The sequence below is a fragment of the Stenotrophomonas veracruzanensis genome, from assembly GCF_032911525.1.
In the GTDB taxonomy this organism is placed as follows: Bacteria; Pseudomonadota; Gammaproteobacteria; order Xanthomonadales; family Xanthomonadaceae; genus Stenotrophomonas; species Stenotrophomonas africana.
On the sequence record NZ_JAWJTI010000027.1, the window covers coordinates 1 to 53,508 of the forward strand.

Annotated in this window: 46 protein-coding genes and 1 riboswitch; of the genes, 27 read left to right on the forward strand and 19 right to left on the reverse strand. The window is 66.8% G+C overall.

Annotation, left to right across the window (positions count from 1 at the left end):
• Positions 1–158: 158 nt before the first annotated feature.
• The 5 genes from mdtD to R1H25_RS15025 all read right to left on the reverse strand — a co-directional run bounded on the left by mdtD (position 159) and on the right by R1H25_RS15025 (position 4,763).
• On the reverse strand, positions 159–1,568 hold the full coding sequence (mdtD, locus tag R1H25_RS15005; RefSeq protein ID WP_049444752.1) for a multidrug transporter subunit MdtD: 1,410 nt from the start codon (positions 1,566–1,568) through the stop codon (positions 159–161).
• A gap of 92 nt (positions 1,569–1,660) precedes the next feature.
• Positions 1,661–2,743 (reverse strand): uroporphyrinogen decarboxylase, encoded by a 1,083-nt coding sequence (gene hemE, locus R1H25_RS15010; protein ID WP_317223985.1) that lies wholly within the window; start codon positions 2,741–2,743, stop codon positions 1,661–1,663.
• Between the two features lie 26 nt (positions 2,744–2,769).
• Positions 2,770–3,009: a WGR domain-containing protein gene (locus R1H25_RS15015; protein WP_088479631.1), complete on the reverse strand. Its 240-nt coding sequence runs from the start codon at positions 3,007–3,009 to the stop codon at positions 2,770–2,772.
• 102 nt (positions 3,010–3,111) lie between these two features.
• Positions 3,112–4,224: a 3-dehydroquinate synthase gene (gene aroB / locus R1H25_RS15020; protein ID WP_099589610.1), complete on the reverse strand. Its 1,113-nt coding sequence runs from the start codon at positions 4,222–4,224 to the stop codon at positions 3,112–3,114.
• Positions 4,221–4,763: a shikimate kinase gene (locus R1H25_RS15025; RefSeq protein WP_057499885.1), complete on the reverse strand. Its 543-nt coding sequence runs from the start codon at positions 4,761–4,763 to the stop codon at positions 4,221–4,223. Before R1H25_RS15025 ends, aroB begins: the two co-directional genes overlap by 4 nt.
• A gap of 98 nt (positions 4,764–4,861) precedes the next feature.
• On the opposite strand from R1H25_RS15025, the gene R1H25_RS15030 reads away from it, so the two are divergent.
• Complete coding sequence (locus R1H25_RS15030) at positions 4,862–5,065, forward strand: dodecin family protein (RefSeq protein ID WP_005410663.1); 204 nt, start codon at positions 4,862–4,864, stop codon at positions 5,063–5,065.
• 6 nt (positions 5,066–5,071) lie between these two features.
• On the opposite strand, the gene R1H25_RS15035 is transcribed toward R1H25_RS15030, so the two are convergent.
• Complete coding sequence (locus R1H25_RS15035) at positions 5,072–5,899, reverse strand: kinase (RefSeq protein ID WP_317223986.1); 828 nt, start codon at positions 5,897–5,899, stop codon at positions 5,072–5,074.
• 40 nt (positions 5,900–5,939) lie between these two features.
• Here R1H25_RS15035 and pdxH point away from each other — a divergent pair, with 40 nt between their 5' ends.
• The 3 genes from pdxH to R1H25_RS15050 all read left to right on the forward strand — a co-directional run bounded on the left by pdxH (position 5,940) and on the right by R1H25_RS15050 (position 7,531).
• Complete coding sequence (gene pdxH, locus R1H25_RS15040) at positions 5,940–6,539, forward strand: pyridoxamine 5'-phosphate oxidase (RefSeq protein ID WP_049444740.1); 600 nt, start codon at positions 5,940–5,942, stop codon at positions 6,537–6,539.
• A gap of 9 nt (positions 6,540–6,548) precedes the next feature.
• A complete protein-coding gene (locus R1H25_RS15045) occupies positions 6,549–6,908 on the forward strand; it encodes a hypothetical protein (RefSeq protein WP_317223987.1) in 360 nt (119 codons plus the stop codon).
• Positions 6,909–7,069: 161 nt separating this feature from the next.
• Entirely contained in the window at positions 7,070–7,531 is a 462-nt protein-coding gene (locus R1H25_RS15050) for a DoxX family protein (protein WP_317223988.1), read from the forward strand.
• A gap of 90 nt (positions 7,532–7,621) precedes the next feature.
• Here the strand turns inward: R1H25_RS15050 and prpR are convergent, their stop codons facing one another.
• Positions 7,622–9,205, reverse strand: a complete 1,584-nt coding sequence (prpR, locus tag R1H25_RS15055) for a propionate catabolism operon regulatory protein PrpR (RefSeq protein WP_317223989.1) — start codon at positions 9,203–9,205, stop codon at positions 7,622–7,624.
• A 154-nt stretch (positions 9,206–9,359) separates the two neighbouring features.
• Here prpR and prpB point away from each other — a divergent pair, with 154 nt between their 5' ends.
• The 9 genes from prpB (at position 9,360) to pbpC (ending at position 25,134) form a co-directional block, all read left to right on the forward strand.
• Positions 9,360–10,253, forward strand: coding sequence for a methylisocitrate lyase (prpB, locus tag R1H25_RS15060; RefSeq protein ID WP_049444756.1), 894 nt, complete (start codon positions 9,360–9,362; stop codon positions 10,251–10,253).
• Positions 10,254–10,289: 36 nt separating this feature from the next.
• Positions 10,290–11,447: a 2-methylcitrate synthase gene (gene prpC, locus R1H25_RS15065; protein ID WP_010482770.1), complete on the forward strand. Its 1,158-nt coding sequence runs from the start codon at positions 10,290–10,292 to the stop codon at positions 11,445–11,447.
• A gap of 97 nt (positions 11,448–11,544) precedes the next feature.
• Positions 11,545–14,163 carry a Fe/S-dependent 2-methylisocitrate dehydratase AcnD gene (gene acnD / locus R1H25_RS15070; RefSeq protein ID WP_317223990.1) on the forward strand — a complete coding sequence of 873 codons (2,619 nt, stop codon included), beginning with the start codon at positions 11,545–11,547 and terminating at the stop codon, positions 14,161–14,163.
• Positions 14,164–14,263: 100 nt separating this feature from the next.
• Positions 14,264–14,506 carry a type II toxin-antitoxin system ParD family antitoxin gene (locus R1H25_RS15075; protein WP_005410653.1) on the forward strand — a complete coding sequence of 81 codons (243 nt, stop codon included), beginning with the start codon at positions 14,264–14,266 and terminating at the stop codon, positions 14,504–14,506.
• Entirely contained in the window at positions 14,503–14,865 is a 363-nt protein-coding gene (locus tag R1H25_RS15080; RefSeq protein WP_317223991.1) for a type II toxin-antitoxin system RelE/ParE family toxin, read from the forward strand. Before R1H25_RS15075 ends, R1H25_RS15080 begins: the two co-directional genes overlap by 4 nt.
• Before the next feature lie 3 nt (positions 14,866–14,868).
• Entirely contained in the window at positions 14,869–16,047 is a 1,179-nt protein-coding gene (gene prpF / locus R1H25_RS15085) for a 2-methylaconitate cis-trans isomerase PrpF (RefSeq protein WP_317223992.1), read from the forward strand.
• A gap of 124 nt (positions 16,048–16,171) precedes the next feature.
• Entirely contained in the window at positions 16,172–17,632 is a 1,461-nt protein-coding gene (locus tag R1H25_RS15090) for a bifunctional 2-methylcitrate dehydratase/aconitate hydratase (RefSeq protein WP_049444724.1), read from the forward strand.
• Positions 17,633–17,795: 163 nt separating this feature from the next.
• On the forward strand, positions 17,796–22,703 hold the full coding sequence (locus R1H25_RS15095) for an alpha-2-macroglobulin (protein WP_317223993.1): 4,908 nt from the start codon (positions 17,796–17,798) through the stop codon (positions 22,701–22,703).
• Between the two features lie 49 nt (positions 22,704–22,752).
• Positions 22,753–25,134: a penicillin-binding protein 1C gene (gene pbpC, locus R1H25_RS15100; protein WP_317223994.1), complete on the forward strand. Its 2,382-nt coding sequence runs from the start codon at positions 22,753–22,755 to the stop codon at positions 25,132–25,134.
• A 57-nt stretch (positions 25,135–25,191) separates the two neighbouring features.
• Here pbpC and R1H25_RS15105 read toward each other — a convergent pair whose 3' ends face one another.
• Complete coding sequence (locus R1H25_RS15105) at positions 25,192–25,767, reverse strand: bacterioferritin (RefSeq protein WP_057499874.1); 576 nt, start codon at positions 25,765–25,767, stop codon at positions 25,192–25,194.
• A gap of 29 nt (positions 25,768–25,796) precedes the next feature.
• Complete coding sequence (locus R1H25_RS15110; protein WP_317223995.1) at positions 25,797–26,279, reverse strand: peroxiredoxin; 483 nt, start codon at positions 26,277–26,279, stop codon at positions 25,797–25,799.
• A 261-nt stretch (positions 26,280–26,540) separates the two neighbouring features.
• Here R1H25_RS15110 and R1H25_RS15115 point away from each other — a divergent pair, with 261 nt between their 5' ends.
• Positions 26,541–27,434 carry a DnaJ C-terminal domain-containing protein gene (locus R1H25_RS15115; protein WP_049444715.1) on the forward strand — a complete coding sequence of 298 codons (894 nt, stop codon included), beginning with the start codon at positions 26,541–26,543 and terminating at the stop codon, positions 27,432–27,434.
• 115 nt (positions 27,435–27,549) lie between these two features.
• Here the strand turns inward: R1H25_RS15115 and pilH are convergent, their stop codons facing one another.
• Together pilH and R1H25_RS15125 are read right to left on the reverse strand one after the other, a co-directional pair.
• Complete coding sequence (gene pilH / locus R1H25_RS15120) at positions 27,550–27,921, reverse strand: twitching motility response regulator PilH (protein ID WP_005410644.1); 372 nt, start codon at positions 27,919–27,921, stop codon at positions 27,550–27,552.
• Between the two features lie 88 nt (positions 27,922–28,009).
• The gene (locus tag R1H25_RS15125) at positions 28,010–29,005 is read right to left on the reverse strand and encodes a YhdH/YhfP family quinone oxidoreductase (protein ID WP_317223996.1); all 996 of its coding nucleotides are present in this window, start codon (positions 29,003–29,005) and stop codon (positions 28,010–28,012) included.
• Positions 29,006–29,158: 153 nt separating this feature from the next.
• Between R1H25_RS15125 and hflK the strand changes: the two genes are divergently transcribed.
• The 5 genes from hflK to R1H25_RS15150 all read left to right on the forward strand — a co-directional run bounded on the left by hflK (position 29,159) and on the right by R1H25_RS15150 (position 33,814).
• Positions 29,159–30,292, forward strand: a complete 1,134-nt coding sequence (gene hflK / locus R1H25_RS15130; RefSeq protein ID WP_317223997.1) for an FtsH protease activity modulator HflK — start codon at positions 29,159–29,161, stop codon at positions 30,290–30,292.
• Positions 30,289–31,152: a protease modulator HflC gene (locus R1H25_RS15135; RefSeq protein WP_317223998.1), complete on the forward strand. Its 864-nt coding sequence runs from the start codon at positions 30,289–30,291 to the stop codon at positions 31,150–31,152. The genes hflK and R1H25_RS15135 overlap by 4 nt, the downstream gene beginning before the upstream one ends.
• 66 nt (positions 31,153–31,218) lie before the next feature.
• Positions 31,219–31,404 carry a DUF2065 family protein gene (locus tag R1H25_RS15140; RefSeq protein ID WP_005414170.1) on the forward strand — a complete coding sequence of 62 codons (186 nt, stop codon included), beginning with the start codon at positions 31,219–31,221 and terminating at the stop codon, positions 31,402–31,404.
• A gap of 325 nt (positions 31,405–31,729) precedes the next feature.
• Positions 31,730–33,022, forward strand: coding sequence for an adenylosuccinate synthase (locus tag R1H25_RS15145; RefSeq protein WP_049444708.1), 1,293 nt, complete (start codon positions 31,730–31,732; stop codon positions 33,020–33,022).
• A gap of 123 nt (positions 33,023–33,145) precedes the next feature.
• On the forward strand, positions 33,146–33,814 hold the full coding sequence (locus tag R1H25_RS15150) for a hypothetical protein (protein WP_262238597.1): 669 nt from the start codon (positions 33,146–33,148) through the stop codon (positions 33,812–33,814).
• Here the strand turns inward: R1H25_RS15150 and R1H25_RS15155 are convergent.
• Positions 33,750–34,406: a M23 family metallopeptidase gene (locus R1H25_RS15155; protein WP_317223999.1), complete on the reverse strand. Its 657-nt coding sequence runs from the start codon at positions 34,404–34,406 to the stop codon at positions 33,750–33,752. The genes R1H25_RS15150 and R1H25_RS15155 overlap by 65 nt on opposite strands.
• Positions 34,407–34,410: 4 nt before the next feature.
• The gene (locus tag R1H25_RS15160) at positions 34,411–35,373 is read right to left on the reverse strand and encodes a L,D-transpeptidase family protein (protein WP_317224000.1); all 963 of its coding nucleotides are present in this window, start codon (positions 35,371–35,373) and stop codon (positions 34,411–34,413) included.
• 235 nt (positions 35,374–35,608) lie between these two features.
• Here R1H25_RS15160 and R1H25_RS15165 point away from each other — a divergent pair, with 235 nt between their 5' ends.
• Complete coding sequence (locus R1H25_RS15165) at positions 35,609–37,735, forward strand: methyl-accepting chemotaxis protein (RefSeq protein ID WP_317224001.1); 2,127 nt, start codon at positions 35,609–35,611, stop codon at positions 37,733–37,735.
• Between the two features lie 84 nt (positions 37,736–37,819).
• On the opposite strand, the gene R1H25_RS15170 is transcribed toward R1H25_RS15165, so the two are convergent.
• Positions 37,820–38,065: a hypothetical protein gene (locus tag R1H25_RS15170; protein WP_373695568.1), complete on the reverse strand. Its 246-nt coding sequence runs from the start codon at positions 38,063–38,065 to the stop codon at positions 37,820–37,822.
• 59 nt (positions 38,066–38,124) lie between these two features.
• Positions 38,125–38,628 (reverse strand): hypothetical protein, encoded by a 504-nt coding sequence (locus R1H25_RS15175; RefSeq protein ID WP_317224003.1) that lies wholly within the window; start codon positions 38,626–38,628, stop codon positions 38,125–38,127.
• Positions 38,629–38,813: 185 nt separating this feature from the next.
• On the opposite strand from R1H25_RS15175, the gene R1H25_RS15180 reads away from it, so the two are divergent.
• Positions 38,814–39,554 (forward strand): serine aminopeptidase domain-containing protein, encoded by a 741-nt coding sequence (locus R1H25_RS15180; protein ID WP_317224004.1) that lies wholly within the window; start codon positions 38,814–38,816, stop codon positions 39,552–39,554.
• A gap of 9 nt (positions 39,555–39,563) precedes the next feature.
• Here R1H25_RS15180 and R1H25_RS15185 read toward each other — a convergent pair whose 3' ends face one another.
• On the reverse strand, positions 39,564–40,070 hold the full coding sequence (locus R1H25_RS15185; protein ID WP_317224009.1) for a hypothetical protein: 507 nt from the start codon (positions 40,068–40,070) through the stop codon (positions 39,564–39,566).
• A 22-nt stretch (positions 40,071–40,092) separates the two neighbouring features.
• On the reverse strand, positions 40,093–42,183 hold the full coding sequence (locus R1H25_RS15190) for a catalase (RefSeq protein ID WP_317224005.1): 2,091 nt from the start codon (positions 42,181–42,183) through the stop codon (positions 40,093–40,095).
• Between the two features lie 115 nt (positions 42,184–42,298).
• Here R1H25_RS15190 and R1H25_RS15195 point away from each other — a divergent pair, with 115 nt between their 5' ends.
• The 3 genes from R1H25_RS15195 to R1H25_RS15205 all read left to right on the forward strand — a co-directional run bounded on the left by R1H25_RS15195 (position 42,299) and on the right by R1H25_RS15205 (position 45,020).
• Positions 42,299–43,021 (forward strand): AraC family transcriptional regulator, encoded by a 723-nt coding sequence (locus R1H25_RS15195; RefSeq protein WP_032127825.1) that lies wholly within the window; start codon positions 42,299–42,301, stop codon positions 43,019–43,021.
• Positions 43,022–43,103: 82 nt separating this feature from the next.
• Positions 43,104–44,471, forward strand: a complete 1,368-nt coding sequence (locus tag R1H25_RS15200; protein ID WP_154349481.1) for an amino acid permease — start codon at positions 43,104–43,106, stop codon at positions 44,469–44,471.
• A gap of 138 nt (positions 44,472–44,609) precedes the next feature.
• On the forward strand, positions 44,610–45,020 hold the full coding sequence (locus tag R1H25_RS15205; protein WP_005410627.1) for a VOC family protein: 411 nt from the start codon (positions 44,610–44,612) through the stop codon (positions 45,018–45,020).
• 91 nt (positions 45,021–45,111) lie between these two features.
• Here R1H25_RS15205 and gcvP read toward each other — a convergent pair whose 3' ends face one another.
• A complete protein-coding gene (gene gcvP, locus R1H25_RS15210; RefSeq protein ID WP_317224006.1) occupies positions 45,112–47,979 on the reverse strand; it encodes an aminomethyl-transferring glycine dehydrogenase in 2,868 nt (955 codons plus the stop codon).
• A gap of 62 nt (positions 47,980–48,041) precedes the next feature.
• Positions 48,042–48,144: riboswitch (glycine riboswitch) on the reverse strand.
• A 299-nt stretch (positions 48,145–48,443) separates the two neighbouring features.
• Here gcvP and R1H25_RS15215 point away from each other — a divergent pair.
• The 3 genes from R1H25_RS15215 (at position 48,444) to R1H25_RS15225 (ending at position 51,184) form a co-directional block, all read left to right on the forward strand.
• Positions 48,444–49,670: a multidrug effflux MFS transporter gene (locus R1H25_RS15215; RefSeq protein WP_057499887.1), complete on the forward strand. Its 1,227-nt coding sequence runs from the start codon at positions 48,444–48,446 to the stop codon at positions 49,668–49,670.
• Positions 49,671–49,811: 141 nt separating this feature from the next.
• Positions 49,812–50,708, forward strand: a complete 897-nt coding sequence (locus tag R1H25_RS15220) for a siderophore-interacting protein (RefSeq protein WP_317224007.1) — start codon at positions 49,812–49,814, stop codon at positions 50,706–50,708.
• A gap of 83 nt (positions 50,709–50,791) precedes the next feature.
• Positions 50,792–51,184, forward strand: a complete 393-nt coding sequence (locus R1H25_RS15225; RefSeq protein ID WP_014038106.1) for a hypothetical protein — start codon at positions 50,792–50,794, stop codon at positions 51,182–51,184.
• A 127-nt stretch (positions 51,185–51,311) separates the two neighbouring features.
• On the opposite strand, the gene R1H25_RS15230 is transcribed toward R1H25_RS15225, so the two are convergent.
• On the reverse strand, positions 51,312–53,276 hold the full coding sequence (locus tag R1H25_RS15230) for a M2 family metallopeptidase (protein WP_317224008.1): 1,965 nt from the start codon (positions 53,274–53,276) through the stop codon (positions 51,312–51,314).
• Positions 53,277–53,508 lie beyond the last annotated feature (232 nt).

Genomic DNA, 53,508 nt, shown 5'->3' on the forward strand with positions numbered 1-53,508 from the left:
GCGCCATGGATGGCGCCATCGAGCCCCCAGGGATGGGTTTACGGCGTGTCCTGCAAGCCCACACCGCCCCGCCAACCCACGGAATGCTCGCTGTTGCTGTTGCTGTTGCTGTTGCTTCGGCTTCTGCAGGTGCAGGGCGCAGCCCTGCCGAACCACCCTCACTCCGCGACGTGCTCGACCTGCCGTGGTTCGGGCTTTGTATCAGGCAGCTGCCAGAAGATCATCGTCGAGGTCAGGGTGATCGCGCCTACGCACAGGAACGTGGCATGCAGCGCCGCGGTCGCGCTGTTGCTGTCCAGGTGATTGCCGAACGCGGCCAGCAGGCTGCCGGCTGCAGCGGCACCGAAACCGGCGGCGAGCATCATCACCATCGACAGCAGGCTGTTGCCGGAACTGGCGAACTCTCGGTCCAGGTCACGCAGGGTCACCGTGTTCATCACAGTGAACTGCAGCGAATTGACCGCACCGAAGAAGGCCAGCTGCAGCAGGCGCCAGGCCAGGTGCTGGCCGGGTGTCATCAGGATGAAGCTGGCCATCGCCAGGCCCACCAGCACGGTGTTGACCATCAGCACGCGGCGGTAGCCGTAGTGCTCCACCAGCTTCACTGCCAGCTTCTTCGATACCATGCCGGCGGCTGCCACCGGCACCATCATCAGGCCGGCGTTCATCGGGCCCAGGCCCAGGCCGACCTGCAGCAGCAACGGGATCAGCATTGGCATGGCGCTGCTGCCGATGCGCGAGAACAGGTTGCCGAGGATGCCGATGCGGTAGCTGGGTACGCGGAACAGTGCCAGCGAGAATAACGGCGCCGTCGAATTGGCCGCGTGCAGCCAGTAACCCACCAGCGCCGCCAGGCCGGCCACGGTCATCAGCATCACCAGCGCATGTGGCGTACCGAGCCCGGAGATGCCGTCCAGTGCCAGCGACAGCACCACCATCGCGAAGGCCAGCATGATGTAGCCACGCAGGTCGAAACGGGTGCGATGGCTGGCGTAGTGGTCGGGCATGATCTTCATCGCGGCGATGAAACCGATCACGCCGATCGGCAGGTTGATCAGGAACACCCAGTGCCATGAGGCGATCTCCACCAGCCAGCCGCCCAGCGTCGGGCCGATCAGCGGGCCGACCAGGGCCGGGATGGCGATGAAGCTCATCGCGCGCAGGAAATCTTCGCGCGGTACCGAGCGCATCACCGCCAGCCGACCGACCGGCAGCAGCATGGCACCGCCGATGCCCTGTAGCACGCGTGCACCAACCAGCTGGTGCAGGTGCTGGGCCAGTGCGCAGGCCAGCGAGCCAAGCGTGAACAGGATGATCGCCACCAGGAAGGTGCGACGGGTGCCGTAGCGGTCTGCGATCCAGCCGGAGGCGGGAATGAAGGTGGCCACCGCCAGCGCGTAGCTGAACACCACCGACTGCATCTGCAGCGGGCTTTCGCCCAGGCTGGCGGCCATCGCCGGCAAGGCCGTGTTGACGATGGTCGAGTCCAGCATCTGCATGAAGATCGCCAACGAAACCAGCCACAGCAGAGGGCGCTGGCGGTTGTAGGTCGATGGCGATGTGGACATGGGGTGCGGCCGGTGCAGCGTGGGGGCCACCATGATCGCGCACTGCGGGTCACGGCGCGATCAACATCGCGCCGCAACCGCGTGCGCAGTGTTCAGCGCTGGCTGTGCGCGTGCACCGCGTCGACCAGCACCTGCACATGTGCCGGGTCCATGTCCGGCGACATGCCGTGGCCCAGATTGAACACATGGCCCTCGCGCGAGCCGCCGTTGCCGGCAGCATAGGTGTCGAGCACGCGCGCGGCGGCTGCGGCGATTGCATCCGGCGAGGCGTACAGCGTGGTCGGGTCAAGGTTGCCCTGCAGGGCGACGCGGCCACCGGTACGGCGCATCGCCTCGTCCAGGTCCAGCGTCCAGTCCAGGCCGAGCGCATCGGCGCCGGTCTGCGACAGCGCTTCCAGGTGCAGGCCGGTGCCCTTGCCGAACAGGATCAGCGGCGTGCGCTCGCTGCCTTCGCCGCGCTCCAGGCCTTCGGCGATGCGCTGCAGGTAGCGCAGCGAGAACTCGCGGTACATCGACGGCGACAGCACGCCACCCCAGGTGTCGAACACCTGCAGCGCCTGCGCACCGGCCGCGCGCTGCGCGCCCAGGTACGCAATCACCGCGTCGGTGGTGACCTCCAGCAGGCGGTGCAGGGCCTGCGGGTGGTTCAGTGCCATCGCCTTGATGCGCGCGAAGTCCTTGCTGCCGCCGCCTTCCACCATGTAGCAGGCCAGTGTCCACGGGCTGCCGGAGAAGCCGATCAGCGGCACCTGGCCGTCCAGCTCGCGGCGGATCAGGCGCACCGCGTCCATCACATAGCGCAGGTCCTGTTCCATGTCCGGCACCGCCAGCTTGGCGATGGCCGCTTCATCACGTACCGGGTGACGGAACTTCGGGCCTTCGCCTTCGACGAAGTACAGCTCCAGGCCCATCGCATCGGGAATGGTGAGGATGTCCGAGAACAGAATGGCCGCGTCCAAGGGGAACCGGCGCAGCGGCTGCAGGGTGACCTCGCAGGCAATCTCCGGATTCTTGGCCATGGCCAGGAAGCTGCCGGCCTTGGCCCGGGTCGCGCGGTACTCCGGCAGGTAGCGTCCGGCCTGGCGCATCAGCCAGACGGGGGTGCAGTCCACCGGTTCGCGGCGCAGGGCGCGCAGCAGGCGATCATTGCGGAGAGGGCTGGTCACGATGGGCATTCCTTGGACGAAAGTTGGCAGCGGCGTCAGTCGCCGTGCGAAAGGATCTGGAAGCCGCGATGCAGTTCGGCATCGCGGGCTTTCTCGAAAGCATGGTGGGCTTCGTCGGCCTGCAGGAACAGCTCGCGCCGCAGCTGCGAGCGGGCACCGACGCGGCCGCTCTCGCGCAGCAGCTCCCAGCCGCCGAACAGGTCCGGCTGCAGGCTCAGGCGCAGGAAGCGCGGTGCCTGCGCACCGGCGTCGGGATGTTGCAGGTAGACGTGCATGGCGCCGATTGTAGCGGGGCCAGGGTGACCCCGGCCGCAACGCGGTCGTGCCGGCGGCTGGCCGGCTTCCTCGTCGCTGACGTTGCCGGCCAGCGGCCGCCACTACCGGGACGACAGCACCTTCAGCACCACCGCCTCATCCACATCCGGCACCACTTCGGCACGGCCCATGCCGCGCCACAGCACCAGGCGCAGGCGGCCGGCCACGTTCTTCTTGTCCAGCCGCATGCGGCCGAGCAAGGCCTGCGGGTCCAGCCCGGCCGGGATCGCCACCGGCAGGCCGAGGTGTTCCAGCAGCGCCTGCAGGCGGGCGCGGTCGGCATCCTCGGCCAGGCCGAGCTCGGTGGACAGCGTTGCGGCCAGCACCATGCCGACCGCTACGGCTTCGCCATGGTTCAGCGCGTCGCGGCCCGGGGCCGCGTAGCCCTGCTCGGTCTCGATGGCATGGCCGAAGGTATGGCCGAGGTTGAGCAGGGCGCGCTCGCCCTTCTCGAACGGATCGCGCTCGACGATGGCGGCCTTGTGCCGGCAGCTGCGCGCGATGGCTTCGGAAAGCACGTTGTCTTCGCCGGCCAGCAGCGCATCGGCATGCTGCTGCAGCCATTCGAAGAACACGGCATCACCCAGCGCGCCGTACTTGACCACTTCGGCCAGGCCAGCACGCAGCTCGCGCGGCGGCAGGGTGGCCAGCACGCGGGTGTCGGCAATGACCGCACGCGGTGGATGGAACGCGCCAACCAGGTTCTTGCCGGCCGGAATGTCGACCGCGGTCTTGCCGCCTACCGACGAATCGACCATCGCCAACAAGGTGGTCGGCAGTTGCACGCAATCCACGCCGCGCATCCAGCAGGCGGCGGCAAAACCGGCGAGGTCACCGACCACGCCGCCACCGAGGGCGAACACGCAGGCGTCGCGGGTGGCGCCGAGTGCGGCCAGCGCTTCGATCGCGCGGCCGAATTCAGCCAGGGTCTTGGAGGCTTCGCCGGCGGCCAGCACGTGCTCGCCGACGATCAGGTCGGGGCGGGCAGCCAACAGCGTCTGCTTGACCGACGCCAGATAGCGCGGGGCCACTTCGCTGTCGCTGAGCAGCAGCACGTGGCGGCCGCGAACATGCGAGGCCAGTGCAGCACCATCGGCCTGGGCTCCGGCGCCGATGGTGATGGAGTAGGGGCGGTCGCCGCCAACGGCGACCTGCAGCAGGGCGGGGGAAGTCATGCGGTCAGGTCCTGGCGCTGCCATTGCGTGGCCAGCTTGACCACCAGGTGGGCGGTCGCGTCGGCAGCGGTATACGGGTCGGTATCAAGGGTGAGGTCGGCCAGTTCGCGGTACAGCGGGTCGCGGTGTGCGGCCAGATCGTGCAGCACCTGCTCGCGGTCCGGGCGCTGCAGCAGCGGCCGGCCCTTGTCGCGGGCCAGGCGTTCCAGCTGCGCGGCCACGCTGACCCGCAGGTAGACCACGAAGCCGCGTTGGGCGATCAGTGCACGGTTGTCCGGATCCAGCACCGCGCCGCCACCGGTGGAGACCAGCTGGCCGCGACCTTCCAGCACGCGGGCAAGCGCCTCGCGTTCATGGCTGCGGAAGCCGGCTTCGCCGGAATGCTCGAAGATGGTCGGAATGCTGGCGCCGGCGGCATCGACGATGGCCTGGTCGACATCGACGAAGTCCAGCGTGAAGCGCTCGGCCAGGCGGCGGCCGATGCAGGTTTTGCCGGCGCCCATCGGGCCGATCAGGATCAGGTTCGGAGCAGGATTCATGCCCTGTGATGCTAACACCTCCGTGCCCTGGCCTTTACGTCCTTCACGTCAGGGTAGGCGTTCCTGCGGGGTTTCCCGCGCCAACCGGAGTACAGGCCATGACGGTCGCCAAGGTTATCGAAATCACCGCCTCCTCGCCGAAGAGCGTGGAGGACGCCGTGCGCAGCGGTCTGAAGAAGGTCTCCGAGACGGTAAAGGGCATCCAGGGCGCCTGGGTGAACGAGACCAAGGTGGTCACCAATGGCAGCGGCGAAATCACCGAATGGCGGGTCAACCTGCGGGTAACCTTCCTGGTGGAATAGGCGCGCTCAGCGCACGTCCTGCACCTGTCGCTGGCCGTCCAGCATTACTAGGTGGTCGGCCAGGGCGGGCAGGGTAGCCAGCGCCTGCCGGCTGACCCGTTCGTAGTACTGCACGAAGCGCTCCAGCTGCGGCCGGCTCATGCCGTGCCGGCCCGGCTGCGCGGCCTGCAGGTTCTGCTCCTGCTGCCACCGCCAGCGCGGTACCACCGAGAAATCCGGTGGCTGCAGGAACCACAGGCGGTCGCAGCGCTGCCACAGCGCCGGGTAGTCGCGGGCCAGCGCCTGGTTGCACCAGCGCCGCCAGCGACCATCGGCGTCGGCTTCGCGCTCCAGTGCGTTCAACGGGCTGTCCAGCGCGTCGTCATCCTGCGCAGGCGTGCCCAGGAACCAGCCTTCGAAGACCAGCAGGTCCAGCGGTTGCTGCAGCTGCGGCCAGTGGGCTTGCGGCAGGCGTTCATCGGCCAGCTTGTCGAAGCGCGGCATCGCGAACGGCTGGCGTGCGGCCACCGCGTCCAGCACTGCGTGGGCCAGCGGCAGGTCATGGGTGCCCGGCGGGCCGCGGGTGATCAGCAGCGGGTGCACCTGGCGGGCCAGTCGTTGGCGCTGTGCGCGGGTCAGGTAGACATCATCGATGGACAGCGTGGCGGCGTTCAGGCCGCGCGACTGGGCGCGCGCCACCACCTGTGCGGCCAGCGTCGATTTGCCGCTCCCCTGCAGGCCGCTGATCGCCAATACTGGAACCGCTGCACCGCTGCCCAGTGCATCGTCCAGCACCTGTTCGGCCAATGTTTCGGGGAATCCTTTCACCTGGGGCATATACGCAGCAGCGGCCATGCAGCCACAATAGCCCAATCCGTGTGAGAAGAACGCAATCATGAGCGACCTGTACGCCGAAGCCCTGTCCACGTTTGCCGACCTGTTCGAAGAAGCCAAACAGAGCCGCGAGGTCGAGCCGAACGCGATGACCGTGGCCACTGCCGATACGCACGGCCGTCCCTCGGCACGTACCGTGCTGCTGAAGGCGTTCGACGAGCGTGGTTTCGTGTTCTACACCCACTTGGACAGCCATAAGGGCCAGGAGCTGCAGGCCAATCCGCAGGCCGCGCTGTTGTTCCTGTGGCGCAGCCTGCGCGAGGCCGGTATCCAGGTGCGCATTGAAGGCCGTGTCGAGCAGGTCGCCGATGCCGAAGCCGATGCCTATTTCGCCAGCCGCCCGCGCATGAGCCAGATCGGCGCGTGGGCCTCGCAGCAGTCGAAGACGCTGGCAACGCGCGAGGAATTCGATGCGCGCGTGGCCGAGGTCGAAGCCCGCTTTGAGGGCAAGGACGTGCCGCGCCCGGAGGGCTGGAGCGGCCTGCGCGTGGTGCCCGACCGCATCGAGTTCTGGTACGGCGCGCAGTTCCGCCTGCACGAACGCTGGTGCTATGAAGCCGGCGCCGAAGGGCGCTGGAGCAAGCGCCTGCTGTACCCGTAAGGCTGCCCGATGCAACGCCTGCCGCTGTACCGCGTGGTGGTGTTCGTGCCGTCGGCAGCACTGGATGCGGTGAAGCAGGGCATCCTGGCGGTGGACGCGCTGGCGGCCGGCGACTACGAACACGGTATGTGGTGGTCGGCGCCGGGGTTCGAGCAGTTCCGCCCGCGCGTGGGTGCGTCGCCCGCACAGGGTGAGGCGGGTCGCACCGAAGTGGTCGCCAGCGTGCGCCTGGAGTTCTGCCTGCCGCGTGATCCGCAGCGGCTGCAGCGCATCTTCGAACAGGGCATCGTGCCGCATCATCCGTGGCAGGTGCCTGTCGTGCAGGTGGAGGAGATCGAGCTTCTGCTTGCCGACGCACGCTTTTTGTAGAGTCGAGCCATGCTCGACTGCTGTTGCTCTGGCGCGTAAAGCAGTCGAGCATGGCTCGACTCTACAAGAGTGGATTGTCGCATTCGGACCCATGCGCTTCATCTGCGGGCAATCAACCAACCGGCACACTCCAACGAATGTCCTCGACTTCCGGAGTTGCCATGCCCTCCTGGCGTTGCCTGTTTGCGGTGCCGCCGCCGCGTCACGGCGTGGAAGCGTTCCTGCTGTTGATCGCCCGCATCGTGGCCGGGGTGATGTTCTGCGTGTCCGGCTGGAACAAGGTGTTCACCGATGCGGGCCGCGAACGTATGGTGCATACGCTGGTCGATGCGGGGATCCCGTTCCCGGTGTTCAGTGCGCCGGTGCTCGGTGTGATCGAATGGATCGCCGGCGGCCTGCTGGTGCTGGGTCTGCTGAGTCGCCCCTCGGCCCTGCTGCTGGCGGGCATCTGTGCGGTGGCCGCAATGACTGATGGCATCGCGCGCATTCCTGCGGGACTGAGCGTGCCCGATTGGCTGAGCTGGTTCTTCTACCTCAGCGAAGTGCCGCTTGGGGTGCTGCTGCTATGGGTTGCGGCGATAGGGAGCGGTCGGTTCGCCATCGAGGCGCGTTGGGCGCGCTGACGGCACGCACCCTGTAGAGCCGAGCCCATGCTCGGCTGCTTTTTGTAGTCGAGCATGGCTCGACTCTACAGAAGGCATGCAAGCTCGATGCTACAAATTCTCCGCGCGCAGCCAGCGCCACAGCGTGGTGCGTGATACGCCCAGCGCCTGTGCCATCCCCTCGCGGTCATTGCGGTGTTCCTGCAACAGCGTTTCCAACTGCGCACGCGGCGGGCGCTTGCCGTTGCTTTCCACTGGTAGCGCAGCGGCGCCCTCATTCACCAGCTCGGGTGCCAGCTGCAGCAGTCGCGCGGCATCAATCAGCCCTTCACCGGGTTGCCAATGGATGCGCAGCCGATCCACCAGATTACGCAATTCGCGCACATTTCCGGGCCACTCGGCGGTGGTCAGCACCGCCAGTGCCTCCGCATCCAGTGGCGCATCGATACCACGCAGCTGGCGGAAGAAATGCTGCGTCAACAGCGGGATGTCACCGCGCCGGGCACGCAGCGCGGGCAGGGCAATACGCAGCGCGGCCAGGCGGTAGTACAGGTCGCGGCGGAAGCTGCCGGCTGCCGCGCGCTGTTCCAGCGACTGCAGGGTCGCGGCCACCACGCGCAGGTCGACCGGGGTCGGTTCGGTGGCGCCGACACGCAGCACTTCGCGCTCTTCCAATACGCGCAGCAAGCGGGTCTGCAGCGGCAGCGGCAGTTCGCCGATCTCATCCAGGAACAGGGTGCCGCCATCGGCGGCCTCGACCAGGCCGACACGGCCGCCACGACGTGCGCCGGTGAAGGCGCCATCGCTGTAGCCGAACAGCTCCGCTTCCAGCAGCGATTCGCTGATCGCGCCACAGTTCAGTGCCACGAAGCGGCCACGGCGGCCGCTGGCGGCGTGCAGCTGGCGCGCCACCAGTTCCTTGCCGGTGCCGGTTTCGCCCGTGATCAGTACGGTGCTGTCATGCGGGGCGTACAGCGCGATCTGTGCGCGCACCTGTGCCATGGCCTCGCTGTCGCCGAGCAGGTCGTGGGCATCGCTGCGCGGTGCGGCGCGGCGGCGCGGCGCGGGCCGGCTGCCGCCGGAGCGGGCAAGGGTCTGGGTCAGTTCCAACGCATGCTCGAACGCTTGCCGTACCGAATCTGCCGAGTACAGCAGCACACCGGGCAGGCCGGCCTGTTCGGCATGATCGATGGCCATGCCGGTGCCGACGATCACCTCGATGCCGTTGGCGCGCAGGTCGGCGATGCAGTCGCGGGCGTCCTCGCGGGTGACGAAGCGGCGATGCTCGATATCCAGGCCGAAACTCTGCTGGAAGTTGCTGAACACCGGCACGTCGCTGGCGTGGGTGACCAGGCCGATGCGGCTGGCGATTCGACGCGCCCGCGCCAGCGCTTCCATCAGGTCGAAGCCGTTGGCCTGGATCGGCACCAGCGGCAGCTCCAGCCGGCCGCGCAGCCAGGCCGCGTTGGAGCCGCCGGCGATGACCACGTCACAGTGCTCGCGGCGCAGACGCTGGCCGATCACGTCCACCGCTTCCTCGAAGCCGAGGTTGATCTGCTCGATGCGCGCGCGGCGGTCGAACTCGGGAATGACGTCGCCGAGCAGGCCGGTCAGCCGCGAGACGCTGACGGTCCAGATCACCGGGCGGCCGGGGTCGGCATCGGCGTGGCGCAGAGGCGAGCGGGGCAGGTACATGGCGGCGCGCGTTGGACGGGATGTTTCATGATACATCCGTTTCAATGTTTCATATGTTTCACTGTTGAGCGAGCGTCATTCCCGTGAAATCAACGGCTTGCAGCTTGGCATGGTGCTTGCGCTCTCTATCCCGTACTTCAACCTGGATTGCCGCATGACCGCTTCCGCCCCTTTCTCCGCCGGTGCCCGCTTCCGTGAGGCGCTGGCTGCCGAATCGCCGCTGCAGGTGATCGGCGCGATCAACGCCAACCATGCACTGCTGGCCAAGCGCGCCGGCTTCCGCGCCATCTACCTGTCCGGCGGCGGTGTTGCTGCCGGCTCGCTGGGCCTGCCGGACCTGGGCATCAACACCTTGGAAGACGTGCTGGTGGACGTGCGCCGCATCACCGATGTCTGCGACCTGCCGTTGATGGTGGACATCGACACCGGCTTCGGCCCGAGTGCGTTCAACATCGCGCGCACCGTGAAGTCGCTGATCAAGGCCGGTGCGGCCGCCTGCCATATCGAAGACCAGGTCGGCGCCAAGCGTTGCGGTCACCGCCCCGGCAAGGAGATCGTCTCGCAGGGCGAAATGGTGGACCGCGTGAAGGCAGCCGCCGATGCCAAGACCGATCCGGACTTCTTCCTGATCGCGCGTACCGACGCCATCCAGGTGGACGGCGTGGACAAGGCCATCGAGCGCGCCATTGCCTGTGTCGAGGCCGGTGCCGACGGCATCTTCGCCGAGGCCGCCTACGATCTGGATACCTACCGCCGCTTCGTCGACGCGGTGAAGGTGCCGGTGCTGGCCAACATCACCGAGTTCGGTGCCACTCCGCTGTTCAGCCGCGATGAACTGGCTTCGGCCGGCGTCGCCATCCAACTGTTCCCGCTGTCGGCCTTCCGTGCGGCCAACAAGGCCGCCGAGAACGTCTACCAGGCGGTGCGCCGCGATGGTCATCAGCGCAACGTGGTGGAAGTCATGCAGACCCGCGAAGAACTCTACGACCGCATCGGCTACCACGCCTTCGAGCAGCAGCTCGATGCACTGTTCGCCGCCAAGAAATAAGCAGTACCCTGCACCATCAAGTTTTCGGAGGGAAACATGAACGATACGACCGCAACCCCGACCTTCAAGCCGAAGAAGTCCGTCGCCCTGTCCGGCACCGCTGCCGGCAACACCGCGCTGTGCAGCGTGGGCCGTAGTGGCAACGACCTGCACTACCGTGGCTACGACATCCTGGACCTGGCCAACACCAGCGAGTTCGAGGAAATCGCCTACCTGCTGGTGCACGGCAAGCTGCCGACCCGCGCCGAGCTGGTTTCCTACAAGGCCAAGCTGAAGTCGCTGCGTGGCATCCCGGCCGCGGTGAAGGCGGCGCTGGAAGAACTGCCGCCGTCGGCGCACCCGATGGACGTGATGCGCACCGGCGTGTCCGTGCTCGGCTGCGTGGCGCCGGAGAAGGACGACCACAACCATCCGGGCGCGCGTGACATCGCCGACAAGCTGATGGCCTGCCTCGGTTCGATGCTGCTGTATTGGTACCACTGGAGCCACAACGGCCGCGCCATCGACGTGGAAACCGACGATGACTCGATCGGTGGCCACTTCCTGCACCTGCTGCACGGGGAGAAGCCGCAGGAGTCGTGGGTGAAGGCAATGCACACCTCGCTGATCCTGTACGCGGAACACGAGTTCAATGCCTCGACCTTCACCTGCCGTGTCATCGCCGGCACCGGCAGCGACATGTACAGCGCGATCTGCGGTGGCATCGGCGCGCTGCGCGGTCCGAAGCACGGCGGCGCCAACGAGGTGGCGTTCGAAGTGCAGAAGCGCTACGACACCCCGGATGAGGCCGAGGAAGACATCAAGGCCCGCGTCGAGCGCAAGGAAGTGGTGATCGGTTTCGGCCACCCGGTCTACACCGTCTCCGATCCGCGCAACAAGGTGATCAAGGATGTGGCCCGCGAGCTGTCCGAAGAGCAGTCGAGCATGAAGATGTACGACATCGCCGAGCGTCTGGAATCGGTGATGTGGGACATCAAGAAAATGTTCCCGAACCTGGACTGGTTCAGCGCCGTCAGCTACCACATGATGGGCGTGCCGACCGCGATGTTCACTCCCCTGTTCGTGATCGCCCGCACCGCCGGCTGGAGCGCGCACATCGTCGAGCAGCGTATTGACGGCAAGATCATCCGCCCGAGCGCCAACTACATCGGTCCGGAAGACCGCGATTTCGTCGCCATCGACAAGCGCGTCTGATCCACCTGCTGTACCCATCCGGCCGGCCGCGTGCCGGCCGGATGCTTTCGCCGCCGCACCGCCGGCACCCGGCCCGCCTCAAGTACTCCGCCAGCCCATGAATACCGATTACCGCAAGAACCTCCCCGGCAGCGCGCTGGATTATTTCGACGCGCGTGCCGCTGTCGATGCGATCCAGCCCGGCGCCTACGCCACCCTGCCGTACACCTCGCGCGTGCTGGCCGAGAACCTGGTGCGCCGCTGCGATCCGGCCACGCTCGGCGATTCGCTGAAGCAGCTGATCGAGCGCCGTCGCGACCTCGATTTCCCGTGGTTCCCGGCGCGCGTTGTGTGCCACGACATCCTCGGCCAGACCGCACTGGTCGACCTGGCCGGCCTGCGTGATGCGATCGCCGACAAGGGCGGTGACCCGGCCAAGGTGAATCCGGTGGTGCCGGTGCAGCTGATCGTCGATCACTCGCTGGCAGTAGAGTGCGGTGGTTTCGATCCGCAGGCGTTCGAGAAGAACCGCGCCATCGAAGATCGCCGCAACGAAGACCGATTCCACTTCATCGACTGGACCAAGCTGGCGTTCGAGAACGTGGACGTGATTCCGCCGGGCAACGGCATCATGCACCAGATCAACCTGGAGAAGATGTCGCCGGTGGTCTACGTGCAGGACGGCGTGGCCTTCCCGGATACCTGCGTGGGTACCGACAGCCATACCCCGCACGTGGATGCGCTGGGTGTAATCGCGATTGGTGTTGGCGGCCTGGAAGCCGAGAACGTGATGCTGGGCCGTGCCTCGTGGATGCGCCTGCCGGACGTCATCGGCGTCGAGCTGACCGGCAGGCCGCAGCCGGGCATCACCGCCACCGACGTGGTGCTGGCACTGACCGAGTTCCTGCGCAAGGAGCGCGTGGTCGGTGCGTATCTTGAATTCTTCGGCGAGGGTGCTGCGGCACTGACCATCGGTGACCGCGCCACCATTTCCAACATGTGCCCGGAGTACGGCGCGACCGCCGCGATGTTCTACATCGACGGGCAGACCATCGATTACCTGCGCCTGACCGGCCGCGAGGAATCGCAGGTGGCGCTGGTGGAGAACTACGCCCGTACCACAGGCCTGTGGGCCGATGACCTGGCCACCGCGCAGTACGAGCGCGTGCTGCGCTTCGATCTGTCCAGCGTGGTGCGCAACATGGCCGGCCCGTCCAATCCGCACAAGCGCGTGGCCACCGCCGAGCTGACCGAGCGCGGCATCGCCGACGAAGCCAAGCTGCAAGCCGGCAAGGCCGAGCAGGCGCAGGGGCTGATGCCCGATGGCGCGGTGATCATCGCCGCCATTACCAGCTGCACCAACACCTCCAACCCGCGCAACGTGATTGCCGCTGCACTGCTGGCGCGCAACGCCAACGCGCGTGGCCTGCAGCGCAAGCCGTGGGTGAAGTCGTCGCTGGCGCCGGGTTCCAAGGCCGTGCAGCTGTACCTGGAAGAATCTGGTCTGCTGCCGGACCTGGAACGGCTCGGCTTCGGCATCGTCGCCTTCGCCTGCACTACGTGCAACGGCATGAGCGGTGCGCTGGACCCGAAGATCCAGCAGGAAATCATCGACCGTGACCTGTACGCAACGGCTGTGCTGTCGGGTAACCGCAACTTCGATGGCCGCATTCATCCGTACGCCAAGCAGGCCTTCCTGGCCTCGCCGCCGCTGGTGATCGCCTATGCCATCGCCGGCACCGTCCGCTTCGATATCGAGAAGGACGTGCTGGGCGTGGATGCCGAGGGCAACGAGGTGCGCCTGAAGGACATCTGGCCGAGCGACGCCGAGATCGACGCGGTGGTGAAGGCCTCGGTGAAGCCCGAGCAGTTCCGCAAGGTCTACAACCCGATGTTCAACGTGCGCGTGGAGCATGGCGCCGCGGTCAGCCCGCTGTACGACTGGCGCCCGCAGAGCACCTACATCCGTCGTCCTCCGTACTGGGAGGGCGCACTGGCCGGCGAGCGTACGTTGGCAGGCATGCGCGCGCTGGCGGTGCTGCCGGACAACATCACCACCGACCACCTGTCGCCGTCCAACGCGATCCTGGCCTCCAGTGCCGCCGGTGAATACCTGGCGAAAATGGGTCTGCCGGAAGAAGACTTCAATTCCTACGCGACGCATCGCGGTGACCACCTGACCGCGCAGCGCGCAACGTTCGCCAATCCGAAGCTGTTCAACGAGATGGTGCGCAACGACGATGGCAGCGTGAAGCAGGGCTCGCTGGCGCGGGTGGAGCCGGACGGGAAGGTCATGCGCATGTGGGAAGCGATCGAGACCTACATGGACCGCAAGCAGCCGCTGATCATCATCGCCGGCGCCGACTACGGCCAGGGCAGCTCGCGTGACTGGGCCGCCAAGGGCGTGCGCCTGGCCGGTGTGGAAGCGATCGTGGCCGAAGGCTTCGAACGCATCCACCGCACCAACCTGATCGGCATGGGCGTGTTGCCGCTGGAGTTCAAGCCGGGCACCACCCGCCTGACCCTGGGCATCGATGGCACCGAGACCTTCGACGTGATCGGCGAGCGCACCCCGCGCGCCGAGCTGACGCTGGTCATCCACCGCCGCGACGGCCAGAACGTGATCGTGCCGGTCACCTGCCGCCTGGACAGCGACGAGGAAGTGGCGATCTACGAAGCCGGTGGCGTGCTGCAGCGCTTCGCCCAGGACTTCCTGGAAGGCGCCAAGGTGGCGTGATGCCGGGCTGAATGCCTGCCCCCGGAGACCGGGGGCGGGCTTGTCCGACACCAGGGCAGGGCGCACACTGACTTGGCAAAAACTGCCAAAGGAGAGTTTCATGGCCACCATGAACATTTCGCTGACCGACCCGCTCAAGCAGTTCGTGGACGAGGAAGTGCGCGAAGGCGGCTACTCCAGTACGTCGGACTATGTGCGTGACCTGATCCGCCAGCGCCAGCGCAGCAAGGCCGAAGAACTGCTCAAGCAGCTGATTGCCGAGGGGCTGGCTTCTGGTCCTTCGGCACCTCTGGCGCCGGATCACTTTGACAAGCTCCGTGAGCGTGCACGGAACCGCAAGTGAAACCTTCGCACTGGTCCCCTGCAGCGGTTCAAGATCTTGACCAGGCAGCAGGCTGGTATGCAGATCAAGGCGGAGAAGTGCTGGAAATCGGCTTCATCGATGCGGTGGAATCCGTTGTAAAGCTGATCGAGGCCCACCCGGGTGCTGGTTCCGCACTGCATGCGGGTCTGTTGCCCTCGCTGCCAGCGCCGTTGCGTTTTCATCCGGTTCGTCGCTTCAACGGCTACCTGATCTACTACGTGGAGCTACCTGCGCACGTTTCCATCGTGCGCATCTGGAATGCTTCGCGGGGCATGGAAGCACTGTTCGAAGACGAGAAGCTCAACCCCGATATTGGTTCGTCGCATCCAGGATACTGATCCATGACCTTCCTCCCGCAACTCCGTATTCCCGCCACCTACATGCGCGGCGGCACCAGCAAGGGCGTGTTCTTCCGCCTGCAGGACCTGCCCGAAGCCGCGCAGGTGCCGGGCGCCGCACGCGATGCGCTGCTGATGCGCGTGATCGGCTCGCCCGATCCGTATGGCAAGCAGACCGACGGCATGGGCGGTGCAACGTCCAGCACCAGCAAGTGCGTGATCATCTCCCCCGCTTCGGTGCCCGACCACGACGTCGACTACCTGTACGGCCAGGTCTCGATCGACACCGCCTTCGTCGACTGGAGCGGCAACTGCGGCAATCTCAGCACCGCGGTGGGTCCGTTCGCGATCGCCAACGGTCTGATCGATCCGGCCCGTGTGCCGCGCGATGGCCTGTGCACCGTGCGCATCTGGCAGGCCAACATCGGCAAGACCATCATCGCCCACGTGCCGATGCGCGATGGCGAAGTGCAGGAGATCGGCGATTTCGAGCTGGATGGCGTGACCTTCCCGGCGGCCGAGATCCAGCTGGAATTCATCGATCCGTCCGATGACGGCGATGCGGGCGCGATGTTCCCGACCGGCAATCTGGTGGACACCTTGGATGTGCCCGGCGTGGGCAGCTTCGAGGTGACCATGATTACCGCCGGCATCCCGACGATCTTTCTCAACGCCGCCGACCTGGGCTACAGCGGCACCGAGCTGCAGCCGGCGATCAACGAAGACAAGGCCGCGCTGCAGAAGTTCGAGACCATTCGCGCCTATGGCGCCTTGCGCATGGGTCTGATCAGGAACCTGGAAGACGCGGCGACACGCCAGCACACGCCCAAGGTGGCGTTCGTTGCACCGGCACAGGACTACGTGTCGTCCAGTGGCAAGGCGATCCCGGCGTCGGCCATCGATCTGCACGCGCGGGCGCTATCGATGGGCAAGCTGCACCACGCGATGATGGGCACTGCCGCGGTTGCAATCGGTACCGCAGCGGCGATCCCGGGCACGCTGGTCAATCGCGCGGCCGGTGGTGGCGAGCGCGAAGCGGTGACGTTCGGCCATCCGTCCGGCACGTTGCGCGTGGGTGCGCAGGCGGCACTCGTTGACGGCCAGTGGACAGTGACCAAGGCCATCATGAGCCGCAGCGCCCGCGTGCTGATGGAAGGCAGGGTGCGGGTACCGGCCGAGTGATGCGTTGGTAAACGCCAACCAAGGTTGGCGACTACCGGGCCACAGAGACCGATTGCTTTGGTAGATGCCAACCTTGGTTGGCAGGGTGCACGGGCAACCGTGCACCGCAACGAGGAGATCGACGATGTCCGACAGCCACACCCCATCCAACGAGCGTGCAGCGTGGGATGCGCTGCTGGTGGACATCGTCGACTACGTACGCGACGCCCGCATCGACTCACCGCTGGCGTTCCAGACCGCACACCACTGCCTGCTCGATACCCTGGGCTGCGGCCTGGAGGCACTGTCCTTCCCGGCCTGCAGCAAGCTGCTTGGGCCATTGGTGCCGGGCATCAGTGTGGTCAACGGGGCGCGCGTGCCGGGTACGCACTACGTGCTGGATCCGGTGCAGGCGGCCTTCAACCTCGGCGCAATGGTGCGCTGGCTGGATTTCAACGACACCTGGCTGGCCGCCGAATGGGGCCATCCTTCCGACAATCTCGGCGGCATCCTCGCCGTCTGCGATTGGCTGGGCCGCAATGCGCAGGCCCTGCGTCGTCCGCCGCCGACCATGCACGATGTTCTGCTGGCGATGATCAAGGCGCACGAGATCCAGGGCGTGCTGGCCCTTCAGAATTCCTTCAACCGGGTTGGGCTGGACCACGTGGTGCTGGTCAAGGTCGCCACCACTGCGGTGGTCGCCCAACTGCTCGGGCTGGACCGCGAGCGCATGCTCAATGCGCTGTCGTTGGCCTGGGTCGATGGCCAGTCGCTGCGCACCTACCGGCACGCACCCAACACCGGCTCGCGCAAGAGCTGGGCGGCCGGCGACGCGACCAGCCGTGGCGTGCGCCTGGCGCTGATGGCGGCCAGTGGCGAGATGGGTTACCCGAGCGTGCTCAGCGCACCGACCTGGGGATTTGAAGCGGTGTCGATGCATGGCAAGGCACTGACGCTGGGGCGACCGCTCGGCAGCTATGTGATGGAGAACGTGCTGTTCAAGATCAGCTACCCGGCCGAGTTCCACGGCCAGACCGCGGTGGAGGCGGCGGTCACGCTGCACCAGCAGTTGCGTGCGATGGGGCGGCGGGTCGAGGACATCGCGCATATCGCGATCCGGACCCAGGAAGCCTGCATCCGCATCATCGACAAGCAGGGCCCGCTGCATAATCCCGCCGACCGCGATCACTGCGTGCAGTACATGGTCGCCATCGCGTTGCTGCACGGGCGGCTGGTGGCCGAGGACTATGAGGACGACGTTGCCGCCGATCCGCGTATCGATGCGCTGCGTGCGAAGATGGCTTGTCACGAGGATCCACGGCTCAGCGCCGACTACCTGGACCCGGACAAGCGCAGCATCGCCAACGGCCTGCGCGTGCGCTTCACCGATGGCAGCGAACTGCCGGAGGTGCTTGTGGAGTACCCGCTCGGCCACGCCCGGCGCCGCGAGGAAGGCATTCCGCTGCTGATGGACAAGTTCCGCCGGCACCTGGCCCATCGCTTCCCGACCGCCCAGCAGCAGCGCATCCTCGCGGCATCGCTGGACCCGGTGGCGCTGGCGGCAATGCCGGTGACCGACTACGTGGACCTGTACCTGCCGGGGTAGGGCGATCGGTAGTGCCGGCCGCTGGCCGGCAATTCCATCCAACCTGCCATGCCGGTTGCCGGCCAGCGGCCGGCACTACCCGCACCCGCGGGAATTGCCGAATTCGCGTCAACACCTTGACGCGGCCTGCCTATAATGGCCGCCTCGATCAAGGAGTGACGACATGAGCGGTCCGGCACGGCGGAAGCGGTGGGGATGGGCGGCGGCGGTACTGGCAGGAGGCCTGTTGCTGGGCCTGGCCGGCTGTCGCAACGACAGCGGGCAGCTGCCCAAGGCCAGCGGTGAAGCGATCACCACCAAAGCCGAGCAGGTGAAGGAATTCACCCTGCTGCGCGCCTACCCGGACCAGAAGAATGACGGCCTGTCGCTGGCGCTGGAGTTCTCGCGCCCGCTGGTCGGCACCCAGGATTTCGACAAACTGGTTCGCTTCGAAGAGAAGGTCGGCACCGAGGACAGCAGCTGGACCCTGTCCGATGACGGCCTGACCCTGCGTTACCCGTTCGTTGAGGCCGGCAAGGAGTTCAGCCTGGTGGTCTCGCCGGACCTGCTGGCCGCCGACGGCAGCCGCCTGGGCAAGGAACTGAAGCAGAAGGTGTTCAGCGGCGAGCTGAAGCCGGTGGTCGGTTTCGCCTCGCAGGGCAGCGTGCTGCCGGCCAAGGACAGCCGCGGCCTGCCGGTGGTGTCGGTGAATGTGCCCGAGGTCGATGTCGAGTTCCTGCGCGTGCGCGAGAAGGACCTGCCGACCTTCTTCAGCCAGTACCAGCGCGGCGGCCGCCGTGGCAGCTGGGAGCTGAGCAGCGACTACGAGCGCAGCCCGATCAACAAGCTGGCCGAGCCGGTCTACGTCAACCGATTCATCCTGGGTGGCAAGAAAAACGAGCGGGTGCTGACCTACCTGCCGACCCAGGACATCAAGGAACTGCAGGAGCCGGGCCTGTACTTCGCCCTGCTCAAGCGCACCGGTGACTACGAGGGTGAGTTCGATACCGCGTTCTTCTCGGTCAGCGACATCGGCCTGCATACCCGTGCCTACAAGGACAAGCTGTTCGTGCATACCGCCGGCCTCAAGGACGGCGCGCCGCTGAAGGGCATCGACCTGCGCGTGCTCGACGCCAAGGGCGAGGTGGTGCTCAAGGGCAGCACCGATGGCAATGGCAATGCGCTGCTGAACTACACCCTGGACGCCACCCACGTGCTGGTCGCCAGCAGTGGCAAGGACACCAGCTTCCTGCCGTTCAACCAGCCGGCGCTGGACCTGAGTGAGTTCGCCGTGGCCGGTCGTGACAACGCCTGGTTCGACGTCTACGCCTGGTCCGGCCGCGACCTGTACCGCCCGGGCGAGACCGTGCGCCTGTCCGCGCTGCTGCGCGACAACGACGGCAAGCCGGTCAAGGCACAACCGGTGTTCCTGCGCCTGAAGCAGCCCGACGGCAAGACCTTCCGCGAGACCCGCCTGCAGCCGGGCGACCAGGGCTACATCAACTTCGAGCAGGTGATCCCCGCCGAGGCTCCGACCGGGCGCTGGCAGGTCGAGTTCCGCACCGACCCTGCCAGCAAGGAAGCGATCCAGGGCATGACCCTGCGCATCGAGGAGTTCCTGCCCGAGCGCATGAAGCTGGACCTGGACAGCGCGCAGAAGACGCTGAAGCCTGGCGAGGATCTGCGCCTGCAGGCCAATGGTGCCTACCTGTATGGTGCGCCGGCCGATGGCAACCGCTTCACCGCACGCATGGCGGTGGCCGCCGAACAGAAGCCGGTGGACGGCCTGCCGGGCTATTTCTTCGGTGACCCGACCCTGCAGCTGCCGCGCGAGGCCAAGGACGTGATCGACACCACGCTGCCGTCCAATGGCCAGCTGCGTGAGGATGTGGCGTTGCCGGAAGAGGCAGCCAAGGCCAAGGCACCGATTGCCGTGGTGCTGTCCGGCAGCCTGTATGAAACCGGTGGCCGTACGGTCACCCGTACCCTGAAGCGGGTGATGTGGCCGGCCAACGCCCTGGTCGGTGTGCGGCCGCTGTTCAACCCCGAGGACGGTGCTGATTCCAACGGCAATGCGCGCTTCGAGCTGATGCGTGTGGATGCCGCCGGCACGCCGCAGCCGGCCAAGGGCCTGAAGATCACCCTGGTGCGCGAACTGCGCGACTACCACTGGACCTTCAACGACAACCGCTGGGACTATGACTTCACCCGCCGCTTCGAGAACAAGGAAACGCGCACCGTCGATGCCGGCAGCAGCGCGGTCGCCTTCGATTTCCCGGTGGAGTGGGGCGAGTACCGGGTGGACGTGTTCGATCCGTCCACCGGCCTGACCAGCCGTTACCCGTTCCGCGCCGGCTGGAGTTGGGGCGATGACAACCGCGGCCTGGACGCGCGTCCTGACAAGGTCAAGCTGGGCCTGGACAAGACCGGCTACAAGGCCGGCGACACGCTTGAGGTGACGGTGACCCCGCCGCACGCCGGCAAGGGCATCCTGATGGTCGAGACCGACCGCATGCTGTACGTGCAGGACATCGAGGCCAAGCCGGGTTCGACCTTCAAGATCCCGGTCACCGCTGACTGGGAGCGCCACGACGTCTACATCACCGCGCTGGTGTTCCGCGGCGGCAGTGCGCCGAGCAAGATCACCCCGGCCCGTGCCGTGGGCGTGGTGCACGTGCCGATGGACCGCAAGGGCCGCACCGTGGCCGTCGGCCTGGCAGCGCCCAAGCAGATGCGACCGGAACAGGACCTGCCGGTGACGGTCAGCGCACCGCAGCTGGCCGGCAAGGTGGCGCACGTCACCGTCTCGGCGGTGGACGTGGGCATCCTCAACATCACCCGTTTCCCGGTGCCCGACGCCGGTGCGCACTTCTTCGCCCAGCGTCGCCTCGGCATCGATGCCTACGACATCTACAGCCGGGTGATCGAGAGCTTTGACGGCGGTGCCGGCAAGCTGAAGTTCGGTGGCGACATGGCGCTGCAGGCGTTGCCACAGGCCAAGCGCCCGACTGCGCGCGTGCAGACCGTGGACCTGTTCTCCGGCCCGGTGCAGCTCGATGCCAAGGGCATCGCCCGCATCCGCCTGAAGGTGCCGGACTTCAACGGCACCCTGCGCGTATCGGCGCTGGTCTACAGCGATGACCAGTACGGCAAGCGCGACGTGGAAACCATTGTGCGCGCGCCGATCCTGGCCGAAGCCAGCATGCCGCGCGTGCTGGCCCCGGGCGACCGCAGCACCGTGACCCTGGACGTGCAGAACTTCACCGGCAAGCCGGGCCAGTTCAACGTGAAGGTGGAAAGCGAGGGCCCGTTGAACCTGGGTGAGGGCAGCCGCAGCGTGCAGTTGAATGCCGATGCCAAGACTACGCTGAGCTTCCCCTTGTCGGCGCGCGAAGGCCACAGCGTGGCCAAGGTGCGGGTGCGGGTGGACGGCAACGGCTTCAAGGCCGATCGCCGCTACGACCTGCCGGTGCGTGCGGCATGGCCACAGGTGCTGCGTTCGCAGGTACGCACGCTGGATCCGTTGGCCGCGGTCAGCCTCGACAACAGCCTGACCGAGGGCCTGATGTCCGAGTCGGTGAACGCACGGCTGCTGGTCAGCCCATTGCCGCCGATTCCGTTCGCCAGCGCGCTGCAGGGCGCGTTGAACTACCCGTACGGCTGTGCCGAGCAGACCACCAGCAAGGGCTACGCCGCGCTGATCCTGGACCAGGCGACGTCGTCGATGCTCGGTGCCGACGGTCTGGATGCCAAGACCCGTCGCGAGCGCATGGAAGGTGCGTTTGGCCGCCTGGCGTCGATGCAGGTGGCCAACGGCAACTTCTCGATGTGGGGTGACGACGGCTACGTGAACCCCTGGCTGACCCCGTACATCACCGAGTTCCTGCTTGATGCCAAGGACGCCGGCTTCGCCGTGCCCGACAACGTGCTGCAGAAGGCGCTCAACCGGCTCAGCGAGGATCTTCTGTCCGGTGGCAACCAGTTCTACGGCCAGGATGACCGCGAGAAGCTGAAGTTCGCCAACCAGGCGTATTCGGGCTACGTGCTGGCCCGGGTCAACCGTGCGCCGCTGGGTACCCTGCGCACGCTGTACGACAACGAGCGCAGCAAGGCGGTCGGTGGCCTGTCGCTGGTCCACCTGGGCGTGGCGCTGTCGTTGCAGGGGGATGCCAAGCGCGGCCAGGCGGCACTGGCTGCGGCCTTCGCCAAGTCCAGCAGCGAACGCCCGTCGTACTTCGGCGACTACGGCAGCGCCATCCGCGATGACGCGCTGATGATCGCGCTGACCCACGAAAACAAGCTGGCCAAGCCGGCGTGGGATGCGCGTGCGGTGGATCTGGGCCGTGGCCTGGATGCGCGCCGCACTGCCGGCTGGATGTGGCTGAGCACGCAGGAACAGGTGGCGATTGCCCGCCTCGGCAAGGCGCTTGCTGCCAACCAGAAGGCGCTGGTGGCCGGTGAACTGGTGATCGGCGGCAACACCGAAGCCATCGGCGAGCGCAAGCTGTTCGGCCGCAACTTCAGCGCCAGTGAGCTGGCCAGTGGCGTGCGCTTCACTCCGCAGGGCCAGCCGCCGATGTTCGCCAGCATCGACGTGGCCGGCATCCCGCGCAGCGCACCGGCGCCGGACAACAGCGTGCTGGGTGTCGAGCGCAGCTACTTCGGTACCGATGGCAAGCCGTGGACGCCGCGACCGCTGAAGGAAGGCGAAGCCCTGATCGTGCGCGTCACTGTCACTGCCGATACCACCATGCCGGATGCACTGCTGACCGACCTGCTGCCGGCGGGCCTGGAGATCGAAAACTTCAACCTGGGCGATGCTAAGCAGTGGGCCGACGTGGTGGTCGATGGCATCACCATCAGCGATCGCGGTGAAGCGGCCGATACCAAGCACGAGGAATTCCGCGACGACCGCTACGTGGCCGCGCTGAAACTCTCGCGTGGCAGCAAGGCCAATGTGTTCTACCTGGTCCGCGCGGTGACCCCGGGTACCTACTCGGTGCCGCCGCCGCTGGTGGAGGACATGTACCGGCCGCAGCTGCGTGGCGTTGGCCGCAGCAACCCGACCACGATCACGGTAGTACAGCCGTGACTGCGCGGACGGGCCGCGACGGCGCGGCCCGTCCTGATGGCAATTCGCAATGAAAGACGCAATGAAGACCCGGCTGGCGGCCCTGCGCCGCCGGCTGCGGCCGCTGTGGCCGTGGTTGCGCTGGGGTACGGCCGCCACGCTGGCGCTGCTGCTGGTGCTGGATTTCGCCTTCCCGCCGCCGCTGCCGAAGCAGCGTGATACCAGCACCCTGGTAGTGGCCGTCGACGGCACGCCGCTGCGTGCATTCGCCGATGCCGAGGGCGTGTGGCGCTATCCTGCCTCGACTGAGAGCGTCTCGCCGCTGTACCTGCAGGCGTTGCTGACCTACGAAGACCGCTGGTTCTGGCGTCATCCGGGCATCAACCCGCTGGCGATCCTGCGTGCCAGCGGCCAGCTGCTGCGCGGCGGTCGCATCGTTTCCGGTGGCTCGACCCTGACCATGCAGGTCGCACGCATCCTCGATCCGCATACGCGTACGCCCTGGGGAAAGCTCAAGCAGATGCTGCGCGCGGTGCAGCTGGAAGTGCATCTGAGCAAGCAGGAGATCCTGGCGCTGTACCTGGAGCGCGCGCCCTACGGCGGCACCATCGAGGGCGTGGAAGCGGCCAGCTGGGCCTATCTGGGCAAGCCGGCGGCACAGCTGTCACATGCCGAGGCCGCACTGCTGGCAGTGCTGCCGCAGGCGCCAAGCCGGCTGCGCCCGGACCGCCATCCGGAAGCGGCACAGAAGGCGCGTGACAAGGTGCTGTCACGCATGGCCGAACTGGGTGCGTGGACAGCGGAAGAAGTGGAAGATGCGCGCGTCGAAAACGTGGTGGCACGCTCGCTGCGGCCGCCGCTGCACGCCGCACTGCTGGCGCAGCGCCTGCATTCGGCGCATCCGGGCCAGGCACGCATCCAGAGCAGCATCGACATCGGCCTGCAGCGCACGCTGGAAGAACGCGTGGCCAGCTATTTCTCGACGCTGCCGGAGCGCACCTCTGCCGCCCTGCTGGTGGTCGACAACCAGACCCTGCAGGCGCGCGCCTATGTGGGCACGCTGGCGTTCGGTGACCGCCAGCGGCTCGGCCACGTGGACATGGTGCAGGCCTGGCGTTCGCCGGGCTCCACGCTCAAGCCGTTCCTGTATGCAATGGCGCTGGACGATGGCCTGATCCATTCGGAAAGCCTACTGGTCGATGCGCCGCAGAGTTTCGGCAGCTACCGCCCCGGCAACTTCGACATGGCCTTCAATGGACCGATCGGCGCCTCCAGCGCATTGCGCCTGTCGCTCAACGTGCCCTCGGTGGATCTGCTGCAGCGGGTCGGGGCCGCGCGCTTCGCTGCACGCTTGTCTCACTCCGGCATCCAGCTGCGCTTCCCGCCGGGCAGCACGCCCAACCTGTCGCTGATCCTCGGCGGCACTGGCGCGCGGCTGGAAGACCTGGTCGGCGCGTTCGCTGCGCTCAACCGCAACGGCATCGCCGGCCGCGTGCGTTACACCGACGACGAGCCGATGATCGAGCGGCGCTTGGCCTCGCCAGGCGCCAGCTGGATCGTGCGCGAGATGCTGGAGTCGAACCCGCGCCCGGGGTACAGCATTGGTACGTTCGATGTCGGTGGCCGCCCGCGCGTGGCGTGGAAGACCGGCACCAGTTACGGGTACCGCGATGCGTGGGCGATCGGCAGTACCCGCCACTACACCGTGGGCGTTTGGGTGGGGCGGCCAGATGGCACGCCGTTGCCAGGCCAGTACGGGGCGGTCACTGCGCTGCCGCTGATGTTTGAAGTGGTGGACAGCCTGCCGCGCCAGCGTGGCGATTCCGCTGCTGCGCCGATGCCGGCCAGTGTCAGCCAGGAAGACATCTGCTGGCCGACCGGCGAACGTGCCGAGGAGCTGCCTGCGGCACTGTGCCAGCGGCGGATGTCGGCCTACCTGCTGGACGGCGCGGCACCGCCGACCTTTCCCGAACGCGAAGCACGGCGTTGGCAGCCGGGTCGGCAGCGCTACCTTGCCGATGCGCGTACCGGTATGCGCGTGTCAGCCGATTGCCGCTTGCCGCACGAAGAAGTCGCGCGAGAGATCGCGCGCTGGCCGGCGTTGTTGTCGCCGTGGCTGTCCAAGGCAACGCGCGAAGCCTCGCAGCTGCCGGCGCTGTCGCCGGACTGCCGTGATGATGGCCGCGAGGCCAGCGTCGCGCTGCACATCGACGGGCTCAACGATGGCGCCACGCTGGCGCGCGCGCCGAATTCGGAACATGGCGTACGCCTGCAACTGCGCGCGCTGGGCAGCGAGCAGACGGTGGACTGGTTGCTGGATGGACGCTGGATCGCACAGACCCGCGGCGCGCAGTTGATGCAGCGGGAGTTCGCCGAGCCGGGCGCGCACACCCTGACCGCGCTGGCGGCCGATGGCGCGTGGACGCAGGTAAGGTTCAACGTCCTCCGGTAGGTGCCAACCTTGGTTGGCACGCAATGAATGCGCCCACCAAGGTGGGCATCGACCGGATCATTCCCCGATCCACCCATCCAGCAGGTCGGCGAACTCGTCGGCGTGTTCCTCTTCCTGCGCGAGGATCTCTTCAAGAATGCGCTTGGTGGTGGTATCGCGGTCGCCGATGAAGTTGATCATCTCGCGGTAGCTGTCGATGGCGATGCGTTCGGCCACCAGGTTCTCGCGGACCATGTCGCGCAGGTCGCTGCCTTCCTTGTATTCGGCATGCGAGCGCGCTGTCAGCGTATCCGGGTTGAAGTCCGGCTCGCCGCCGAGCTGGACGATGCGCTCGGCCAGCTTGCCGGCGTGCGCCTGTTCCTGCTGTGCATGCTCGAGGAATTCGGCTTTGACCGCGTCGGCCAGCATGCCCTTGGCCATGAAGTAGTGCCGGTAGTAGCGCAGCACGCACACATACTCGGTAGCCAGGGCGTCGTTGAGCAGCTTGATCACCACCTTGCGGTCGGCGCTGTAGCTGTCGGTGATCGCGCCGTCTTCGATGTTGCGCCGGGCGCGCTCGCGCAGCGTCTCGCGGTCGCTGATGCCGGGAACGTTTGCGGCGGGCTTGCTGGCTTTGGCTGGCTTGCTGGACATGGCTGGCCGTTTCCTTCTGCGGTGGGGAATCAGGTGGGAAGATGCTCCAGCACGTACTCGGCCGAAGACACTTCGAACTGGCCGGGCTGTTCAACCCAGGCCTCTCGGACTACGCCGTCGTCGACATACAGGGCGAAGCGGCGCGAACGGATGCCCATGCCCGAGGCGCTGGCATCAAGCTCCAGACCCAGGGCGCGCGTCAGCTCGGCGTTGCCGTCGGACAGCATCAGCAGGCCGTCGGGCACGCTCTGGTCGGCGGCCCAGGCCTTCATCACGAACGGGTCGTTGACGGCCATGCAGTAGACATCAATGCCGCGCTGGCGGAATGCCTGGAATTTCTCGACGTAGCCGGGCAGGTGGCGCGCCGAGCAGGTTGGGTTGAACGCGCCGGGCACGGCGAACAACACCACCTTGCGCGCATCGAACAGCGAATGCGTATCGAGTGTTTCGATGCCCTCGCGTATGCGCTTGAGGGTCACTTCCGGAATGCGGTCGCCGACATGGATGGTCATGGGGAACTCCTTGCTGGGGCAGGCTAGTGGGCCGGATGGGACAGGGACGTCAAGACATTGGAAAACCCGCGTGCAGGCCCCATCTTCAGGCTTTGCGGCAAGGGCTTCCAGACACAGCGTGGGGCACGGGGATGGCAGCCGCATTGCGCAGGATCAGTCGGCCTCACCGGGGCCGCACGAGGGGCGGCGTAGCATCGCCGGCGCGTAGAATGAACCCGGGGCGGCGCCACCGGCGCGGCCGAAGCAGATCGAGGTAGCTGGATGGAATTCAAGGATTACTATGCCACCCTGGGGGTGGAACCGAGCGCGGGCGAGGCGGAGATCAAGACCGCCTATCGTCGGCTGGCACGCAAGTACCACCCGGACGTCAGCAAGGAGGCCGGGGCCGAAGACAAGTTCAAGGCGGTCAACGAGGCCTACGAGGCGCTGCGCGACCCGGAGAAGCGCGCTGCCTACGACCAGCTGCGCGCACAGGGCTACCGCCCTGGCGAGGAATTCAACGTGCCGCCGAACTACGGCGGTGCCGGTGGCTTCAACTTCGAGGAAGTGTTTGGCGGCGGTGGCCCCAATGGCGGCTTCAGCGACTTCTTCGAGAGCCTGTTCGCGCGCCAGCGTGGCGGTGGCGGCGCTGGCCCGGGCCCGGGCTTCAGCAGCCAGGGCCACGCACCCAACCGCGACACCCGCGCCAAGCTGTCGGTACCGCTGGAAGCGGCCTACAGCGGCGACAGCCTGCGCATCACCGTCAACGGCAAGCAGCTGGACGTGCGCGTGCCCAAGGGCATCCGTCCGGGCCAGGTGATCCGCCTGGCAGGGCAGGGCAACCATGGCGGCAACCTGCTGCTGGAAGTGGAATACGCCGCCCACCCGCAGTTCGAGGTCGACGGCCGCAACATCCTCTATACGCTGCCGCTCACGCCGTGGCAGGCCGCGCTGGGCACCAGCATCAGCGTGCCGACCCTGGGCGGTGCGGTGGAGCTGAAGATTCCGGCCGATTCCGATGCCGGCCGCAAGCTGCGCCTGCGCGGGCGTGGCCTGCCGGGCAACCCCGATGGCGACCAGATCGTCGAAATCGAGATCGTGGCCCCGGCCGCGACCGACGAGGCGCAGAAGAAGGCCTACCGCAATCTGGCCAAGGCGTTCGGCGAGACGATCTGAGGCTTTGGTTATGTGGAGTCGAGCATGGCTCGACTCTACAAAAGCGTGCCAACCAAGGTTGGCACCTACCAGACAAGAGCGTGCCGACCAGGGTCGGCACCCATCCGCGCGCGGCTCAGCCCTGCCCGGCGAACACCCGCTCCAGCACCTCGGACAGTTCGTCTTCCGAGAACGGCTTGGTGATGTAGGCCTTGGCGCCCTGGCGCATGCCCCACATGCGGTCGGTGTCCTGGTCCTTGGTGGTCACCAGGATCACCGGAATGTGCCGGGTGGCCTCGTCGCGGGCGAGGGTGCGGGTGGCCTGGAAGCCATTGAGGTTGGGCATCACCACGTCCATCAGGACCAGGTCGGGCAGCTCGGCCTTGGCGGTTTCGACCCCGGCGGCGCCATCGGTGGCGGTCAGGATCTGGTGCCCGAGCTTCTCGACGATGCGCTGTATCCCCAACAGCTGCGACGGTGAGTCGTCGACGATCAGAATGCGTGCCATGTTGTTCCCCATGTAATGCCCGCAGTGTAGTGCGGGCCCATTACCGGCGGGAGGGCCGCGTCTGCCGTCCGTCGCCTGCCTGCGACGTTCAGTCGATCCGCACCACGGTGCGTCCCAGTGAACCACCGGCCAGCATCCGCTCGAACACGGCGGGAAGAGCATCGAGACCGACTTCGGCGGTGCAGATGCGTTCCAGGTGCTGCGGCTTCCAGTCACTGCCCAGCCGCGCCCAGACTTCCTCACGCAGTCCGCGTGGCGCATTGGCCGAAGACACGCCGAGCAGTGAGACGCCGCGCAGGATGAACGGCATCACCGTCATGTCCAGCGTCGGGCTGGCTGCCAGGCCAGCACTGACCACGCTGCCGTAGGGCACGGTCTGCGCCAGCAGGCTGGCCAGCATGTCGCCTCCGGCATTGTCGAGGCCCCCACCGAAGCGGGCCGACTGCAGCGGGGCGGTATCGGAGAGCGCCTCGCGCGGCAGCACCTCGGCGGCGCCGATGGCGTGCAGGAAGTCGGTCTGGTCGGGCTTGCCGCTGACCGCGTGCACGGTGTAGCCGGCACGGCTGAAGATCGACAGCGCCAGCGCACCGACACCGCCGCTGGCACCGGTGACCGCCAGCGGGCCGAGCTCCGGGGTCTGCCGGTTGTCCTGCATGCGCAGCAGGGCCAGCGCTGCCGTGAAGCCGGCGGTGCCCAGCACCATCGCCTCGCGCGGGCTCAGCCCGGCCGGCTGGGCGATCACAGCCCGCGACTCCAGCCGCACGTACTGGCTGTAGCCGCCGTCGCGGGTCTCGCTGAGGCCGCAGCCGGTGGCCAGCACGGCGTCGCCTTCACGCCAGTCCGGGTCGGTGCTGGCCACGACGGTGCCGGCCACGTCGATGCCACCCACCAGCGGGAAGCGGCGCAGGATCTTCCCCTTGCCGGTGCCGGCCAGCGCGTCCTTGTAGTTGACGGAGGACCAGTGGGCGCGGATCAGCACCTGGCCGGGGTTGAGGTCGTCGACCCTGAGCTGGGCCAGGCCGCTGCGGTAGCCGGCGTCGTCATTGTTGATGCGGAAGGCGGTGAACGGGGTGGTGGGGGCCATCGGCGTTGCCTGACTTCGAGGAAAACGCCACCTTACCCCGTTGCCCCCCTTTCGATCCTGCCGATCCGCCCCATCTTGTATGATCGGTGATGGTTTCACGGCTGGCGGTGCGGGAAGGGCCCGCGCCGCAGCCCAAATCTTGATGGAGCGTGCATGGCCTGGAATACACCCGGCGGCAACAAGGGCGGACAAGGCCCCGAGGACAATCGACGCGGGCCCTTCGGGTCGCGCGGCGGTGGCAATGGTGGTGGCTGGGGCGGATTGCCCGGGCCGCTGAAGGACCTGTTCGACGGTGGCGTCGTGCGTTGGGTGGTGGCAGCGGTGGTATTGCTGGTGCTGTTCTCCAGCTTCCAGCTGATCGGCGAACAGCAGCGTGGCGTGGTGCTGCGCTTCGGCCAGTTCTCGCGCATCCTGCAGCCCGGCCCGAACTTCAAGCTGCCGTGGCCGATCGAATCGGTCACCAAGGTCAACGCTACTGAGATCAAGACCTTCTCGATCCAGGTGCCGGTGCTGACCCGTGACGAGAACATCGTCAACGTCTCGCTGAACGTCCAGTACCGCATCGACGATCCGCAGCAGTACCTGTTCGGCACCGTTGATGCCAACCAGGTGCTGGAGCAGTCGGCGCAGAGCGCAGTGCGCGAGGAAGTCGGCCGTGCCGACCTCAACGCCGTACTGAACAACCGTGGCCCGCTGGCCGTGGCCGCCGAGGAGCGCCTGCAGGCACTGCTGAAGGCGTTCAAGACCGGCCTGACCGTGACCGGCCTGACCCTGCAGGACGCCCGTCCGCCGGAAGAAGTGAAGCCGGCCTTCGACGAGGTCAACGGTGCCCAGCAGGTCAAGGAACGCCTGATCAACGAAGCCCAGGCCTACGCCGCCAAGGTCGTGCCGGAAGCCCGAGGCCAGGCCTCGCGTGCCCGTACCACCGCCGAAGGCTACAAGCAGGCCGTGGTGTCCAAGGCCGAGGGTGACGCGCAGCGCTTCAGCCTGTTGCAGGCCCAGTACAAGGACGCCCCGGAAGTGACTCGCAAGCGCCTGTGGCTGGAGACCGTGCAGCAGGTGCTGAGCGAGAACCGCAAGGTGATTGGTGGCGATGGCCGCCAGCTGATCTACGTGCCGATGACCGGCGACACCCGTCCCACCACGTCGGCCCCGGCCGCAGTGGCCAACCCGGACGTGGTGATGCCGTCGCTGCCGGGTGCAGCGGTGGAAGCTTCCCGTGATCCGGGCCGGCCGGTGGGCCGCCCGACCGGGCGACCGAGCGGCCGTGAGGAGGGCAGCCGATGAAGAGTCCTATCTGGATCGCCGTGATCGTGGCGGTGGTGCTGGGCCTGCTCGGCTCGGTGTACGTGGTCCGTGAGGACCAGACCGCCATGGTCCTGAACCTGGGCAAGGTGGTGCGCTCGGACATCAAGCCGGGCCTGCACTTCAAGGTGCCGGTGGTGGAAACGGTGAAGGTCTTCGACCGCCGCTTCCAGGTGCTCGACACCGCGCCGGCGCGCTACTTCACCGCCGAGCAGAAGGACGTCAGCGTCGACTTCTTCGCCATCGGCTACATCTCCAACGTAGGTGACTACTTCCGTGCCACCGGCGGCGATCCGCGCATTGCCAACGCCCGCCTGGCACCGATCATCACCGACTCGCTGCGCAACCAGATCAACTCGCGCACGCTGCAGCAGCTGGTGTCCGGCGACCGCAGCGAGCTGATCGCCGAGCAGCTGAAGGGGATAAACGAAGCGGTGGCCGGCCTCGGCATGCAGATGATCGACCTGCGCATCAAGCAGGTGGACCTGCCGACCGACAGCCAGGTGATCAACGACGTGTACGAGCGCATGCGCGCCCAGCGCAAGCAGGAAGCCGCCAAGCTGCGCGCCGAAGGCGAGGAGCAGTCGCTGACCATCCGCGCCCAGGCCGACCGTGACAGCACCGTGCTGATCGCCGAGGCCGAGCGCGATGCCCAGCGCCTGCGCGGTGAAGGCGATGCCGATGCGGCCCGCATCTACGGCAAGGCCGGCTCGGCCGATCCGGCGTTCTATGCGTTCTACCGCAGCCTGGAGGCCTACCGTGGCTCCATGACCGATGGCAACGGCGTGATCGTGCTCGACAAGAATGACCCGTTCCTGCAGTACCTGAAGAACGACCGCTGAGGTCGCAGGGCAGTACCCCACGGGGCCCGGCCAAATGCCGGGCCCCGTGCTTTTTCCGGAGTCCCCATGAAAGATCTGTTTGCCGCCGTCTGCCTGGTGGCGGTGCTGGAAGGCCTGTTCCTGTTCGTCGCGCCGTTCGCCTGGAAGCGCATGGCCGAGCGCCTGCTGGACCTGCCCAGCCCGGCCCTGCGCAGCTTCGGCGGGCTGGTGCTGCTGGCCGGCCTGAGCCTGCTGTGGTGGGTGCGGCACTGAAGGCCCGGCCCGGCCGCCTGCGTTCACATGCGTGACCCGGCTCTGGTAGATGCCAACCTGGGTTGGCATTGCCGGCCAGCGGCCGGCACGACCGGGCGGGGCGGCTGACCGGCCGGTGAAGCCGTCCGTCGGAAAGGTGGCACCCGACCCTGGAAACCCGGATAATGCACAAAAGCCGGACGGGCCTCCCCGTTCGGCTTTTTCTGTGTCTGGGCCTTCCATCGCCGGCCGCTCCCCGTTTGGAGCCGCCCTCCAGGTGCTGGCCAGCCCCGCCACGGTTTACCCGTCCGCGGCCCCGATGGCCGCAACATATGAGGAGCCCGTCATGGGTCAGTCTGTCGTAGTGCTTGGTGCCCAGTGGGGCGATGAAGGCAAGGGCAAGATCGTCGATCTGCTCACTGAGGAAATCGGCGCCGTCGTGCGCTTCCAGGGCGGCCACAATGCCGGCCACACCTTGGTCATCAACGGTAAGAAGACCGTCCTGCACCTGATCCCGTCGGGCATCCTGCGTGACGATGCGCTGTGCCTGATCGGCAACGGCGTGGTGATCTCGCCGGCCGCGCTGCAGAAGGAAATCGCCGAGCTGGAAGCCTCCGGCGTGGAAGTGCGTTCGCGCCTGAAGATCTCCCCGGCCGCGCCGCTGATCATGCCGTACCACATCGCCCTGGACCAGGCGCGCGAGCGCGCTGCCGGTGGCAAGGCAATCGGCACCACCGGCCGTGGCATCGGCCCGGCCTACGAAGACAAGGTGGCGCGCCGCGGCATCCGCATCGCCGACCTGCATTATCCGAAGCAGCTGGAAGAGCTGCTGCGCACCGCGCTGGATTACCACAACTTCGTGCTGACCAAGTATCTGAACACCGATGCGGTCGATTTCCAGAAGACCTTCGACGAAGCGCTGGCCTTCGGCGAATACGTGCAGCCGATGAAGTCCGACGTGGCCGGCATCCTGCACGACCTGCGCAAGCAGGGTAAGCGCGTGCTGTTCGAAGGCGCGCAGGGCGCACTGCTGGACATCGACCACGGCACCTACCCGTATGTCACCAGCTCCAACACCACCGTCGGTGGTGCGCTGGCGGGTGCCGGTGTCGGCGCCGATGCGATCGACTACGTGCTGGGCATCGCCAAGGCCTACGCCACGCGCGTCGGCGGCGGCCCGTTCCCGACCGAGCTGGACGATGAAATCGGCCAGGGCATCCGTGACCGCGGCGCCGAGTACGGCGCTTCGACCGGTCGTCCGCGTCGCTGCGGCTGGATGGACATCGTCGCGCTGAAGCGTGCCGTGGCCATCAACGGCATCAGCGGCCTGTGCATCACCAAGCTGGACGTGCTGGACGGCATGGAAAAGCTGAAGGTCTGCATCGCGTACGAATACAACGGCAAGCGCACCGAGTACGCGCCGCTGGACGCGCAGGGCTGGGAAGAGTGCACCCCGGTGTACCTGGAGTTCCCGGGCTGGACCGAGAACACTCACGGCATCACCAACTGGGATGACCTGCCGCCGGCCGCACGTGCCTACCTGCGTTCGCTGGAAGAACTGGCCGGTTGCCCGATCAGCATCGTTTCCACCGGCCCGGACCGCGACCACACCATGGTCCTGCAGGATCCGTTCGCCTGAGGTAGCGCCGGGCGATGCCCGGCGTAGGTGACAGGAAGAGCCCCGCGAAAGCGGGGCTTTTTCGTTTTCGATACTGTGGCGGCACAGCCGGCGGGGAAGCGCAGCGATGACGGAAACTTCGGCATGAAGGGCGAGACGGTCGTACGGGTGACCCTGTGGCTGCTGTGGAGCCTGTGGACGCTGGCCTGCATCGTGCTGGTGCTGGGCGCGCTCGCCAATTACCTGGCTTCGCGCACGCAGACCCTGCCGTTGGTGCTGCAGCCGGGCGCGACCGCCGAGATCACGGTGTACCGCTTCATCGACGACCCGCTGCGACTGCGCCTGCGCTATGCGGATGACAGCGCCGATCCGGCGGTCGATCCCGAGCTGCGCCTGCGCGCGGACACCCCGACCGATCGCACCGAGTTCCGCGCGGACAGCCGCTCGGCGACGACCGGTCCAGAGATCCACCGCGCACTGGAATCGGTCGAGCGAGACAGGTTCGCCGCCTCGTACTTCGGCTACGGCCGCGGTGATGCACTGCCGCGTGGCCGTTCCTCGCTGCGGCTGACCGTGCTGGAGGTCGACCCGGCGCTGGCCGGCCGTGCGGCCTCGGTGGACCTGCTGCCGCCGATGGACGTGCTGAAGCTGACCGACCTGGACTACCTGTGGCTGTGGCCGTTCTTTTTCTGGAAGGTGGCGGCCTTGTTCCTGCTGATTCCCGGTGCTGCCCTGGCGGCATTCACCATCACTTTGCGACGCTGGCAGCGTCGGGCGTCGAAGCAGCCGATTCCAGCAACGGATACGGATTGATCGATTCCCCCTTCCACCACTGCTTCTCCGGCCCCAGCACGTGCACTTCAAAGTGCAGATGCGGAGCCTCGGCACTGGCGTTGCCGGTGCTGCCGACATAGCCGATGACGTCTCCGCGCTTGATCACCTGCTTCTCCGCCAGGCCATCGGCGTAGCGCTGCAGATGCGCGTAGTAGTAGCACCAGCGGCCACTGGGCTCGAACTGGTAGATCGTCAAGCCACCGCGTTCGCTGTCGAACAGTTTTTCCACGGTGCCATCGGCCACCGCCAGCACCGGCGTGCCGGCGGTGGTCATGATGTCGATGGCATCGTGCACGCGGCCCTCGCTGCGTGCATCGGTGAACGTGTCGCGCAGCTGGGACGCCTGGATGCCCTGCACCGGCAGCAGCAGACCGGTTGGCGCATCGGTGGCGTTGGACGGCGGCGCGGCCGTGGGAGCCGGGCCGTCCACGCGCGGCGTTGCAGCCGCAGCCACCGCAGGTTGCACTGCGGGCTGGGCAACCGCCACCGGCTCACCTGCATCGCGGTGCAGCCACCAGCCTGCACTCAGCCCCAGCAGAACGCCCAGTACGATCAGCTGCGAAAGACGCATCGGCTCACTCCTGCATCACCACGGGTACCGAGGTATCCACCGCATCGGCCACACGCAGCGCATCCCAGTTGGTCATGCGCACGCAGCCATGCGACTCGGTCTTGCCGACATGGCCGGGCTCGGGCGTGCCATGCAGGCCGTAGTGTGGCTTGGACAGGTCGATCCAGACCCGGCCGACCGGATTGTTCGGGCCCGGCGGCAGTGTCGCCTTCTTTTCACCTTTTCGGGCATCCCAGAACAGCTTCGGGTTGTAGTGGAACGGCGGGTCGCGGTACACACCCAGGATCTTCCATTCGCCGATCGGCAACGGGTCGTGCTGGCTGCCGGACGACACCGGCACCTGCGCGATCACCTTGCCCTGCGCATCCAGCAGCTGCAGGGTGGAGTCGGATTTATCGACCACGATCTTCGTCGCCTTCGGCAATGCCGCCGGTGCGATGTTGGGCACCTGGATGTGGCTGCCCGCCTTGGCCAGATCAATACCCGGATTGAGCACCTTCAGCAGCTCAGGGGAAGTATGGAAGCGCTCGCCCAGTGCTTCTTCAACATTGCCGTAGCCCAGCGATTTCAGCTTGGCCTGGGCAGCGGGCCCTTTGGGAATTGCCTCGAACGGACCGGCGACATCCTCGGCGGTCAGCGTGTAACCGGCCAGCGGCCCGACCGTCTCGGCCTGCAGGGCCTTCCACGTGGCGTCATCCAGTTCACCCGTTACCGTCAGCCCACGCGCCGCCTGGAAACCCGACACTGCGCGCCGCTGGTTGCTGCCCACTTCGCCGTCGATCTGGCCGGGAGAGAAATTCGCGCGATCCAGCAGCACCTGGGCGTGCAGGGCAGATCGTGGTGCGGTGTCCGGTCCTGCCTTCTCGGCAATGGGGGCAGGCAGTCCAGGCGGCGGCGCCTGCGCGAACGCAGGCGATGCCAGGAGCGACAAAGCGAGCAGGGCGGATCGGGACACAAGTAAAGGCATTGGGATCTCCAGCAGATGGCGCCACAACCTTGCCTGCAGCCCGCGCAGAGCCACCGTGAAAGCGATCTGACGCCCGCATGAGCAGCCATGCCCGTAGCAGACCGATCCCGGGCGTAGATGCCGCCGGGCCGGAGTCTCACCAAGGTGAACGGTGCCCGACGCCATCGATGAGCGGCGATCAAGATTGCCTGCCAGGCCGCCGATAAGGGCGCATCCCCCCGTTTTGGATACCCCCATGAACTACTTGAGGAACGTCAGGGTTGCCTGGCGTCTTGGGCTGGGCTTTGGCCTGTTGCTGCTGCTGGTTGCCGCTGTGGTGGCCACCGGTGCCACCGCCAGTGTCGTGCAGAAGCGCGCGATGCAGCAGGTGGTCGATGTCAGCGTGGCCAAGGTGCGCCTGTTGTCGCAGATGCTCGATGCCAACAACCAGATGATGGTGGTGCGCCGCGAAATGCTGATCCGCCAGGGCGAAGACCGTGGCAGCGACGAGAAGCGCATCGCCGGCCTGGTCAAGCGCTATGAGGCCAGCTGGACTGCCTACCAGGCGTTGCCCAGCGACGCCCAGGGCAAGGCCATTGCCGAAACCATCGCGGCCAAGCGTGCCATCGCGCGTCCGCTCAACAAGCAGACCAGCGAACTGATGGAGCAGGGCGACTACCCGGGCGCCGTGGCGCTGACCCTGGGCCCGGTACAGGAAGCGGCCAATGGCTGGAACAAGGCGCTGTCGGACGGTGTGGACTTCGAAGAGAAGGAAAGCCGCGATGCGGCCGCCGAGGCGATCCGCCTGGGCGAGCGCAGCCTGCTGCAGTTGCTGGTGCTGGGTGGTGTTGCACTGCTGGTCGGTATCGGTGCCTCGGTGATGATCGGCCGCAGCCTGACCGGTCCGCTGGCGCGCGCGGTGAACCTGGCCGAACGCCTGTCCAAGGGACAGCTGGACCAGGAGTTCCGCCTCGGCGGCCGCGATGAGCTGACCCAGCTGGGTGAAGCCATGGCCAGCGTCCGCCAGAGCGTGCAGGCGGCGATCGGCGCGCAGCTGCAGATGGCCGAACAGCACGAGGCCGGTGCGATCCGCTATCGCATGGACGCCAGCGCCTTCCCCGGTGATTTCGGCCGCATGGTGCAGGCCACCAACAGCCTGGTCGAATCGCACGTGGAGGTGGAACTGCTGATGGCCGAGGTGATGCAGCGCTACGCCATCGGTGACCTCAGCCGCGACCTGCCGGATTACCCGGGCGAGAAGGGCACGCTGACCCGCACCCTGGCCGCGGTGAAGCAGAGCCTGATGGCGATCAACGCGCAGATCGATGAACTGGCCCGTGCCGCCCGTGCCGGTGACTTCAGCATGCGCGGCGACGCCGCCGTGTTCCAGTACCAGTTCAAGGCGATGGTCGAGCACCTCAACGGCATGATGGCCAGTTCGCAGGCCAGCATCGCCGATGTTTCCGACGTGCTGCGCGCGATCTCGCACGGCGACCTGACCGCACGCATGGATGGCGAGTACGACGGCGTGTTCGCGCGCATGCGCGACGACGCCAACACCACCACCGCCCAGCTGACCGGCATCGTGCGTGGCATCCAGGTAGCCGCTGACAGCATCAACAACGCGGCGCAGGAGCTGGCGGCCGGCAACAACGACCTGTCGCGCCGTACCGAGCAGCAGGCGGCCAATCTGGAAGAAGCCGCCGCATCGATGGAGGAACTGACCTCCACCGTGCGTCAGAACGCCGAGCTGGCGCGCCAGGCTGACAGTGAAGCGCATGCCGCCGGTGCCGCCGTGCGCGAGACCGAACAGGCGATGGCACAGATGGCGTCGGTCATGGGTGAGATCGATCAGTCCTCGGCACGCATCTCGGAAATCTCCACGGTGATCGACGGCATCGCGTTCCAGACCAACATCCTGGCACTGAATGCTGCGGTGGAAGCCGCACGTGCAGGCGAGCAGGGGCGCGGTTTCGCCGTGGTCGCCAGCGAGGTACGCACGCTCGCACAGCGTGCCGGTGTCGCCGCCAAGGAGATCAAGGAGCTGATCGAAGACGCTGCTGCCAAGGTGAAGAGTGGCCTGGCGGTGACCGTTGAATCGGAAGCCGCGATCGCGCGCGTGGCCCAGGCCAGTTCGCGCACCACCCAGCTGATGAGCGACATCGCAGCGGCCAGCAGGGAACAGGCCGCCGGCATCGAGCAGGTCAACCAGGTGGTGGTGCAGATGGACCAGGTGACCCAGCAGAACGCCGCCCTGGTGGAAGAAGCCACCGCGGCCAGCCGCGCGCTGGAGGAGCAGGCGCATGCGCTGACCACGTCGGTGTCGGTGTTCCAGCTGGAGCAGGGTGCGCGCAAGTCCATCGTGCCTGCGCGCGCGGCGTAAGCCAACGGCGGCGCGATGTTGGATGGCGCTCTGCATGCGATGACCCGCATGCAGGGCGTCGATGCACGCAACGGTTGAGTGCCGCTAGCGCCCGCGCGCAGAACGCTCGATCAACCAACCTGCCGCGTACAGCAACAGCAGTGTTGGCGGTACCAGCACCGCATACGCGGTCGACCAGGGTTTGCCGTACAACAGGCTGCCTGCGCCGATGGCATCAAGCGCGGCAGACTGCAGGGTGATGGGGAGCGCCATCAGGATGTAGGTCCCCTTCGGGTCCGCATCCGACTGCGCGCCGTGAACCAGCCATGCGGTCAACAGCAGGTAGACCACGCAAAGCGCAAGTCCAGTCCAGCTCAGCAAGCGCTGCACTTTCATCCGCACGCCTCCGTTCAACGGACGTCGAAGCGAGCCTGCAGAGGCAGGCTCACATTCCGCAGCAGATCCCTGACCACCACCTGCGCAGTCCACGTGCCTTTCGGATCACTGGCCTCGGCCACGAACTTCAGGTGCAGGTTGGTCATGTACAACAGGGTTGGCGGGCCGGGCAGGGCAGCGGTGAAACAGGGAACATCGCGTTCGTCGATGCTGGTACTGCCGTCCGGGCGCAGCATGCGCAGATCGCAGTGCACCTTGGGTACGCGGTTCTCATCCAGTTGCGGGTTGGACAGGAATGTCAGCAGGAACAATTCACCGCCCGGGTGGACTTCGTCGGCCTGGGTAAAACCTGGAGTGGTCTCTGGTGGGGTTTCCCACTTGGCCCGCCAGTCGGCATCGGAGGTGACCAGCAGCGATGCCGCAAAGCCACCGCTGGATTTCATGGCATCGGTCTCCGGCATTGCCTTGCCGTCCCCGCTTATCCAGCCATCGCTGGCGGAGCTGTTCAGTGGCAGCATCATGGCCATCATGGCCATCATGGCCAGCGCGTAGGTCCATCGTATCAGAGGCTCTCCTTGGCAGCCGCGTCCCGCGGCAGAGCGGGGAGTATCGCTCAACCTTGACCGGCAAAGCAGCAGGATAGCGGGAGCAGAGGTACCGTTGTCTGCCGATGTGGGCGATGCTTGCCAACAAAGGAGGTGGCATGGGAATCAGGGGCGAGGAAAAACCGGACTGTGATTCAGGATCGGCCGCGCCCCAGGACGTGCTGATGCTGCCCGGCCTGGATGGTTCCGGCTGTCTGTCGACCCCGTTTCTGTCAGCACTTCAGGCCCATGGGCTGACGACGCAGGCGATCACGCTGCCTGCGCAGGGAGGGCAGGATCACGCCACGCTTGCTCAACGGCTGTGGTCGCAGCTGCCGGGCCATCCCTTCATCCTGCTTGCCGAGTCCTTCTCGGGCCCGTTGGCGATTGAACTGGCCGCGCGACAGCCCGGCGGGCTGCGTGGACTGGTGCTTGCCGCGACCTTCGCGCGTCGGCCGGTGCCATTGCCGGCAGCCAGCGCAGCCCTGCTGACGCCGGCCTGGCCTCTGCCTCCCGTGGCGTTGCTGGCGCGCCTGCTGCTGGGGCGGTGGCGCACCCGCGAGCACCTGTCGATGCTGCGCGATGCGCTGGCCCGGATTCCGGCGGCCACATTGCGGCAACGCGCCGCAGCGACCCTGCGGGTCGACGTACGCGCATTGCTGCCGGCAATCGAAGTGCCGACGCTGTGCCTGCACGCGTGCCATGACCGCCTGCTGTGGCCACCCAGCGTGGCCGAGCTGCAGGCCCTGTTGCCCGAGGCCCGCCATGTGTCGTTGGAGGCGCCACACCTGCTGCTGCAGGCGCGCGCCGACGCAGCTGCAGCCGAAGTCGCCGCGTGGATGAGGACGCTGTCACCCTGATCGAAGGACTCAGCCGTGCGAGCGGGTACGCGCAGCCTTCTTCGCCGCCGCCTTGCGCACGGTCTTCTTTGCCGCACGTGTCTTGGCCGCCTTCTTCGCGGCAGCACTGCGCGAGGCGGCTGTACCGGCTTTCTTGACCGCTGTCTTCTTTGCGGCCTTCTTTGTGGCTGTCTTGCGAGCCGGTGCCTTCTTTGCCGCCGCTTTCTCTGCCGTCGCCTTCTTCGCAGGTGCCTTCTTCGCAGGTGCTTTCTTTGCCGCCGTCGTCCTGGTCGTGGCCTTCTTTGTGGCCGACTTCCTGGCAGGCGCCTTCTTGGCAGCCTTCTTGCTGGTCGCCTTCTTCGTGCCCTTGCGTGCGCTGCCGGCGCGCTTGCCGCCGCCGTCCTGCTTGTTCACGGTGGCCCAGGCAATGCGTTCGGCCGTTCCTTCGCTGGCGCCGCGATCACGCTCGCTTTCCTCGATGTGCTCGGCCTGGCGCTTCTGTTTCTCGGTATATGCGGATTTGTCACCACGGGGCATGACAGTTCTCCTGTTGTTGTAGTCAGGCCAGCAGGCGCAGCTTGGGTTCACGCGCCCATTGGCGGGTGGCGGCGACTGCCAGGAAGGCCTTGGCGTCTTCTGCTTCGACGATGCCGGCATCGTTGCCGACCCGTGCCGCCTTCAGCAGCGCCTGGCCACCGGCATCGCTGGCGATGGCCTTCAGGTGCGCCCACGCCTGGCTGACGAATTCGACGGCTGCACTTTCTTTCGACAAGGCCTTCGCGGCTTCAAGGCTGAGCACCACGGCGACCGCATCGAACACGGCCGACGGGGTGCCCGCCAGCTGCCCATCCGCCGCCTGCAGCGCGCCATCGCTGAGCGTGGCACCCCCCACTTTGGGGGCGACCAGCTTCACGTCTGCACCTGCTTTCCTGGCTGCCTTGCTCAGGTTGGCAATGATGCGGGCGTCGGAGCCTTCATCGAACAGGATGCCGACGCAACGACCCTGCAGGGTGGGCTTGTTACGCCCGATCACGCGCACCTCGGGAGCGGCCGGCATGTCCCGCACCGGGGTAGCGGTTGGCGCGGGGTCGGGCAGTGCAGGCAGAGCCAGGCCATCGGCCACGCGCTGCGCCAGTGAGTCATCGATGTTGCGCAGGTGGCTGACGGTGCGTACCCGTACCTTCAGCGTTTCCACCTTGGACAACTCGAACACCAGCGCCGAGGCCAGGTGCGCCTGCTCCGGCTTTTCAAGGCTGCGGAAGAACATGCGGGCCTGGCTGTAGTGGTCGGCAAAACTCTCCGCACGGGTACGGCCCTTGCGGCCGTCGTCGGCACTGGCGTGACTGCGGAAGCCGCTGGGCGTCTCGCGCGGTGTGTCTTCCTGCAGCGAACTGGGGTCGTAGGCCACCCGGCCCTTGGGAACCTGCATCTGCATATGCCCGTCGCGCTGGTGATTGGCAAACGGGCACTTGGGTGCATTCACCGGGATCTGGTGGAAGTTCGGGCCACCGAGGCGCAGCAGCTGTGTGTCCAGGTAAGAGAACAGGCGCCCCTGCAGCAGCGGATCGTTGCTGAAGTCGATACCCGGTGGCACGTTGGCCGGGCAGAAGGCCACCTGCTCCGTTTCGGCGAAGAAGTTATCCGGCCAGCGGTCCAGCACCATGCGCCCGATGACCTGCAACGGTACCAGCGATTCGGGAATGATCTTGGTCGGGTCCAGGTGATCGAACGGGAACGCGTCAGCCTCATCTTCGGTGAACAGCTGCACCGCCAGTTCCCATTCGGGGAAATCGCCGCGCTGGATCGCCTCGAACAGGTCACGGCGATGGAAGTCGTTGTCGGCCGACTGCAGCTTCAGCGCTTCGTCCCAGACCGTTGACTGGATACCCAGCTTCGGCCGCCAGTGGAACTTGACGAAGGTCGATTCGCCCGCCTCGTTCAACAGGCGGAAACTGTGCACGCCGAAGCCTTCGATCATGCGCAGCGAGCGCGGGATGGCGCGGTCACTCATTGCCCACATGATCATGTGCATTGATTCGGGCATGAGCGAAATGAAGTCCCAGAACGTGTCGTGGGCCGACGCGGCCTGCGGAAAGGCGCGGTCCGGTTCCATCTTCACCGCGTGCACCAGGTCCGGGAACTTCATCGCGTCCTGGATGAAGAACACCGGGATGTTGTTGCCAACCAGATCCCAGTTGCCCTCCTTGGTGTAGAACTTGACCGCAAAGCCACGCACGTCGCGCGGGGTATCCACCGAGCCTGCGCCACCGGCCACGGTCGAAAAGCGGGTGAATACCGGCGTCTTCACGCCGACCTCGGTCAGGATGCGTGCGCGGGTATGGGCTGCCAGTGATCGGGTCAGCTCGAAGTACCCGTGTGCTGCGCTGCCACGTGCGTGCACGATGCGCTCGGGAATGCGTTCGTGATCGAAGTGGGTGATCTTCTCGCGGAGAATGAAGTCCTCCAGCAGCGTGGGCCCCCGAGGTCCCTGCCGCAGGGAGTTCTGGTTGTCCGCCACCGGGATGCCCTGGTCGGTGGTCATCGCCGGATGGCTGCCCCCAGCCTGCTGGTGGAGTTCATCGCCATCGCCCCGGCGGTGGTTTTCGGCAGGGGTGGGTGCGCGCTTCCCGGTCGGCTTGCTGGCGGCCATTGACGTTGGCTCCGGATCATCAAAAAGGAACCACGACACTGGAACCAGCCCCGTTAAACCCAGGTCCGGCAAAGGTGAACGTACAGGCAAAAGCAGGCTCGGGTATGCTTGCGCCATGCGAGTCGAGCCTGCCGACATCGAAGCCCTGTTCGACGCCATCCCGGATGTGCTGTTCTTCATCAAGGACCTTCAGGGGCGTTACACCCACGTCAACCAGACCATGCTGCGGCGGCTGGGCCTGCGCGCCCGCAAGGACGTGATCGGGCGTACCGCGGCGGAGATCTACCCGACCGGGCTGAGCGCCGACTACGTCGATCAGGACGCCCGCGTGCTGTCCGGTGAGGTGATCGAGAACCTGATGGAGCTGCACCTGTTCGCCAACCGCGAACCGGGCTGGTGCCTGACCTGCAAGCGCCCACTGGTGGTCGATGGGGCCATCGAGGGGCTGATCGGCATTTCCCGCGACCTTGGCCAGAAGGACAGCCTGGGCACCCAGTACGAGCAGTTGCGGCTGGCCCTGGCCCACCTCAATGCGCACTACGCCGAGAACGTGCGCATGCAGACCCTGCTGGACATCACCGGCTTCTCGCTGTCCAAGCTGGAGCGCAGTTTCCGCAAGGTGTTCCAGATGACCCCGCAGCAGGTGCTGACCCGGCTGCGGATCCAGATGGCCATGCACCTGCTGCATGGCGACGACAGCATCGCCTGCATCGGCCAGGCCTGCGGTTTCAGCGACCAGAGCGCCTTCACCCGCAAGTTCAAGGCTGAAACCGGTTTCTCGCCGCGCGCCTATCGCGCCCGTATCGGCGGCAACGTCGGCGAGCCCGCACTGGCCTGAGCCGCCTGCTGCGCTGTGCCTATCCCCGCGGGCATGGGACAGGGTAAGGTGTCGCCCCTGTAGCCCGCCGCCAGCCCTGCCGATGCCCAACTCGATTCCGACTGCTTCGCCGTCCCGCCTCGGACATTCGCTCAAGCCCCGCCAGCTGATCATGATGGGCCTGGGCAGCGCCATCGGCGCTGGCCTGTTCCTCGGCTCGGGCGTGGGTGTGCAGGCGGCCGGCCCGGCGGTGCTGGTGTCGTATCTGGTGGCCGGCGCGCTGGTGATCATCGTGATGAACGCACTGGGCGAGATGGCGGCGGCCAAACCGACCAGCGGCGCGTTTTCGGTGTACGCGGCCGACGCCATGGGCGCGACCGCCGGCGCCACCGTAGGCTGGCTGTGGTGGGTGCAGCTGGTGATCGTGATCGCCGCCGAAGCGGTAGGCGCGGCCGGGCTGTTGGCCACGGTCTGGCCGGCGGTGCCGGTGCCGATGGCAGCGTTGGCCTTCATGCTGTTCTTCACCGCGATCAACCTGCTTGGGGTGAAGAACTTCGGCGAGTTCGAATTCTGGTTCGCCATCCTCAAGGTGGCGGCGATCCTGGCGTTCATCGCCATCGGTGTGGCGCTGCTGATGGGTTGGCTCCCGCAGGTGACCTCGCCGGGGCTGAGCAACTTCACCGAGCATGGTGGCTTCGCCCCGAAGGGTCTGGCGGGTATTGGCGCTGCACTGCTGGTTGTCGTTTTTGCCTTCGGTGGCACCGAGATCGTGGCCGTTGCGGCGGCGGAGACCGAAGACCCGGAACGCAGCATCGCCCGTGCCATCCGCACCGTGGCGTGGCGCATCCTGGTGTTCTACATCGGCTCGCTGAGCGTGATCATCGCAGTGGTGCCGTGGACCAGCGAAGCGCTGAAGTCGCCATTCGCCGCCGTGCTGGACATCGCGCGCATTCCGGGCGCCGGCACCGCCATCACCCTGATCGCTGTGATCGCGCTGCTGTCGGCGCTCAATGCCAACCTCTACGGCGCCTCGCGCATGATGTATTCGCTGGCGCAGCGACGTGAAGCCCCGGCCGTGCTGGGCTGGACCGATCCGCGCCAGGTGCCGGTCATCGCCGTGCTGGCCAGCGTCCTGTTCGGTTTCGCTGCCACCGTGATGGAACTGCTGTTCCCGGACCGGGTGCTGCCGGTGCTGCTGAACATCGTCGGTTCCACCTGCCTGCTGGTGTGGACGCTGTCGCTGGTCTCACAGCTGGTACTGCGCCGCCGCGCGGATCGCCTGGGTACCCGGCTGCCGTTCCGCATGGCGGGCTTCCCGTGGCTGACCGTGTGCGCGCTGGCGATCCTGGCGCTGATCTTCGGCCTGCTGCTGAGCGAGTCGCACACCCGCCTGCAGTTCCTGTCGATGGTGGCGCTGACCGCCACTATCGCCGCCAGCAGCGCCATCGCAAGGCGCATGCGCGAGGCGTAATTCTGTAGAGCCGACCCTACGGTCGGCTGCTGTTTGCGCGGTCGCCAGCCGAGCATGGGCTCGGCTCTACAACAGGCACACACTCCGCGTGGCACTGTGCAGGCAGGCCGTCATCGGCCCGTCGACCAGGAGTACCGCATGCTGCGCAGCCGTCCCTTCCTGATGTTCACCGGCCAGGCCGAGGCCGCGCTGGCCCTGTACGCCGAGGCCTTCGCCGATTTCCGCCTGCTGGCAATGCAGCGCCATCCGGATGGCGCCGGTGCCGGCGTGCCCGGGCAGGTCCGCCAGGCCATCTTCCTGCTGGGCGGCACCCACTACCTGTGCTTCGACAGCCTGGACGTGCACGACTTCACCTTCAGCCCGTCGATCTCGCTGTTCGTCGAGTGCTCCGGCGCCGAACAGTTCGAGCGTGCCGCGCGTGTGCTGGGCGAGGGCGGCCACTGGCTGATGCCGGTGGGCGACTACGACTTCAGCAACCGCTACGGCTGGGTGCAGGATCGCTTCGGGGTGTCGTGGCAGTTGAGCCTGGGGCAGATGCCGGACCCGTGACCGGAATGTTGTGGGTGTGGCCTTGGTCCGCACACCCTCATGAAAACGGCCCGCTTGCGCGGGCCGTTCTCTTTACCGATGCAGCGAGGAATCAAGCCTCGACTTCATCATCCTTGTAGGCATCGACCGGGATGCAGGCGCACATCACGTTCTTGTCGCCGTACACGTTGTCGACACGCGCCACCGGCGGCCAGTACTTGCTCTGCTTCAGGCTGGCCAGCGGGAAGGCGGCCAGTTCGCGCGGGTAGGCGTGGGTCCACTCGCTGGCGGTCACTGCGGTGGCAGTATGCGGCGCGTTCTTCAGCGGGTTGTCCTCGCGGTCCAGGCGGCCGTCTTCGATCGCGATGATCTCCTCGCGGATCTGGATCATTGCGTCGATGAAGCGATCCAGCTCGTGCAGCGATTCGCTCTCGGTCGGTTCGACCATCAGCGTGCCGGCCACCGGGAAGCTCAGGGTCGGGGCATGGAAGCCGAAGTCGATCAGGCGCTTGGCCACGTCTTCGGCGCCGATGCCGCTGGTCTTCTCCAGCGGGCGCACGTCGAGGATGCACTCGTGCGCCACCAGGCCGTTGCGGCCGGTGTACAGGGTCTTGAAGTGCGGGGCCAGGCGCTTGGCGATGTAGTTGGCGTTGAGCTGCGCAACCTGAGTGGCCTTGCGCAGGCCGTCGCGGCCCATCATCGCGATGTACATCCAGCTGATCGGCAGGATCGAGGCGCTGCCGAAGCTGGCCGCGCTGACCATGCCGACCGGGCCGTTGTCCCCCAGCTTGCCCGGCAGGAACGGCGCCAGGTGCTCCTTGACCGCGCACGGACCGACGCCCGGGCCGCCACCGCCGTGCGGGATGCAGAAGGTCTTGTGCAGGTTCAGGTGCGAAACGTCCGAACCCCACTTGCCCGGCTTGGCCACGCCAACCAGGGCGTTCATGTTGGCACCGTCGGTGTACACCTGGCCGCCGTGCTTGTGGATGATTTCGCAGATCTCCACCACCTCTTCCTCGAACACGCCGTGCGTGGACGGGTAGGTCATCATGATCGCGGCCAGGCGGTCGCTGTACTTCTCGGCGTTGAGGCGGATGTCCTCGACATCGACGTTGCCGTTGGCATCGGTCTTGGTCACCACCACCTTCATGCCGCACATCTGTGCCGAGGCCGGGTTGGTGCCGTGCGCCGAGTCCGGAATCAGGCAGATGTCGCGATGTTCCTCACCGCGCGAGCGGTGGTAGGCACGGATCGCCAGCAGGCCGGCGTACTCGCCCTGCGCGCCGGAGTTCGGCTGCAGGCTCACCGCGTCGTAGCCTGTGCATTCCACCAGCATCGCTTCCAGCGTGTCGATCAGTTCCTTGTAGCCCAGCGCCTGGTCGGCCGGCACCAGCGGGTGGATCTGCGAGAACTCCGGCCAGGTCACCGGAATCATCTCGGCGGTGGCATTGAGCTTCATGGTGCACGAGCCCAGCGGGATCATCGTGCGGTCCATCGCCAGGTCCTTGTCGGCCAGCGAGCGCAGGTAGCGCAGCAGCTCGTGCTCGCTGTGGTGGGTGTTGAACACGGGGTGGGTGAGGAACGCGGACTGGCGCAGCAGGCCGGCCGGCAGCGCGTCGGCGGTGCTTGCATCCAGCGCGTCGACGTCGGCCTGCGCGCCGAACACGGCAGCCAGCGCGACCACGTCGGCGCGGGTGGCGGTCTCGTCCAGGCTGATGCCGACCGAGTCGCTGTCGATCGCGCGCAGGTTGTAACCGGCGGCGCGCGCCTTGGCATGGATTTCATCGGCATGCACGCCGGTGACGTGCAGGGTGTCGAAGAAGTCGCCACCGACCTGCACGCCGGCGTTGCGCAGCGCGGCGGCCAGGATCGAGGCCAGGCGGTGGGTGCGGCGGGCGATGCGGGTCAGGCCTTCCGGGCCGTGGTACACGGCGTACATCGAGGCCATCACGGCCAGCAGGACCTGCGCGGTACAGATGTTGGAGGTGGCCTTCTCGCGGCGGATGTGCTGCTCGCGGGTCTGCAGGGTGAGGCGGTAGGCCGGGTTGCCCTGGGCGTCGATCGAGACGCCGATCAGGCGGCCCGGCATCGAGCGCTTGTAGGCGTCACGGCAGGCCATGAAGGCCGCGTGCGGGCCGCCGAAGCCGAACGGCACGCCGAAACGCTGGCTGTTGCCGACCACGATGTCCGCGCCCCATTCGCCTGGGGCGGCCAGCAGGGTCAGTGCCAGCAGGTCGGTGGCCACGGCTACCAGGCCGCCACGTGCGTGCACGGCATCGACCAGCGCCTTGTAGTCGCCCACCTGGCCGAAGGTATCCGGGTACTGCAGCAGCAGGCCGAACGCTTCCGCTTCCAGTGCTTCAGCCGGGGTGCCGACGCGCAGCACGATGCCCATGGGCTCGGCGCGCGTGCGCAGCAGCTCCAGCGTCTGCGGGTGCACGGCGTCGTGCACGAAGAAGGTGTCCGATTTCGACTTGGCCGAACGCTTGGCCAGGGTCATCGCTTCAGCGGCGGCAGTGGCTTCGTCCAGCAGCGAGGCGTTGGCGATTTCCATGCCGGTCAGGTCGGCGCACAGGGTCTGGAAGTTGATCAGCGCTTCCATGCGGCCCTGCGAGATTTCCGCCTGGTACGGCGTGTAGGCGGTGTACCAGGCCGGGTTTTCCAGGATGTTGCGCAGGATCACGTTCGGCGTGTGGGTGCCGTAGTAGCCCTGGCCGATGAAGCTGCGCAGCACGGTGTTCTTGTCGGCGATCGCACGGATCTTCGCCAGCGCCTGTACTTCGGTCATCGACTCCGGCAGCGCCAGCGGCGCCGGCGACTTGATCTTGGCCGGTACGATGGCATCGGTCATGCCATCCAGCGACGCGTGGCCGACGACATCGAGCATCTGCGCGATCTCGGCGTCGTTGGGGCCGATGTGGCGCTCGACGAACGCGTTGTGGTGCTCGAGCTCACGCAGGGAAGGGGTGTTCTGGGACATGGCGAAGGATCCGTCAGGAAAGGGCACACGCACGGGCACAAGCCGCCGGTCGGCGGTCTGCGGGGCGCCCCTCTGTCCTTTTGCCTGAGAGTTTAAAAGTGCGGCGGACCGCAGCTTCGTGCCCCTTCGGCGCCGGATCGAACCGGTCTCTCCAGAGTTCTGTTACGGGTGGTATCGGGCCTGAGCGATTACGGGCGTTGCGCCTTCGGCAGCGGTGTTCCGCTTCTCCCACCGTGTTGCCTGCTGATTATAGCCCGTTGCGGGCCCGCCGGCCGCCTCCAGCCATGGCCGCCGCGCCTGAATGGACGGTGGCCCGGCCGTGCGTTTTGTGCAGTGCTGCATGGCATCGGGCGCAATCCCCACCTATCATGGGCGGATACCCGAATTCATCTGGCGCCGTCCCTGCAGAAGGGGACCGGCGCCCGCCGTGCGTGCCGCGCATGGCCCTGCCGGACGCCTTCCCCATGACCGCCGCTGTTGCTCCTTCCACCCGTCGCATGGCCCTGCTGCTCGCTGGCCTGGCCATGTTCGGTCCGTTCTCGATCGACACGATCTTCCCGGCGTTCCCGCAGCTGGCCCAGCGCTTGGCGGTGGACGAGGTGGCGGTGCAGCAGACCATCAGCGTGTACCTGCTGTTCTACGGCCTGATGAGCCTGGCGCACGGTCCGCTGTCTGACGCCTGGGGCCGCAAGCGGGTGATCCTCGGTGGCCTGGTGGTGTTCGTCGGCGCTTCGGTCGGCTGCGCGCTGTCCACCGATCTGACCACGCTGCTGGCGTTCCGTGCGCTGCAGGGCCTGTCGGCAGGTGTCGGCATGATCGTCGGCCGCGCGGTGATCCGCGACCTGTACCACGGCCACGACGCGCAGCGCCTGATGAGCCAGGTGTCGATGCTGTTCGGCATCGCCCCGGCCATCGCACCGATCATCGGTGGCTGGATCCTGCTCAGCGGTGCCGGCTGGCCGCTGATTTTCTGGTTCCTGGTGGTGTTCGCGCTGGTCCTGCTCGCAGCCACCGCGCGCTATCTGCCGGAGACCCATCCGGTCGAAGCACGCGTGCCGTTGTCGCCGCGCACGCTGATGCGTGATTACGTGCGCATCGGCTTCAACCCGCGCTTCCTGCGCCTGGCGCTGGCCGGCAGCATCGGCTTCGGTGGCATCTTCCTGTACATCTCCTCGGCGCCGGTGTTCGTGATGCAGCACCTGCATCTGGGCGAGGGCGGCTTCGCCTGGCTGTTCATTCCCACCATCGGCGGCATGACCACCGGCTCGTTCCTGTCCGGGCGCATGGCCGGCCACACCACGCCGACGCGGCAGGTCGCCATCGGTTTCGGCCTGTGTGCGCTGTCGGTGCTGCTGAATGTCGGCTATGTGGCGCTGTCGCCGCAGTTCGTGCTGCCGTGGGCGGTGCTGCCGATCTTCCTGGGCGGCATGGGCATGGCACTGATCTTCCCGATCCTGGCGCTGGCGGTGCTGGACATGTACCCGCACCAGCGCGGCCTGGCCTCGTCGCTGCAGGCCTTCGTGCAGCTGATGATCAGCACGGTGGTGGCCGGCGTGGTGTCGCCGCTGCTGAGCGCCAGCCCGCTGCACCTGGCGCTGGGCCAGGCTGCGTTCTTCGGCGCCGGCTTCGTGTTCTGGTACTGGGAACACCAGCGTGAACGCGCGGCACAGGCGGCCTGCACGGGCCATTGAGCAGCGCGCAGGGGTAGGGCCGGCCGCAATGCCCGCAACGCTTGCGACGAGGAACGACCGGACTAGGCTGGGCACTCCAGCCAGCCGGTGCGTGGATGCACGACAGCCAGCCAATCCGATGCCGTTGCATGAGGTTTCCCCATGGCTGCGCAGCAGACCTACCGCCTGTTCGAGGTGGCGCTGAAGGAGCGCCGCGTTCTTTCCCCTTCCCTGGACCGCATGGTGTTCACCGGTGCCGACGTGGCGCGGATGAAGACTGAAGGCCCGGACCAGCGCATCAAGGTGTTCTTCCCCTTGCCCGGCCAGGAGGTGCCGCAGGTCCCCAGCGGTGACGACTGGTACCCGCGCTACCGGGCCCTGCCGGACGACCAGCGCCCGCCAATGCGTACCTACACCATCCGCCAGTTGCGGGCCGAGCAGGGCGAGGTCGACGTCGATTTCGTGCTGCATGGCGAGACCGGGCCGGCCTCGCGCTGGGCCATCCACGCGCGGCCGGGCGACCGCGTCGTGCTGCTGGCCCCTGACGCCGAATGTGCCGGGAGCAGCGAGGGCTGGGAGTGGAAGCCACCGGCCGGTGTCGGCCAGGTGCTGCTGGTGGCCGATGAAACCGCGTTGCCTGCGGTGGCCGGCATCCTTGAGGAACTGTCAGCCATGGTCGACCCACCGCGCACGCTGGCGCTGCTGGAGGTGGCGCAGGCCGGTGATGCGGTGCACCTGAAGGCGCCCTCCAGCGCCGAGCTGGTCTGGCTGCCGCGCGGGCAGGCCGCCTACGGGCAGCGGTTGCTGCAGGCAGCCCAGGCGCGGTTGGCAGCGGCCTCGGGCGTGGCTGCCGGCGATGCGCTGGAGGAGATCGACGTCGATACGCAGATCCTCTGGGAACAGGCCGATACCCGCGTGGCCGGGCCCCTGTATGCCTGGGTGGCGGGCGAAGCGGGGGCGGTGATGGCGATCCGCCGCCACCTGGTGCGCGATTGCGGGCTGGACCGCCGCGCGATCACCTTCATGGGCTACTGGCGGCAGGGCAAGGTGCTGGACTGACCGGACTGGATCGAGCACGCGTGAAGCAGCGCTGCGGGCGGGGTGCGCTATCCTTGCGCCCCCCTTCGCAGCGGTACCGCACCATGTCCACCAGCTCCAAGACCCGCCGCGACCAGCGCCGTCGCCAGGAAAAGCAGGCCGCCAACAAGGCCGCTGCGCAGGCTTCGCCGGTGGAACCGCATGCCGAACTGCGCGACGCGCAGCGCACCCTGCTGGCTGGTGTAGTGCGCCGTGACGGCGAATGGGTGCTGGGCATGGACGGCCGCATCGCGGGCCACAGCGAGAGCGCTGCGCAGGTGCTGGCGCTGATCATGCAGGCCGGTGAGCTGCACGAACGCAAGGGCACGCCGGTGCGCCTGATGTACTCCGATGCACTGCGTGATGCCGCACAGGCCGAAGCAAAGGAGAAGGGCCAGACCTTCGAGGAGTTCAAGGCCGAGCTGGCCGCGGCGATGGCGGCGAAGAAGAACAGCTGATCGCGCCCAATATGTAGAGCCGAGCCATGCTCGGCTTGCCGTACGCAGCATGGTGGAAATGCAGCCGAGCATGGCTCGGCTCTACAACAAGGAGAAGGGGCGGATCCTCGCGGACCCGCCCCTTTTCTCATTTCGCCACCGGGGCCGCGTTGGCCTGCCAGCCGCACATCTGGCCTTCGTTCTGCTGCTTCAGCCACTCGTTGACCGGCGTGAAGTACTCGATCATCGGGCCGGCATCGAGCTTGTCGGTGCCGGTCAGCTCCTTCAGCGTGGCCTGCCACGGCTGGCTGGCACCCTTGCTCAGCATCGCCCAGTACTTCTGGCCGGCTTCCTTGTTGCCGTAGAAGGTGCACTCATGCAGCGGGCCCTTGTAGCCGGACGCGTCGCACAGGCCCTTGTAGAACTGGAACTGCAGGATGCGCGCCAGGAAGTAGCGGGTGTACGGGGTGTTGCCCGGCACGTGGTACTTCGCGCCCGGATCGAAGAATTCTTCACCACGGGTGCTGGCCGGGGCTACGCCCTGGTACTTGGCCTTCAGGTCCCACCACGCCTTGTTGTAGTTGTCGGCGGTGATCGAGCCATCGAACACGCCCCAGCGCCAGCGGTCGATCATCAGCCCGAACGGCAGGAACGACACGCCCGACAGCGCCATGCGCATCTGGTTGTTGATGACTGCTTCGCGGCTTTCGGTCGGTGCATCGACCAGGCCGATCGAGCTGAGGTACTTGGGCGTCATCGCCAGCACGATGGTGTCGCCGATCGCTTCATGGAAACCATCGTTGGCACCGCCCTGGAACAGCGGCGGCAGCGGGTTGTAGGCCAGGTCGTAATAGATGTGGCCCAGCTCGTGGTAGATGGTGGTGAAGTTTTCTTCGTTCGGCTTGATGCACATCTTGGTGCGCACGTCGCCTTCCATGTTCATGTCCCAGGCGCTGGCGTGGCAGACCACGTCGCGGTCGTCAGGCTTGATGAACTGGGTTTTTTCCCAGTACGACTGCGGCAGCGACGGCATGCCCAGCGACACGTAGAAGTCCTGCGCACGCTCGGTCATCTGCCTGGCGGTACGCAGTTCGGCTTCACGCTGCGCCTTGTACTGGGCGGCCACGTTGGCGTCCTTGCCGGCCTTGGCCAGCGCCGCGCTCAGGTTGGTCTGGTACTGCTTTTCCAGCGCTGCGGTGATGTCCAGGCTGCCGGCGCCCGGATACGGTTCCAGCTGGTCCCACAGATTCGACCAGTCCTGCTGCCACATGTTGCCCAGCAGGTGCGCGGCGATCAGGCCGTTGCCCACTTCGGCCTTGTCCTTGCCGTAGGTCTTGTCCAGCTTGCCGCGTGCGTAGCAGTGCAGCTGCTCGTACATCGGCTTGACCTGTTCCCACAGGCGGTCGGTTTCCGGGCCGATCTGCTCCGGCGGCATGTCGTAGCCGCTGCGCCACATCTGGCCGGCATCGGTGAAGCCCATGCCCTTGGCGCCTTCGTTCACCAGGCCGACGAACTTCTGGTAGTCGCCGCGCATGCTCTTGGTGGTGCTGTGCCAGCCCTGCCAGGCATCGAGCTGCTTGTCGTAATCGCGGCTGCGCGCCAGTACCTGCTCCAACTCGCCCAGCTGGCGGCAGGAGTTCGGATCGTTGGCGTCGGTGCAGTACTTGCCGGCACCGTAGCTGCCTTCCATGCGGGTGGCGATCTGGGTCAGTTCGGCCAGCTTGGCCGGGTCGCGCGGTGCCGGCATCGATGACATCAGCTTCAGCAGGTGGATCGCGCGCTTGCTGTCCTCACTCATCGGCTTGCCGTCGAACTTGGCGGCCTGTTCGATCCAGCTGTTGAGCTGGGTCAGCGAGCGTTCGTTGGCTTTGGCTGCGATGCGTTCGGAATCACTGTTGATGTAGGTGGAGGACAGCCATTGCGCCGAGGTCATCTCCGGGTAGGCGGCCTTGAATTCGGCATTGATGCGGGCCACGAACTGGTCGGCGGTTTCGCCGGCCGGGGCGCTGCTGCTGGCGGTATCGGTGCCTGGCGCAGCTTCCTTCTTGCAGGCGGCCAGGGCCAGCGTGGCGACGGCGATTGCCGAGGCCAGCAGGAGATGACGGTGTTTCACGGGCGGTCCTTGGGTGGTGAACGACGGCCGAAGGCTAGTGGGCCGTCGCCGCCACCGCAAGTGGCGGAAGTCGGCCGGGCGGCGCCCGGCACCCGCAGAGGCCAGAGCACAAGCAACGGCAACCGCCGAAGCAACCGCAACAGCGGGGTATCCGTGGGATGGCGCGGCGGTGTGGGCTTGCAGGACACGCCGTAAACCCATCCATGGGGGCTCGATGGCGCCATCCATGGCG

What these genes read in the sequence shown, in the direction of transcription:
- mdtD (WP_049444752.1), bottom strand. Translation starts at nt 1,568, where the DNA reads ATGTCCACATCGCCATCGACCTACAACCGCCAGCGCCCTCTGCTGTGG.
- hemE (WP_317223985.1), bottom strand. Translation starts at nt 2,743, where the DNA reads ATGCCCATCGTGACCAGCCCTCTCCGCAATGATCGCCTGCTGCGCGCC.
- R1H25_RS15015 (WP_088479631.1), bottom strand. Translation starts at nt 3,009, where the DNA reads ATGCACGTCTACCTGCAACATCCCGACGCCGGTGCGCAGGCACCGCGC.
- aroB (WP_099589610.1), bottom strand. Translation starts at nt 4,224, where the DNA reads ATGACTTCCCCCGCCCTGCTGCAGGTCGCCGTTGGCGGCGACCGCCCC.
- R1H25_RS15025 (WP_057499885.1), bottom strand. Translation starts at nt 4,763, where the DNA reads ATGAATCCTGCTCCGAACCTGATCCTGATCGGCCCGATGGGCGCCGGC.
- R1H25_RS15030 (WP_005410663.1), top strand. Translation starts at nt 4,862, where the DNA reads ATGACGGTCGCCAAGGTTATCGAAATCACCGCCTCCTCGCCGAAGAGC.
- R1H25_RS15035 (WP_317223986.1), bottom strand. Translation starts at nt 5,899, where the DNA reads ATGGCCGCTGCTGCGTATATGCCCCAGGTGAAAGGATTCCCCGAAACA.
- pdxH (WP_049444740.1), top strand. Translation starts at nt 5,940, where the DNA reads ATGAGCGACCTGTACGCCGAAGCCCTGTCCACGTTTGCCGACCTGTTC.
- R1H25_RS15045 (WP_317223987.1), top strand. Translation starts at nt 6,549, where the DNA reads ATGCAACGCCTGCCGCTGTACCGCGTGGTGGTGTTCGTGCCGTCGGCA.
- R1H25_RS15050 (WP_317223988.1), top strand. Translation starts at nt 7,070, where the DNA reads ATGCCCTCCTGGCGTTGCCTGTTTGCGGTGCCGCCGCCGCGTCACGGC.
- prpR (WP_317223989.1), bottom strand. Translation starts at nt 9,205, where the DNA reads ATGTACCTGCCCCGCTCGCCTCTGCGCCACGCCGATGCCGACCCCGGC.
- prpB (WP_049444756.1), top strand. Translation starts at nt 9,360, where the DNA reads ATGACCGCTTCCGCCCCTTTCTCCGCCGGTGCCCGCTTCCGTGAGGCG.
- prpC (WP_010482770.1), top strand. Translation starts at nt 10,290, where the DNA reads ATGAACGATACGACCGCAACCCCGACCTTCAAGCCGAAGAAGTCCGTC.
- acnD (WP_317223990.1), top strand. Translation starts at nt 11,545, where the DNA reads ATGAATACCGATTACCGCAAGAACCTCCCCGGCAGCGCGCTGGATTAT.
- R1H25_RS15075 (WP_005410653.1), top strand. Translation starts at nt 14,264, where the DNA reads ATGGCCACCATGAACATTTCGCTGACCGACCCGCTCAAGCAGTTCGTG.
- prpF (WP_317223992.1), top strand. Translation starts at nt 14,869, where the DNA reads ATGACCTTCCTCCCGCAACTCCGTATTCCCGCCACCTACATGCGCGGC.
- R1H25_RS15090 (WP_049444724.1), top strand. Translation starts at nt 16,172, where the DNA reads ATGTCCGACAGCCACACCCCATCCAACGAGCGTGCAGCGTGGGATGCG.
- R1H25_RS15095 (WP_317223993.1), top strand. Translation starts at nt 17,796, where the DNA reads ATGAGCGGTCCGGCACGGCGGAAGCGGTGGGGATGGGCGGCGGCGGTA.
- pbpC (WP_317223994.1), top strand. Translation starts at nt 22,753, where the DNA reads ATGAAAGACGCAATGAAGACCCGGCTGGCGGCCCTGCGCCGCCGGCTG.
- R1H25_RS15105 (WP_057499874.1), bottom strand. Translation starts at nt 25,767, where the DNA reads ATGTCCAGCAAGCCAGCCAAAGCCAGCAAGCCCGCCGCAAACGTTCCC.
- R1H25_RS15110 (WP_317223995.1), bottom strand. Translation starts at nt 26,279, where the DNA reads ATGACCATCCATGTCGGCGACCGCATTCCGGAAGTGACCCTCAAGCGC.
- R1H25_RS15115 (WP_049444715.1), top strand. Translation starts at nt 26,541, where the DNA reads ATGGAATTCAAGGATTACTATGCCACCCTGGGGGTGGAACCGAGCGCG.
- pilH (WP_005410644.1), bottom strand. Translation starts at nt 27,921, where the DNA reads ATGGCACGCATTCTGATCGTCGACGACTCACCGTCGCAGCTGTTGGGG.
- R1H25_RS15125 (WP_317223996.1), bottom strand. Translation starts at nt 29,005, where the DNA reads ATGGCCCCCACCACCCCGTTCACCGCCTTCCGCATCAACAATGACGAC.
- hflK (WP_317223997.1), top strand. Translation starts at nt 29,159, where the DNA reads ATGGCCTGGAATACACCCGGCGGCAACAAGGGCGGACAAGGCCCCGAG.
- R1H25_RS15135 (WP_317223998.1), top strand. Translation starts at nt 30,289, where the DNA reads ATGAAGAGTCCTATCTGGATCGCCGTGATCGTGGCGGTGGTGCTGGGC.
- R1H25_RS15140 (WP_005414170.1), top strand. Translation starts at nt 31,219, where the DNA reads ATGAAAGATCTGTTTGCCGCCGTCTGCCTGGTGGCGGTGCTGGAAGGC.
- R1H25_RS15145 (WP_049444708.1), top strand. Translation starts at nt 31,730, where the DNA reads ATGGGTCAGTCTGTCGTAGTGCTTGGTGCCCAGTGGGGCGATGAAGGC.
- R1H25_RS15150 (WP_262238597.1), top strand. Translation starts at nt 33,146, where the DNA reads ATGAAGGGCGAGACGGTCGTACGGGTGACCCTGTGGCTGCTGTGGAGC.
- R1H25_RS15155 (WP_317223999.1), bottom strand. Translation starts at nt 34,406, where the DNA reads ATGCGTCTTTCGCAGCTGATCGTACTGGGCGTTCTGCTGGGGCTGAGT.
- R1H25_RS15160 (WP_317224000.1), bottom strand. Translation starts at nt 35,373, where the DNA reads ATGCCTTTACTTGTGTCCCGATCCGCCCTGCTCGCTTTGTCGCTCCTG.
- R1H25_RS15165 (WP_317224001.1), top strand. Translation starts at nt 35,609, where the DNA reads ATGAACTACTTGAGGAACGTCAGGGTTGCCTGGCGTCTTGGGCTGGGC.
- R1H25_RS15175 (WP_317224003.1), bottom strand. Translation starts at nt 38,628, where the DNA reads ATGCTGCCACTGAACAGCTCCGCCAGCGATGGCTGGATAAGCGGGGAC.
- R1H25_RS15180 (WP_317224004.1), top strand. Translation starts at nt 38,814, where the DNA reads ATGGGAATCAGGGGCGAGGAAAAACCGGACTGTGATTCAGGATCGGCC.
- R1H25_RS15185 (WP_317224009.1), bottom strand. Translation starts at nt 40,070, where the DNA reads ATGCCCCGTGGTGACAAATCCGCATATACCGAGAAACAGAAGCGCCAG.
- R1H25_RS15190 (WP_317224005.1), bottom strand. Translation starts at nt 42,183, where the DNA reads ATGGCCGCCAGCAAGCCGACCGGGAAGCGCGCACCCACCCCTGCCGAA.
- R1H25_RS15195 (WP_032127825.1), top strand. Translation starts at nt 42,299, where the DNA reads ATGCGAGTCGAGCCTGCCGACATCGAAGCCCTGTTCGACGCCATCCCG.
- R1H25_RS15200 (WP_154349481.1), top strand. Translation starts at nt 43,104, where the DNA reads ATGCCCAACTCGATTCCGACTGCTTCGCCGTCCCGCCTCGGACATTCG.
- R1H25_RS15205 (WP_005410627.1), top strand. Translation starts at nt 44,610, where the DNA reads ATGCTGCGCAGCCGTCCCTTCCTGATGTTCACCGGCCAGGCCGAGGCC.
- gcvP (WP_317224006.1), bottom strand. Translation starts at nt 47,979, where the DNA reads ATGTCCCAGAACACCCCTTCCCTGCGTGAGCTCGAGCACCACAACGCG.
- R1H25_RS15215 (WP_057499887.1), top strand. Translation starts at nt 48,444, where the DNA reads ATGACCGCCGCTGTTGCTCCTTCCACCCGTCGCATGGCCCTGCTGCTC.
- R1H25_RS15220 (WP_317224007.1), top strand. Translation starts at nt 49,812, where the DNA reads ATGGCTGCGCAGCAGACCTACCGCCTGTTCGAGGTGGCGCTGAAGGAG.
- R1H25_RS15225 (WP_014038106.1), top strand. Translation starts at nt 50,792, where the DNA reads ATGTCCACCAGCTCCAAGACCCGCCGCGACCAGCGCCGTCGCCAGGAA.